Source organism: Devosia naphthalenivorans, assembly GCF_003056355.1.
Taxonomy (GTDB): domain Bacteria; phylum Pseudomonadota; class Alphaproteobacteria; order Rhizobiales; family Devosiaceae; genus Devosia; species Devosia naphthalenivorans.
The window spans coordinates 1-45,043 of sequence record NZ_PYVW01000022.1 but is presented as its reverse complement, the minus strand read 5'-3'; the positions used below and the strand labels follow the sequence as shown (position 1 = coordinate 45,043).

At 62.2% G+C, this 45,043-nt stretch carries 53 protein-coding genes; 22 read left to right on the top strand and 31 right to left on the bottom strand.

The genetic code is table 11. From position 1 onward, the window contains the following. Positions 1 to 293: 293 nt before the first annotated feature. Both C8264_RS20095 and C8264_RS20090 read right to left on the bottom strand, forming a co-directional pair. A complete protein-coding gene (locus C8264_RS20095) occupies positions 294 to 1,553 on the bottom strand; it encodes an NAD(P)/FAD-dependent oxidoreductase (RefSeq protein ID WP_108462769.1) in 1,260 nt (419 codons plus the stop codon). 201 nt (positions 1,554 to 1,754) lie between these two features. Continuing rightward, positions 1,755 to 2,666 (bottom strand): LysR substrate-binding domain-containing protein, encoded by a 912-nt coding sequence (locus C8264_RS20090; protein ID WP_108462768.1) that lies wholly within the window; start codon positions 2,664 to 2,666, stop codon positions 1,755 to 1,757. 106 nt (positions 2,667 to 2,772) lie between these two features. Between C8264_RS20090 and C8264_RS22805 the strand changes: the two genes are divergently transcribed. After that, positions 2,773 to 2,907, top strand: coding sequence for a hypothetical protein (locus C8264_RS22805; RefSeq protein ID WP_281261472.1), 135 nt, complete (start codon positions 2,773 to 2,775; stop codon positions 2,905 to 2,907). A gap of 72 nt (positions 2,908 to 2,979) precedes the next feature. After that, the gene (locus C8264_RS20085) at positions 2,980 to 3,468 is read left to right on the top strand and encodes a hypothetical protein (protein ID WP_108462767.1); all 489 of its coding nucleotides are present in this window, start codon (positions 2,980 to 2,982) and stop codon (positions 3,466 to 3,468) included. Between the two features lie 36 nt (positions 3,469 to 3,504). Here C8264_RS20085 and C8264_RS20080 read toward each other — a convergent pair whose 3' ends face one another. Then, a complete protein-coding gene (locus tag C8264_RS20080; protein WP_162783798.1) occupies positions 3,505 to 4,371 on the bottom strand; it encodes an extensin-like domain-containing protein in 867 nt (288 codons plus the stop codon). 102 nt (positions 4,372 to 4,473) lie between these two features. On the opposite strand from C8264_RS20080, the gene lepA reads away from it, so the two are divergent. The 3 genes from lepA to C8264_RS20065 all read left to right on the top strand — a co-directional run bounded on the left by lepA (position 4,474) and on the right by C8264_RS20065 (position 7,265). Next, positions 4,474 to 6,279: a translation elongation factor 4 gene (lepA, locus tag C8264_RS20075; protein WP_108462765.1), complete on the top strand. Its 1,806-nt coding sequence runs from the start codon at positions 4,474 to 4,476 to the stop codon at positions 6,277 to 6,279. Positions 6,280 to 6,389: 110 nt separating this feature from the next. Then, on the top strand, positions 6,390 to 6,584 hold the full coding sequence (locus C8264_RS20070; protein WP_108462764.1) for a hypothetical protein: 195 nt from the start codon (positions 6,390 to 6,392) through the stop codon (positions 6,582 to 6,584). A 12-nt stretch (positions 6,585 to 6,596) separates the two neighbouring features. Next, the gene (locus tag C8264_RS20065; RefSeq protein WP_108462763.1) at positions 6,597 to 7,265 is read left to right on the top strand and encodes a Fic family protein; all 669 of its coding nucleotides are present in this window, start codon (positions 6,597 to 6,599) and stop codon (positions 7,263 to 7,265) included. A 9-nt stretch (positions 7,266 to 7,274) separates the two neighbouring features. Here the strand turns inward: C8264_RS20065 and C8264_RS20060 are convergent, their stop codons facing one another. Beyond that, positions 7,275 to 8,186, bottom strand: coding sequence for an HNH endonuclease (locus tag C8264_RS20060; protein WP_108462775.1), 912 nt, complete (start codon positions 8,184 to 8,186; stop codon positions 7,275 to 7,277). A 76-nt stretch (positions 8,187 to 8,262) separates the two neighbouring features. On the opposite strand from C8264_RS20060, the gene C8264_RS20055 reads away from it, so the two are divergent. The 6 genes from C8264_RS20055 (at position 8,263) to C8264_RS20030 (ending at position 12,066) form a co-directional block, all read left to right on the top strand. Next, on the top strand, positions 8,263 to 8,886 hold the full coding sequence (locus tag C8264_RS20055; RefSeq protein WP_108462762.1) for a DUF5343 domain-containing protein: 624 nt from the start codon (positions 8,263 to 8,265) through the stop codon (positions 8,884 to 8,886). Positions 8,887 to 8,923: 37 nt separating this feature from the next. Continuing rightward, on the top strand, positions 8,924 to 9,463 hold the full coding sequence (locus tag C8264_RS20050; RefSeq protein WP_205245740.1) for a Swt1 family HEPN domain-containing protein: 540 nt from the start codon (positions 8,924 to 8,926) through the stop codon (positions 9,461 to 9,463). A gap of 196 nt (positions 9,464 to 9,659) precedes the next feature. Continuing rightward, complete coding sequence (locus C8264_RS20045) at positions 9,660 to 10,127, top strand: hypothetical protein (RefSeq protein WP_108462760.1); 468 nt, start codon at positions 9,660 to 9,662, stop codon at positions 10,125 to 10,127. 493 nt (positions 10,128 to 10,620) lie between these two features. Then, a complete protein-coding gene (locus tag C8264_RS20040) occupies positions 10,621 to 10,812 on the top strand; it encodes a hypothetical protein (protein ID WP_108462759.1) in 192 nt (63 codons plus the stop codon). Beyond that, a complete protein-coding gene (locus C8264_RS20035; RefSeq protein WP_108462758.1) occupies positions 10,809 to 11,291 on the top strand; it encodes a glutathione peroxidase in 483 nt (160 codons plus the stop codon). The genes C8264_RS20040 and C8264_RS20035 overlap by 4 nt, the downstream gene beginning before the upstream one ends. Before the next feature lie 124 nt (positions 11,292 to 11,415). Next, positions 11,416 to 12,066, top strand: coding sequence for a DUF1236 domain-containing protein (locus tag C8264_RS20030; RefSeq protein WP_162783797.1), 651 nt, complete (start codon positions 11,416 to 11,418; stop codon positions 12,064 to 12,066). A gap of 72 nt (positions 12,067 to 12,138) precedes the next feature. Here C8264_RS20030 and infB read toward each other — a convergent pair whose 3' ends face one another. The 4 genes from infB to rimP are packed head-to-tail and all read right to left on the bottom strand — an operon-like array spanning position 12,139 to position 17,997. After that, positions 12,139 to 14,988, bottom strand: coding sequence for a translation initiation factor IF-2 (gene infB / locus C8264_RS20025; RefSeq protein ID WP_108462756.1), 2,850 nt, complete (start codon positions 14,986 to 14,988; stop codon positions 12,139 to 12,141). Next, positions 14,981 to 15,682, bottom strand: coding sequence for an RNA-binding protein (locus tag C8264_RS20020; protein ID WP_108462755.1), 702 nt, complete (start codon positions 15,680 to 15,682; stop codon positions 14,981 to 14,983). Before C8264_RS20020 ends, infB begins: the two co-directional genes overlap by 8 nt. A gap of 24 nt (positions 15,683 to 15,706) precedes the next feature. Beyond that, the gene (gene nusA / locus C8264_RS20015; RefSeq protein WP_108462754.1) at positions 15,707 to 17,308 is read right to left on the bottom strand and encodes a transcription termination factor NusA; all 1,602 of its coding nucleotides are present in this window, start codon (positions 17,306 to 17,308) and stop codon (positions 15,707 to 15,709) included. After that, entirely contained in the window at positions 17,308 to 17,997 is a 690-nt protein-coding gene (gene rimP, locus C8264_RS20010) for a ribosome maturation factor RimP (protein WP_108462753.1), read from the bottom strand. The genes nusA and rimP overlap by 1 nt, the downstream gene beginning before the upstream one ends. A 675-nt stretch (positions 17,998 to 18,672) precedes the next feature. On the opposite strand from rimP, the gene C8264_RS20005 reads away from it, so the two are divergent. Beyond that, a complete protein-coding gene (locus tag C8264_RS20005; protein ID WP_108462752.1) occupies positions 18,673 to 18,969 on the top strand; it encodes a hypothetical protein in 297 nt (98 codons plus the stop codon). Between the two features lie 48 nt (positions 18,970 to 19,017). On the opposite strand, the gene C8264_RS20000 is transcribed toward C8264_RS20005, so the two are convergent. From C8264_RS20000 to lnt, 4 genes are all read right to left on the bottom strand, one after another. Continuing rightward, on the bottom strand, positions 19,018 to 19,401 hold the full coding sequence (locus C8264_RS20000; RefSeq protein ID WP_108462751.1) for a winged helix-turn-helix transcriptional regulator: 384 nt from the start codon (positions 19,399 to 19,401) through the stop codon (positions 19,018 to 19,020). A gap of 121 nt (positions 19,402 to 19,522) precedes the next feature. Further along, positions 19,523 to 20,227: a tRNA (guanosine(46)-N7)-methyltransferase TrmB gene (trmB, locus tag C8264_RS19995; protein WP_108462750.1), complete on the bottom strand. Its 705-nt coding sequence runs from the start codon at positions 20,225 to 20,227 to the stop codon at positions 19,523 to 19,525. 18 nt (positions 20,228 to 20,245) lie between these two features. Then, positions 20,246 to 21,508 carry a methionine adenosyltransferase gene (metK, locus tag C8264_RS19990; RefSeq protein ID WP_108462749.1) on the bottom strand — a complete coding sequence of 421 codons (1,263 nt, stop codon included), beginning with the start codon at positions 21,506 to 21,508 and terminating at the stop codon, positions 20,246 to 20,248. 144 nt (positions 21,509 to 21,652) lie between these two features. Further along, on the bottom strand, positions 21,653 to 23,266 hold the full coding sequence (gene lnt / locus C8264_RS19985; RefSeq protein WP_108462774.1) for an apolipoprotein N-acyltransferase: 1,614 nt from the start codon (positions 23,264 to 23,266) through the stop codon (positions 21,653 to 21,655). A gap of 150 nt (positions 23,267 to 23,416) precedes the next feature. Here lnt and C8264_RS19980 point away from each other — a divergent pair, with 150 nt between their 5' ends. Beyond that, positions 23,417 to 24,421 carry an adenosine kinase gene (locus C8264_RS19980; RefSeq protein ID WP_108462748.1) on the top strand — a complete coding sequence of 335 codons (1,005 nt, stop codon included), beginning with the start codon at positions 23,417 to 23,419 and terminating at the stop codon, positions 24,419 to 24,421. Between the two features lie 6 nt (positions 24,422 to 24,427). Here C8264_RS19980 and C8264_RS19975 read toward each other — a convergent pair whose 3' ends face one another. The 4 genes from C8264_RS19975 to C8264_RS19960 form a co-directional block, all read right to left on the bottom strand. After that, positions 24,428 to 25,195 (bottom strand): hydroxypyruvate isomerase family protein, encoded by a 768-nt coding sequence (locus tag C8264_RS19975; RefSeq protein ID WP_108462747.1) that lies wholly within the window; start codon positions 25,193 to 25,195, stop codon positions 24,428 to 24,430. Beyond that, positions 25,192 to 25,890 carry an orotidine-5'-phosphate decarboxylase gene (pyrF, locus tag C8264_RS19970; RefSeq protein WP_108462746.1) on the bottom strand — a complete coding sequence of 233 codons (699 nt, stop codon included), beginning with the start codon at positions 25,888 to 25,890 and terminating at the stop codon, positions 25,192 to 25,194. The genes C8264_RS19975 and pyrF overlap by 4 nt, the downstream gene beginning before the upstream one ends. 69 nt (positions 25,891 to 25,959) lie before the next feature. Next, the gene (locus C8264_RS19965; protein WP_108462745.1) at positions 25,960 to 26,565 is read right to left on the bottom strand and encodes a histidine phosphatase family protein; all 606 of its coding nucleotides are present in this window, start codon (positions 26,563 to 26,565) and stop codon (positions 25,960 to 25,962) included. Between the two features lie 5 nt (positions 26,566 to 26,570). Further along, positions 26,571 to 27,116 carry an NADPH-dependent FMN reductase gene (locus tag C8264_RS19960; RefSeq protein WP_108462744.1) on the bottom strand — a complete coding sequence of 182 codons (546 nt, stop codon included), beginning with the start codon at positions 27,114 to 27,116 and terminating at the stop codon, positions 26,571 to 26,573. A 203-nt stretch (positions 27,117 to 27,319) separates the two neighbouring features. Between C8264_RS19960 and C8264_RS19955 the strand changes: the two genes are divergently transcribed. The 4 genes from C8264_RS19955 to C8264_RS19940 all read left to right on the top strand — a co-directional run bounded on the left by C8264_RS19955 (position 27,320) and on the right by C8264_RS19940 (position 30,838). After that, entirely contained in the window at positions 27,320 to 28,351 is a 1,032-nt protein-coding gene (locus C8264_RS19955) for a PhoH family protein (RefSeq protein WP_245893410.1), read from the top strand. A gap of 5 nt (positions 28,352 to 28,356) precedes the next feature. Continuing rightward, complete coding sequence (ybeY, locus tag C8264_RS19950; RefSeq protein WP_108462742.1) at positions 28,357 to 28,821, top strand: rRNA maturation RNase YbeY; 465 nt, start codon at positions 28,357 to 28,359, stop codon at positions 28,819 to 28,821. Between the two features lie 71 nt (positions 28,822 to 28,892). Next, positions 28,893 to 29,918 carry a hemolysin family protein gene (locus C8264_RS19945; RefSeq protein WP_245893409.1) on the top strand — a complete coding sequence of 342 codons (1,026 nt, stop codon included), beginning with the start codon at positions 28,893 to 28,895 and terminating at the stop codon, positions 29,916 to 29,918. Positions 29,919 to 29,926: 8 nt separating this feature from the next. Continuing rightward, a complete protein-coding gene (locus C8264_RS19940; protein WP_108462741.1) occupies positions 29,927 to 30,838 on the top strand; it encodes an acetamidase/formamidase family protein in 912 nt (303 codons plus the stop codon). A gap of 447 nt (positions 30,839 to 31,285) precedes the next feature. On the opposite strand, the gene C8264_RS19935 is transcribed toward C8264_RS19940, so the two are convergent. Continuing rightward, positions 31,286 to 31,852 (bottom strand): NifU family protein, encoded by a 567-nt coding sequence (locus tag C8264_RS19935; RefSeq protein ID WP_108462740.1) that lies wholly within the window; start codon positions 31,850 to 31,852, stop codon positions 31,286 to 31,288. A 128-nt stretch (positions 31,853 to 31,980) separates the two neighbouring features. Here C8264_RS19935 and C8264_RS19930 point away from each other — a divergent pair, with 128 nt between their 5' ends. Further along, a complete protein-coding gene (locus C8264_RS19930; RefSeq protein WP_205245739.1) occupies positions 31,981 to 32,271 on the top strand; it encodes a DUF3817 domain-containing protein in 291 nt (96 codons plus the stop codon). A gap of 18 nt (positions 32,272 to 32,289) precedes the next feature. Here the strand turns inward: C8264_RS19930 and gshB are convergent, their stop codons facing one another. The 4 genes from gshB to C8264_RS19910 all read right to left on the bottom strand — a co-directional run bounded on the left by gshB (position 32,290) and on the right by C8264_RS19910 (position 35,140). Further along, positions 32,290 to 33,234, bottom strand: a complete 945-nt coding sequence (gene gshB / locus C8264_RS19925; RefSeq protein ID WP_108462739.1) for a glutathione synthase — start codon at positions 33,232 to 33,234, stop codon at positions 32,290 to 32,292. A 41-nt stretch (positions 33,235 to 33,275) separates the two neighbouring features. Then, positions 33,276 to 33,665, bottom strand: coding sequence for a YraN family protein (locus tag C8264_RS19920; protein WP_245893408.1), 390 nt, complete (start codon positions 33,663 to 33,665; stop codon positions 33,276 to 33,278). Next, positions 33,634 to 34,515, bottom strand: a complete 882-nt coding sequence (gene rsmI / locus C8264_RS19915) for a 16S rRNA (cytidine(1402)-2'-O)-methyltransferase (protein ID WP_108462737.1) — start codon at positions 34,513 to 34,515, stop codon at positions 33,634 to 33,636. Before rsmI ends, C8264_RS19920 begins: the two co-directional genes overlap by 32 nt. A 64-nt stretch (positions 34,516 to 34,579) precedes the next feature. Further along, positions 34,580 to 35,140 carry a TetR/AcrR family transcriptional regulator gene (locus C8264_RS19910; protein ID WP_108462736.1) on the bottom strand — a complete coding sequence of 187 codons (561 nt, stop codon included), beginning with the start codon at positions 35,138 to 35,140 and terminating at the stop codon, positions 34,580 to 34,582. Between the two features lie 58 nt (positions 35,141 to 35,198). On the opposite strand from C8264_RS19910, the gene C8264_RS19905 reads away from it, so the two are divergent. Beyond that, positions 35,199 to 35,651 carry a DUF2214 family protein gene (locus C8264_RS19905; protein WP_108462735.1) on the top strand — a complete coding sequence of 151 codons (453 nt, stop codon included), beginning with the start codon at positions 35,199 to 35,201 and terminating at the stop codon, positions 35,649 to 35,651. Between the two features lie 7 nt (positions 35,652 to 35,658). On the opposite strand, the gene nth is transcribed toward C8264_RS19905, so the two are convergent. Beyond that, positions 35,659 to 36,336 (bottom strand): endonuclease III, encoded by a 678-nt coding sequence (gene nth, locus C8264_RS19900; RefSeq protein WP_205245738.1) that lies wholly within the window; start codon positions 36,334 to 36,336, stop codon positions 35,659 to 35,661. Positions 36,337 to 36,384: 48 nt separating this feature from the next. Between nth and C8264_RS22310 the strand changes: the two genes are divergently transcribed. Both C8264_RS22310 and C8264_RS19890 read left to right on the top strand, forming a co-directional pair. Continuing rightward, positions 36,385 to 36,870, top strand: coding sequence for a DUF2244 domain-containing protein (locus C8264_RS22310; protein WP_162783795.1), 486 nt, complete (start codon positions 36,385 to 36,387; stop codon positions 36,868 to 36,870). 78 nt (positions 36,871 to 36,948) lie between these two features. Further along, complete coding sequence (locus C8264_RS19890; RefSeq protein WP_108462733.1) at positions 36,949 to 37,818, top strand: methylated-DNA--[protein]-cysteine S-methyltransferase; 870 nt, start codon at positions 36,949 to 36,951, stop codon at positions 37,816 to 37,818. A 155-nt stretch (positions 37,819 to 37,973) separates the two neighbouring features. Here C8264_RS19890 and C8264_RS19885 read toward each other — a convergent pair whose 3' ends face one another. Next, positions 37,974 to 38,588: a 2,3-bisphosphoglycerate-dependent phosphoglycerate mutase gene (locus C8264_RS19885; protein WP_108462732.1), complete on the bottom strand. Its 615-nt coding sequence runs from the start codon at positions 38,586 to 38,588 to the stop codon at positions 37,974 to 37,976. A 16-nt stretch (positions 38,589 to 38,604) separates the two neighbouring features. Then, on the bottom strand, positions 38,605 to 39,417 hold the full coding sequence (gene dapB, locus C8264_RS19880; protein ID WP_108462731.1) for a 4-hydroxy-tetrahydrodipicolinate reductase: 813 nt from the start codon (positions 39,415 to 39,417) through the stop codon (positions 38,605 to 38,607). Between the two features lie 117 nt (positions 39,418 to 39,534). Here dapB and C8264_RS19875 point away from each other — a divergent pair, with 117 nt between their 5' ends. Next, positions 39,535 to 39,885: a VOC family protein gene (locus C8264_RS19875; protein WP_108462730.1), complete on the top strand. Its 351-nt coding sequence runs from the start codon at positions 39,535 to 39,537 to the stop codon at positions 39,883 to 39,885. Positions 39,886 to 40,228: 343 nt separating this feature from the next. On the opposite strand, the gene coaA is transcribed toward C8264_RS19875, so the two are convergent. The 7 genes from coaA to hisB form a co-directional block, all read right to left on the bottom strand. Next, positions 40,229 to 41,179 (bottom strand): type I pantothenate kinase, encoded by a 951-nt coding sequence (coaA, locus tag C8264_RS19870; protein WP_108462729.1) that lies wholly within the window; start codon positions 41,177 to 41,179, stop codon positions 40,229 to 40,231. After that, the gene (locus C8264_RS19865; protein ID WP_425430703.1) at positions 41,179 to 41,496 is read right to left on the bottom strand and encodes a phosphoribosyl-ATP diphosphatase; all 318 of its coding nucleotides are present in this window, start codon (positions 41,494 to 41,496) and stop codon (positions 41,179 to 41,181) included. Before C8264_RS19865 ends, coaA begins: the two co-directional genes overlap by 1 nt. Positions 41,497 to 41,648: 152 nt before the next feature. After that, on the bottom strand, positions 41,649 to 42,446 hold the full coding sequence (hisF, locus tag C8264_RS19860; protein WP_108462727.1) for an imidazole glycerol phosphate synthase subunit HisF: 798 nt from the start codon (positions 42,444 to 42,446) through the stop codon (positions 41,649 to 41,651). Beyond that, positions 42,443 to 43,174 (bottom strand): 1-(5-phosphoribosyl)-5-[(5-phosphoribosylamino)methylideneamino]imidazole-4-carboxamide isomerase, encoded by a 732-nt coding sequence (gene hisA, locus C8264_RS19855; RefSeq protein ID WP_108462770.1) that lies wholly within the window; start codon positions 43,172 to 43,174, stop codon positions 42,443 to 42,445. The genes hisF and hisA overlap by 4 nt, the downstream gene beginning before the upstream one ends. Continuing rightward, on the bottom strand, positions 43,171 to 43,821 hold the full coding sequence (gene hisH, locus C8264_RS19850) for an imidazole glycerol phosphate synthase subunit HisH (RefSeq protein ID WP_108462726.1): 651 nt from the start codon (positions 43,819 to 43,821) through the stop codon (positions 43,171 to 43,173). The genes hisA and hisH overlap by 4 nt, the downstream gene beginning before the upstream one ends. Next, a complete protein-coding gene (locus C8264_RS19845; protein WP_108462725.1) occupies positions 43,818 to 44,165 on the bottom strand; it encodes a DUF2628 domain-containing protein in 348 nt (115 codons plus the stop codon). Before C8264_RS19845 ends, hisH begins: the two co-directional genes overlap by 4 nt. A gap of 96 nt (positions 44,166 to 44,261) precedes the next feature. Continuing rightward, a complete protein-coding gene (hisB, locus tag C8264_RS19840; protein ID WP_108462724.1) occupies positions 44,262 to 44,849 on the bottom strand; it encodes an imidazoleglycerol-phosphate dehydratase HisB in 588 nt (195 codons plus the stop codon). Between the last annotated feature and the right edge of the window lie 194 nt (positions 44,850 to 45,043).

The following is a 45,043-nucleotide window of genomic DNA, read 5'->3' as shown; positions in this document are numbered from 1 at the left end:
TGGCCATCGTTGCCGCCATGCGAAAGCTCATCATAACCGCCAACGCCGTGCTCGCCAGCAATACCCTATGGAAAACCAACATGGATTGACACCAAACACGGTTGCTCAGGGGAGAGGTCGGCGCGCAAGCGCCGGGTGAGGGGTGCGATGCTTCCACATAGCGCAATGTCCCAGCATCGCGCCCCTCACCCCAGCTCTGCCACGTCGCTCACGCTCCTGGCGGCGCTACCCTCTCCCCTGAGGGGCGAGGGGACGCAAGAGCTGAGCGATCAGTAGACGGGTCCCAAAAAAATCTACCCCCGCAAAAACCGCTCCATCCCGAACGGCTTGATATCAATCGCCGTCGCTTCCCCCGTCATCGCCTGCGCCAGCAATTCCCCCGTCGCGGGCCCCAGCGTAAAGCCGTGATGGGCATGCCCCACGCCCACATAAAGTCCCTCATGCCGCGGCGCCTTGCCGATGATCGGCATCATGTCCGGCGTACAAGGCCGCGCCCCCTTCCAGGGCTGCGGGTCGCGCCGTTCACCCAGGGGGAACAGTTCCTTGGCCGCGCGCTCCGCCTTGCCCAGCTGGATCGGGCTTGGCGCCGCGTCGCGCATGGCGAATTCAGCGCCCGTCGTCAGCCTTATGCCCCTCGCCATCGGCGCCAGCGCATAGCCCACCTCGGCATCCAGGACGAGCTTGTTCAGCGTCGCATTGCCCTCGGTGCCATAATGCATGTGATAACCGCGCTTGACGAACAGCGGCAGGCGATAGCCCAGTCTGTCCAGCACTTCGGGCGCCCACGGCCCCAGCGCCACCACCGCCTGCTTGCCGGAGACGGTCGCGCCATTGACCAGCGTGGTCCAGCCGCCATTCGCCTCGGTCAACCCGTTGGCCGCACCTTCCACAAAGGTCCCACCCAGCCGCTGGAACAGCGCAAAATACTGGCTCACCAGCGCGCCGGGGTCGCGCACCGTCCAGGGATCCGTCCAATGAATCGCACCCGCCAGTCCGCCGATCAGCGATGGTTCCATCTGCTTGAGCTCGGGCCATTCCACCACTTTATGGCTGATGCCGAACGCCTGGTCGCCCAGCGCCTTTTCCGCCTCGTGCCGCAGGCCCTTTTCGCTGCGGAACGCCAGCAGCCAGCCCGATTTACTGACCAGCGCCTCCGCTTCCGGGCCCGCGTCGGCCATCAGATCGGCATGGGTGATGATGGACCGCCCGATCAGCGGCGCATAGCTTTGCACCACTTTTCTGTAGCTCTCGGGCGAAGACGCCCACCAATAGCGCAACAGCGCCGGCGCCAGCCGCGGCAGGGCCAGCGGCTCATAGCGTGCCGCCGTCGACAAATGCAGCCCCACCTGCATCAGCATGTGCAGGTCGCGCGGAAAGGCATGCGGCCGCACGCCCTCGCGCTGGATAATGCCGGCATTGCCAAACGAAGTTTCGTGACCCGGCTCGTTCTTGTCGATCAGCGTCACGCTCCGCCCGCGGCGCAACAGGTAAATACCCGTGGCAATGCCGACGATTCCCGCCCCCAAGACAATAACGTCACTCACTTGAGCCATGATGCCCCTACCCGGTTTCCACCCAAGGCTAGACGACCTCCCCCCGCACGCCAATGGGGTATCTTTGTCGGAGGGGGAGATCGCCCCGCCCCATCAGTCGACACCCTCCCCCTTGCGGGGAGGGATCAAGGGTGGGGGATGGCTAGCCCCAAAATCGTGTGTTCATCCCCTCCACCCTGCGCCCCAAATCCCATCACCCCTCTACCCCCGCGACTGGTTCACATACCCCTCGACACTGGCCGGCACTTCCACCGCCAGCCACTCCCGAAATGCCTTGACCTTGCGGTTCTCCCGCCGCCCATTCGCCGTCACCAGCCAATAAGCCTGCTCGCCCTCAATCGGATGATTGAACGGCCGCACCAGCCGTCCATCGCTGACCGCATCGGCGCTCATCATATCCGCCGCCATCAGCACGCCCTGCTCCGAAATGGCCGCATCGAACGCCAGCGAAGCATCGGAATAAACCGGCCCGCTCAAGCGTGCTCCCAGGTCCATGCCCATCTCCGCCCGCCACGCGTCCCAGCTGAGCATGGTGGTCTCATCCTGGATCACCGGCACATGCGCCAGATCCCCCGGCCCCGTGATGGATTTGGCGACGCTGGGTGCACAAACCGGCTGATAGGCCCGGCCCCCGATCAGATGGCTGGTGACCCCCGGCCAGCGCCCAAAACCATAGCGCACCCCACAATCGATATCGGGCCGCGCCAGATCCAGCATGGCGCCGGTGACATTGAGCCGAACTTCGATATCGCGGTGGAGCGCGGTGAACTTGTTGATCCGCCAGATCAGCCAGCGCGAGGCGAAAACGCTGCCAACGGTCAGGTTGAGCACCCCGTCATCGGTGCCCTTGAGACCCGCAAGCCCGTCCTGCAGCGCAGCGAAGCCGGAACTGAGCTGCGGCAGCGCCGCCTTGAGCGCTGGCAGCGGCCGCAGGCCGGCCGACGTCCGCTCGAACAACTCCACCCCCAGCCGCTCCTCGGCCCGGCGCAAGTGCTGGCTGACCGCGCCAACCGTCACGCCCAATTCTTCCGCTGCGGGCGCCAGGGCACCGCGCCGCGCCACGATCTCGATGGCACGCAGGGCATTAAGCGGAATGGGAAATGCCTTGCTCATATAGATTTTCTACAACCGAGAGCAGAGCTTGTCCATTGCCTGCCTGCCTTAAAAAGGCGGAAAACAGATGGAACGAGATCACACTTCCCAGAAAGGAGGCGACAAAATGTCTACGATCTTCCGCGTCGTCGCCCATTGGCTCGGCGCTTTGTTCGAGTACGGCGGCGAACCCGCCAATCCTGACCAGATGAGCGTGCACGACTGGGCCGATTTGCCCGTCCACCATCCGGTTTGCGACTGAGCGCCGTGCTGAGGCCATAATCAGGCCGTTGAAGGGGGACAACGCATGTTTCCCGCTTCAACGGAGCCTCCCATGATCCGCCCCATCGCCGCGCTCGTCTTTCTCGCCGCCGGTCTCGGCGCCGCTACCGCCCAGGACGCCGCCCCCGCTGCGAGCCCTGCCCCTTCGGCCAGCGAAGTGATCGTCGATCCCGCAGCGCCCATCGATGCCACGCCCAAGCAGCAAAACCTGCTGACCGGCATGTATGCCACCAAGGCCGTGATCGAAATCTGCGCCATCTCGCTGGCCGATGGGGTCATCAAGGGCATGGAAATCGACCAGAAGCGTCTCGAGACCTCCCTCGCCATGGACGCGCCGACCGCCGAAAAGGCTTATGCCGTGGTCAAGGCCGATGTCGAAAAGACCGAGCCCGATTGCGCCGAAGGCAGTGCCGACCGTGCCGGTGTGGAGGCCGTCGCCAGCATCTACCAGTCGAGCGCACCCGCTGCCGGCGCTGTGGGCACCGAACCACCTGCAACGCCAGCAGTCGGCACCGAAGCCCCGGCTACATCAGCACAATAAGCCCATCGCTCGTCATCCCTTCCGGGGCTGACGAGCTTATTGGCAGATCCGGGCGCGGCAGCTTTGACCATGGCACCCCATGTCGAGGTGCAGATGGTCGCTATGCTCGGCATTGGCTTCCGGGCCCAGCACCGTCATGAAGCTGCCGCAGGCCGCATCATGGGCCAGCCGCAGCAGCCGCCCCTCGGGCTCGGCTGCCGGCATCCAGTTTTCCGTCACCGCAATTTTCCGCCCATCCTCGAGCGTAAAGCCCACCACATCCACCGCATTGGCAAAGCCATGCTCGGAGGTAAACTGGGCATCCCCGCCGTTACGCGGCCGGCACATATAGCTGGTGCCCGTCGTGATCTCCGCCAACGGGCTCTCCAGCATCGCCCCGGCATAGCCATCCACATCCTCCACCCAGCCGGGCAAGGCGCTCGCCATCTGGCAATTGGTGGTGATCGGCGACGATAGCGGCACCATGCGCCCCCGGCTCAGCACCGCCGTGACCACCAGCGGGGACTGTTCCCCACAAGCGCCCTCGCTCAGCGGCGGCGCCATCTCGGCTTCCACCAACCCGGCAATCACCGCCGGACACGCCGCCTGATAGACGCGATCGGGTTCGGGCTCTGGCGGCGGTGCCGGCTCGGCCTCGGGTTCAGGCTCCTCATTTTCCGCGGGCTGCTCAGGTGGCGCCGGTCGCTCGGGCACCTCAACCTCCGGCGTTTCCGGCAGGCTAGGCGGCCGTGGCCGTGGCACCGGCGGCTCCTCCTCCGCCGGGGGCTCTACCGCCTTCCGGGGCGCTGGTTTTGCCGTCAGCTCATCCACCATGTCCTGAATGGGCTCAAAAAAATCCTGCGCTGCAACGGGCACAACCGGCCCCAACAACAGCGCGACAACAATGGCTCTGGCGATCTTCATGCCTTTCGAACGCACAAAGCACCCGCCGCGTTGCCAAAACGCGCGGTTAACCCTGCGGAAACCATCTTTGCGCCCTTGCCGGCTTCTGCTACAGGCACCCTCATGACAACGCCGCTTTCCCACATCCGCAATTTTTCCATCGTCGCCCATATCGACCATGGCAAATCCACCCTCGCCGATCGCCTGATCCAGACCACGGGTGGGCTCGACCTGCGCGAGATGAAGGAGCAGGTGCTCGATTCGATGGATATCGAGCGCGAGCGCGGCATCACCATCAAGGCGCAGACCGTGCGCCTGTCCTACAAGGCCAAGGATGGGGAAACCTATATCCTCAACCTCATCGACACGCCCGGACACGTCGACTTCGCCTATGAAGTCTCCCGCTCGATGGCGGCCGTGGAAGGCTCGCTGCTCGTCGTCGACGCCTCCCAGGGCGTCGAGGCGCAGACGCTGGCCAATGTCTACCACGCGCTCGACGCCAACCACGAGATCGTCCCGGTCCTCAACAAGGTCGATTTGCCCGCCGCCGACGTCGATCGCGTCAAGACCCAGATCGAGGACGTCATCGGCATCGACGCTTCCGAAGCTGTCGAAATCTCCGCCAAGACCGGCCTCAACATCGAAGGCGTGCTCGAAGCGATCGTGCATCGCCTCCCCGCCCCCAAGGGCGACATCTCGGCCCCGCTCAAGGCCCTGCTGGTCGATAGCTGGTACGACACCTATCTGGGCGTCGTCGTGCTGGTACGCATCATCGATGGCACCATGAAAAAGGGCCAGAAGATCCGCATGATGGCCTCGGGTGCCGTCTATGAACTGGATCGCGTCGCCGTCAACACGCCCAAGCTGGTGGAGGTCAAGGAACTGACCCCCGGCGAGCTGGGCGTTTTCACCGCCTCGATCAAGGAAGTTGCCGAAACCAATGTCGGCGACACCATCACCGAAGACAAAAAGCCCACCGCGGCCGCCCTGCCCGGCTTCCGCCCGGCGCAGCCCGTGGTGTTCTGTGGCCTGTTCCCGGTCGATGCCAGTGATTTCGACGAGCTGCGCGCCGCCATGGGCAAGCTGCGCCTCAACGACGCCAGCTTCTCGTTCGAAATGGAAACTTCCGCCGCGCTCGGCTTCGGCTTCCGCTGTGGCTTTTTGGGCCTGCTCCACCTCGAAATCATCCAGGAGCGCCTCTCCCGCGAGTTCAATCTCGACCTGATCGCGACCGCCCCTTCGGTGGTCTACGAGGTCGCCATGACCAATGGCGAAACGATCATGCTGCACAATCCGGCCGATCTGCCTGATGTGATGAAGATCGAGGAAATCCGCGAGCCCTGGATCAAGGCCACCATTCTCACCCCCGACGAATATCTCGGCTCGATCCTCAAACTCTGCCAGGATCGCCGCGGCATCCAGCAGAACCTCTCCTATGTCGGCTCCCGGGCCATGGTGGAATACGATCTGCCGCTCAACGAAGTGGTGTTCGATTTCTATGATCGGCTGAAATCGATCTCCAAGGGCTATGCGAGCTTTGATTACCACCTGGCCGACCACCGCCCCGGCGACCTGGTCAAGCTCTCCATCCTGGTCAATGCCGAGCCCGTCGATGCCCTCTCCATGCTGGTGCACCGCACCGTTGCGGAATCACGCGGCCGCATCATGTGCGAAAAGCTCAAGGAGCTGATCCCGCCCCATCTGTTCGTGATCCCGATCCAGGCCGCCATCGGCGGCAAGATCATCGCCCGCGAAACCGTCCGCGCCATGCGCAAGGACGTGACGGCAAAGTGCTACGGCGGCGACGCCACCCGCAAGCGCAAACTGCTGGAAAAGCAGAAGGCCGGTAAGAAGAAGATGCGCCAGTTCGGTTCGGTGGAAATCCCGCAGGAAGCCTTCATCAAGGCGTTGAAGATGGGCGACGACTGACTTTAAAAAGCTCTGGTCGCCCAACAAAATTGAGCAGCACCCATTTTCGATACACGACATTAAGAGTTCAGTGGTGCAAGATAGCACTGAGCCTGATTTGGAGACCCTTTATGACTGACGCTCTCAATTCGTTGATCGAAGCCGCCAAGAAGGTTCCACAGACCGAGCAGCAGCAAGAACAGCAGCGTCGTAGCTTCGCCTATGGCAACACAGCCTTCGAGAATTCCGACATCACCCGGGACATGATCGATGAGCAGGCGGAGCGGCTCGCCACCTTGCATACAGAAGAGCTCAAGCGCAGCTAATCGGAGAAGCTGATGTCGGAGGAGTTGTCTCAGCGGCACAGCAAAGCGCTTGAAGCCGATCTGATCACTGGTGCCGTCGAGAAGGCTCAAGCTGAGGCCCTGAACGGCCTTCGGCAATATGACTATGGGCTTAGTGTCGTTCGTGACGCAATCGAGCGCAAAAGCTTCAAGCTCAGAGTATCACTCGTCCTCGCACTCCAGCGCGAGGCGCTACGGGGTATTAGCGCCTATGCCGGAAACTTCAGGCCCGCCGGTGTATCGATTGACGGCAGTAGCCATGAGCCGGTAGGCGCTCACCTCGTTCCAGAGCTGGTCGAGGACATGTGCGACTATGTGAACGAGCATTGGGAAACTGCGTCACCTATCCATCTGGCAGCCTACATCATGTGGCGGCTTAACTGGATACACCCTTTCTCGGACGGCAACGGACGCACGTCGCGAACACTCTCCTACGTGGTGATGTGCTGCAAATTACAGGCAATTCTACCCGGCAACCCAACCATACCGGAACAGATCGTCAGCAACAGAAATCCTTACTTCGCCGCTCTCGACGCCGCAGACGCCGCCTGTAAGGACGGAAAGCTGGACCTTTCCGCTATGGAAGACCTACTAGGCGGGATGTTGGCCGTACAACTGAAGGGCGTCTATGATGCGGCATCTGGCCTGCCCGGGACGGCCTAACGGCTAGTTCTACTGCTTGAAGCAGTTCTCCCGGTGCCAAGCCAAAAATGCCGGATGCGGCCGGTCACGTGAAGCTAGCGGGCCGATCAAACGTCCGGTCTTGTTGATCAGGCTCTCCACGCCCTCCCGGTCATTCACCTGACGTGAAATGATGATCTCAAGATCATCGCTCAGGCCGATCAGCCCCCGATCAAACATCCAATGCGCTGTGCCCGACAGCGCCAGGCCATTATTGATGATATCTGGTCCGTTCTGCTCGACAGGGCGAATATGGGCGGCGTCAACTTCCGCTCGTCCACCACCATTGGTCAACTTGAGCCCGGTCACGGCGCAGCGTTCGCCATAGGCGCGCAGCACGACCCTGCGAAAGACCCGATCACGCACCACCCGCGTGGTCATCGCAGTAATGCGATGCCGCTCCTGCTCATAGACAAAGGATGCTTGGCCTTCATCGAGTTGAAACGGCGTATCCTGAGTGGTGGCCAACACACCAACCCTAGGTAACAGCGGCCGATCCTCAGCCAATCCACGCTCAAGAATACGGTCAAAATCTTGAGGAGAAATTGGCCTGACGGCCGCTTGGGCCCGCCCGGAGATACGGCCCTGCTCGTTCAACAAACCCTTCTCAAGCACACCGTCTCCGCCGTCGAACGGCACGGTGTTGGGAAACTCCAGATAACTTCCCGGCTCCATCAGAGCCAAATACATGTTGGTGGCTGTTGGGTCAGGCACGATACTGGAAACACGGGCTATGGCGTAATAGCCCTTTGAGCCCCGTACCTTCACTGGCTCGTAATACACGATCCAATCTCCCACGCAGGCTGAGGCACGGGCCAAATAGGATTTGGGAAATTGATACTGAGTTGCTGGGCTGTCATCATAGATTGAATCTGCGCGATGAATGAAGACGCCGAAGGTCATCAATCGTTACCAACTGGGCTAGACGGTTACACTACTACAGCCCTAACGTACGCTAACGCGGGTTAGGGGGCTAGGTATGGCATTGCCACCATTCATTAATTCAACTGGACTGATAGGGAAGATCTTCGAAAAAATACAGGAGGCAAAGGTACCGCCCCGCTATACACTAGACTTCCAAGCCACCGTTCTAGGCTATGGCTCTGGCAGCGCGAGACCATTCATTCCATTTCTTAAAAGGCTGGGGTTCATCCAAAGCGATGGGACGCCAACGGATATTTACACCCGCTTTCGCAATGTTGATAGCAGTGGCGCTGCAATGGCTGAAGCTATGCGGCACGGCTTTGCGGACATTTTCCAGAAAAACGAGTTCGCCCACGCGCTTGCAGACGAAAAACTAAAAAACCTCGTTGTCGAAATTACCGGGAAGGAGCCAGGGGACGGAACAGTCGCGGCAATTGTAGGGAGCTTCAAGGCCTGCAAGCAGCTAGCCGACTTCGACTCTGCAGAGGACAAAGCGAGGGCTGACGTCACTCCTCTGGATACCTCCAAATCCTTAGTCAAGCACGAGGTAAAATCGAAATCATCGAACGACTTACGACTGTCTTACACAATCAACGTCAACCTGCCCGAGACGACCGACGTAAATGTGTACAATGCTATTTTCTCTGCAATCAGAACGAACCTTTTGACCGATGAATAGCCAAGTTCATCGGCTTCGGCTTTTCGCATTAAATAACTTGAGCATTGAAGCTGCTATCCAGCGAATAGAACGTGAGCATGACCTAGATTTAGGCCACCGCCCCCCGACAACGGACACGATTGACGAGACGTATTACCCACAGTTCGAGGAGAAAATTCGGCGCGAGGCAGCCGAAATGAGCGCACATTATCGGGTCTTTTACTGCCTCGAGAACTCTATTCGTTCGCTTGTTGTCGATGTGCTCTTTGAGAAGCACGGCGAGCAATGGTGGGACGCGAAAGTACCGGATAGCGTCAAAAATCACGTTGCGGCAACGCGCAAGAAGGAAAAGGAGTTTGGGGTCTCGGTGCGATCTCAGGAGGCGATTGACTATACAACTTTTGGGGAGTTGTCCGAGATAATCAAATCCAACTGGACTGACTTCAATGAGATCTTTCAGGACGTTAAAGCACTTGAAAGAGTGACCGCCACCTTAAATGTTCTTCGAGGGCCGATTGCTCATTGCAAGCCTCTGGCTGAAGATGAAGTGGTTCGTTTGCATCTTTCAATTCGCGACTGGTTCAGAGCGATGGGCTAAGTTCGGTGGGGAAAGTAGATGCCCGAAATTGCTTGTCTGCCTCCTACGCTTAACAAGTGCCATAGATAAGCGCCTTCTCTGTCCGACCTAAGCCTCCCCTACGGCGAGGCGCCCAATGCGTCTAAACTAATCCCCGCCCCTCCAGGCCGCCTTACCCTCTCCTATTCCGGCCACTGCGCCAAGACAGGAGAGACCCTTGTCCCGATCCAAAATCCGAAAACACCCGCCCGTCACCCATCCCCTGGCCGAGCGCCACGAAGCGCTTTGGCTAAAACTTTCGGCGCTGCACAAGCAGATTGCCGCTGTTGCAGCGCGCAAGCCCGAAATGCCCATCAGCGAGCAGACGCGGATCGTGGCGGAGGCCTTGTTGGCCGATGGGTGGGTGTTCGGCAAAGGCAGCGACAAGCTGCCGGTGGCGGCCCCGGATTATGGCGGGTTGCTGACCCAGCTCGGTCAGGCGTTGGCCGAAATGGAAGACTACGAGCTGCGCCATACCGCTTGGCACGACGACAGGAAATGTTTCATGTGGGCTGTTGCCGGTGCGCCGGTTCCCGTGCGGCGCCTGCGCCAGATGGTGCATGAGGCCAAGGTCGGCAATACGGCCGCCACGCGCGAGTTGCGCCGCAAGCTCGCGATACGCATCGAGCAGTTCAAGCGGCGGTGACCGGTGAAAAGTGCCGGCATCGATGCCGGCGTTGCCCCAGGCCACCACAGGCGCGCCCGGGCGCACCACCCCCTCGCACAAAAACTTATCCCCCTCCTCGCCGCCGCCCGTACACTGCATCCCATTGCTGCGCGGAGACGGCGTGCACGGCCACTGGCAGCAGCAACAGCCGGGGGGTTGGGGGTCGTGCCCCAGCCTGGGCAAGCGGAAGTGTCGTGGGGCTATGAACGCCCTTCGGCCAGAGTCGCGCGCGCCAGAAAATCCCGGATACCCCGAGGCGCCTGGCGTCTCACTAGTTTAATCTCACACGAGACGCCAGGCGCCTCGGGGTCCGTCTCACTGCTTTTCCGCCCGGCAGCCGCATGGCTGGCCGGCGCCTTGGCACGTCCGGTTTTCTTGCCGGTTTGGCCCATTTCTGCTAGAAGGGATCAACGCCTCTCCCCGCGTATCCTTCGGCGAGCAGCCGTTTGCGCCCGAAAGGCAGAAAAATTCCATGCACAAATATTCCGTTGGCCAACAGCTCGACCTCCTGCCCATGCACGGCAGCTCGTCGCGCCGGGCCGGGCAATGCACCATCGTGTCGCTGATGCCATATGAGGGCCATGCCGTTCAGTATCGCGTGCAGTCCAGCGTCGAATCCTACCAGCGCATCGTCAGCGAAAACGATCTGCGGGAGCCGGCGTGACCACGACGCTCGCCGATTTCACCCTGCCCCTGCTCGACGGCACGCCCCAGCCATTGGCCGAATTCACCGGCAAGGTGGTGCTGGTGGTCAATGTCGCGAGCAAGTGCGGGCTGACCCCGCAATATGCCGGATTGGAAGCGCTTTATCGCCGCTACCGCGAGCAAGGCTTTGTGGTGCTGGGCTTTCCCTGCAACCAGTTTGCCGAGCAGGAGCCGGGCAGCGCTGAGGAAATCGCGCAGTTCTGCTCGCTCACCTATGATGTGAGCTTTCCCATGTTCGGCAAGATCGACGTCAATGGCGCGGACGAGCATCCACTCTACACCTGGCTCAAGCGCTCGGCCCCCGGTGTTATGGGAACCGAGGGCATCAAGTGGAATTTCACAAAATTCCTGGTCGGCCGGGATGGTCTGGTGGTGGAGCGCTTTGCCCCCACCGATGAGCCCGAGAGCATCGCACCCGCCATCGAGCGGCTGCTTTAGCGGGCCGGAACAAACGGGCTTGTCCTCCGTTTGTTTGCCACGGGGCGGATCCAAGGCGCTTGGCCCTCCCGCCGAGCGCCTCCGCAAAACGAGTGTTTTCCACTCGACGAAAAGGACAAGTACAATGAAAAAGATCCTCATGGCCTCCGTGGCCGCGCTGTCGTTCGCCGCCATTGCTCCTGCCATGGCGCAGGACAAGGTAGTGGGTGTGGAGCAATCCTCCGAAGCCGACGCTGAAGAAGGCGCGTTGGTGGGTGGCGCCAGTGGCGCTGCCGTGGGCGCCTCCGTTGGCGCCGTGGTCGGCGGCCCTATTGGCGCCGTGATCGGCGGTTTTGCCGGTGCGACGCTCGGTGCAGGTGCCGGCGTTCAGGCCTCGAGCGTCGAATACGCCATGGCCCAGCCGGTTGAGCCGATCTATTTGGACACCAGCCTCGATGTTGGCTATGTCGTCCCCGCTGACGTCACCATCTACCCGATCGAGGGCGATCCGGCCTTTGGCTATATCTATGCCAATGACCGCGTCTGGATCGTGGACCTCGAAAGCCGCGCCTTCGTGCAGTCGCCCGGCTATCTGGTGCCCCAGACCTCGGCCGATTACGTGATCTCCAACCCGCTAGACCCGGTTGAGCTGGAAGGCGACGTCACCGTTGGCTATGTCGTGCCCGACAGCGTGGAACTGGTCCAGGTTCCAGACTCCAGCTATTCCTACGTCTATGTCGGTGACCGCCCGGCCCTGGTCGACACCCAGACCCGCGTGATCGTGCAGCTGAACTAAGCCATCATTCTGGCCACAAAAAAAGGGCGCGGTTTATCCCCGCGCCCTTTCGCTCGTCTATGATCGGAACAGTTACAGCGTGCGCTGTACGGTTTCGACGCGGAAGCATTCGATAACGTCGCCAGCGCGCATGTCTTCATAGTTTTCAAAGGCCATGCCGCACTCTTGACCCGTTTGAACTTCCTTGACCTCGTCCTTGAAGCGCTTGAGCGTCTTGAGCTTGCCTTCGTGGATAACGACGTTGTCGCGGATAAGACGCACGCCCGAGCCGCGCTCCACCATGCCTTCGGTGATCCGGCAGCCGGCGACCTTGCCGACCTTGGTGATCGTGAAGACTTCGAGGATTTCCGCGTTACCGATGAAGGTTTCGCGGCGTTCGGGCTTGAGCAGGCCGCTCATGGCGTTCTTCACGTCATCCACGAGATCGTAGATGATGTTGTAGTAGCGGATTTCGATGCCGTCGCGGGTGGCAAGGTCCGTCGCCTGCTTGTTGGCACGCACGTTGAAGCCGATGACGATGGCGTTCGAAGCCGAAGCCAGGGTCACGTCGCTTTCGGTGATGCCGCCCACGGCGCTCATCAGGATCTGCGCCGACACTTCGTCGGTCGAGAGCTTGTTGAGCGAAGCGACGATCGCTTCCACCGAACCCTGCACGTCGCCCTTGATGATCAGCGGGAACTTGGCGATGCCGGCAACCTTGAGCTGGTTCATCATCTGCTCGAGGCTCGTGGCGCCGCCGCCTGCCGTCTTTTCACGGATAGCGCGCTGACGGTATTCGGTGACTTCACGGGCACGCGCTTCGGTCTCGACCACCGAGAAGCGGTCGCCCGCGCTCGGCACGCCGGTAAAGCCCAGCACTTCCACCGGAATGGATGGGCCAGCGCTTTTGACCTGCTCGCCCTTGTCGTTGATCAGGGCGCGGACACGAGCAAACTCGGTGCCGGCGACGAGAATATCGCCGATGGCGAGCGTGCCGCGCTGCACCAGTACCGTCGCCACCGCACCGCGGCCGCGATCGAGCTTTGCTTCGATGACCAGGCCTTCGGCACGCCCATCGCGGGCCACCTTGAGTTCCAGCACTTCGGCCTGCAGCAGGATGGTTTCGAGCAGCTTGTCCAGACCCGCCTGGGTCTTGGCCGACACTTCCACGTCCAGCACGTCGCCGCCCATGGATTCCACGAACACTTCGTGCTGGAGCAGCTCGGTGCGGACGCGGGTAGGGTTGGCTTCGGGCTTGTCCATCTTGTTGATGGCCACGATGATCGGAACACCCGCTGCCTTGGCATGCTTGATGGATTCGATCGTCTGCGGCATCACACCGTCATCGGCTGCCACCACGAGCACGGCAATATCGGTCGCCTGGGCGCCACGGGCACGCATGGCGGTGAACGCCTCGTGGCCCGGGGTGTCGAGGAAGGTGATCTTGCTGCCGTTCTTTTCGACCTGGTAGGCGCCGATGTGCTGGGTGATGCCACCGGCTTCACCAGACACGACATTGGCTTCGCGGATCGCGTCGAGCAGGCTGGTCTTGCCGTGGTCGACGTGACCCATGATGGTCACGACAGGCGCACGATCGGTCAGATCCTCGGCCTTGTCGTCCGATGCGAGATCGAACAGGCCTTCTTCCACGTCCGCTTCCGAAACGCGCTTGACCGTATGGCCCAGCTCGGTCGCGATCAGCTCGGCCGTGTCGGCGTCGAGCACGTCGTTGATCGTGGCCATGGTGCCCTGCGCCATCAGCATCTTTATGACGGTGACGGAGCGTTCGGCCATGCGGTTTGCCAGTTCGGCAACCGTGATGGCTTCCGGAATAATCACTTCGCGGCTGAGTTTTGGCGCTTCCTGCTGGTTGCGGCCCATCTTCTTGTCGCGACGGCGGCGCATGGCGGCCAGCGATGGCCCCTTGTCACGATCGTTCTCGGTGGTGGCGCTGGAAACGGTCAGGCGACCACGCGCATTGGTGTCCGCGCCAGTGCGGCGGGTCGGACGTTCCGGGGCAGCGCGCGAAGCGCGGCGGGCGTTCTCGAGTTCGGCTTCGGTCGTCGGACGCGCAGCCGGCGAGCCGGTGCGGATCTTGCGGCCATCGGCCTCGTTGGGACCGGCGGGTGGCACATTGCCGATCGGCGCCATGCCGGTGCCGGCCGGGCGGCGTTCGCCAGCCGGACGGGTTGCCGTGCCGGAAGGACGTGCGCCGGGTGCGCCTGGCCGGGCGCCTGCGGCACCTGGCTTGATATAGGCGTTGGCGCCACGTTCGCTTTCCGGACGGGCATTGCTTGGGCGTTCCACCCGTGGCGGACGCGGTGGCTGACCTGGACGGCCTGCAACGACACGCACGCTGGATGGACCGGCGTTGCGCTGGGAAGCCGGAGTAACCGGCTCGGCGGGAGCTTGCGCTGCGGGAGCCGCTGCATCGGGTGCCGGTTCGGCTGCGGCCGTGGGTGCAGGTTCTGCCTGCTCGGCCGGCGCGGACGCAGCTTGAGCCGCTTCGCGCTCGGCACGTTCGGCTTCTTCGCGGATCTGGCGGCGGCGCGCATCTTCCTCGATGCGGCGCGCTTCCTCGGCAGCGAAGCGCTCGCTTTCCTCGGCTGCACGTGCGCCAGCCATGGCCAGCGCCTGGCGGCGGGCCTCGGCTTCCGCTGCGGACAGACCGAGCGGCGCGCGTGGCGCCTGCCCCGGACGGGCTGCGGCCGGCCGGCCATTGGCGGGGCGTCCACCCGATGGTGCGCCCGATTGCGGGCGCTGCGGAGCGTTCGCCGGTGCGTTGGGCTTGGGAACCAGCCGGGTGCGCTTCTCGACAACCACCGTCGAGCGGGAAGGGCCGCGCGACATGCCCGGACGGTTGCCCAGGCCTGGGCCGCCCTTCAATGTCAGCGTCTTCTTCGCGCCAGTGTCTTCGGTGCGCTTGTCGTCGTTATCAGCCATGTATCTCGCGTCTTTCGTCCTGTTCCTCGGGCAAAAGGTCACCGTCAACCGCTGGGCGGCCGGTGTCCATTTCCGTTGGTTTGGCAAGGTAAAGGGCCAGTCTGCGGGCCTTTTCCACTGCCGATTGGGCTGCTGCCCCATTCGTTAGGGCAGCATGTATCACATTTTCAAGGCCAAGTGCCAAACCCATTTGCTCAGAAGAGAGCAATTCGAAATGGGGCACGTCGAACCCTTCGATTCCTTCTTCGGCAGCAGCGTAATGCAGCGCCTTGAGCGGCCCCACCATCTTGCTGCGCCCGTCTTCGGCGGCGTCGGTTGCCGTGATCAGGGCAATCAAACCGCCCGTATCGATCAGGCTGCGCACCTTGGTAGCGCCAAAGGTCAGTTGTCCCGCCTTGCGCGCCATGCCCAGGGCATTGAGATAGCGCTGCTCGAGCCGCAATTGCGTCAGGGCCGGCAGATCGTCCGGCAGCTTCACCTCGGTCTTGAGGCTGCGCGCGAAGACTTTCTTTTTGACCGCTTCGGCCACCAGTTCGCGGTTGAGGCTGAGCCAGACGCCACGGCCTTCCGCCTTGGCATCCGTATCGGGCACCAGCACATCGTCCGGCCCGAGTACGAAACGGATCAGCTCTGCCACGGGCTTTTCAGCCCGTGTCAGTGCGCACATCCGCGTCGTTTCTTCGCGCCGGGCCATCTGGGTCCCTCGCTTGGAAACGGCCTAAGCCGTTGCCTCGTCAGCGCCGGCTTCGACTTCGTCGGCCGCGGGCAGGTCTTCCGCGTCGATCCAGCCGGCTTTGATGCGGGCCTGCATGATCATGTCTTCAGCTTCCTCGCGCGATACCGGGAAGTCCTTGAAAGTGCCTTCAAAGCGCTTCGTTTCGCCGTCCTTGCGTTCGCTCCAGCCGATCAGATCGTCGGCGGCGCAGCCCGCAAAGTCTTCCACGGTCTTGATGTCTTCCTTGCCGAGCGCCTCCAGCATGGCGGCGGTCAGCCCGGGGATCTCGTAAAGCTCATCTTCGACGCCGAGCTTCTTGCGCTCTTCGTCATGGGCCTGATCGATGGCCGCCAGATATTCGGCGGCACGATTCTGGATTTCCCCGGCGGTTTCCTCGTCGAAGCCTTCAATCGACGCAATTTCGTTGGCGTCGATATAGGCCAGTTCCTCGACGGAGGAAAACCCTTCGGAAGCCAATAGTTGGGCAACCATCTCGTCAACGTCAAGGGCCTGCATGAACAGACCGGACCGTTCGGTGAATTCTTTCTGGCGCCGTTCGCTTTCTTCCTGCTCGGTCAGGATGTCGATATCCCAGCCGATCAGCTGCGAAGCCAGCCGCACATTCTGGCCGCGGCGGCCGATGGCCAGCGACAGCTGCTCGTCGGGAACCACGACCTCGATGCGCTCTGCTTGCTCGTCCAGCACCACCTTGGCCACATCGGCCGGCTGCAGCGCGCTCACGACGAGGTCCGCAATGGAATCGGTCCATGGAATGATGTCGATCTTTTCGCCCTGCAGTTCGGCAACCACCGCCTGCACGCGCGAACCACGCATACCAACGCAGGCGCCCACGGGGTCGATGGAGCTATCCGAGGAGGTCACGGCGATCTTGGCGCGCGAGCCCGGATCGCGGGCAATCGAGCGGATGGCGATGACGCCATCATAGATCTCGGGCACTTCCTGCATGAACAGCTTGGCCATGAACTGCGGATGGGTGCGCGACAGGAAAATCTGTGGGCCACGCTGCTCGCGGCGCACGTCATAGACATAGGCGCGCACACGGTCGCCATAGCGGAACATTTCGCGCGGGATCAGCTCGTCACGGCGGATAATGGCTTCGCCACGGCCCAGGTCGACGATGACATTGCCATATTCGACGCGCTTGACGGAGCCGTTGACGATCTCGCCGATGCGGTTGAAATATTCGTCATACATGCGCTCGCGCTCGGCATCGCGCACCTTCTGCACGATAACCTGCTTGGCGGACTGGGCGGCGATACGGCCGAATTCCATCGGCGGCAGCGGCTCGGTCAGGAAGTCGCCGATCTTGGCTTCGGGCGATTTGACCTGCGCGGTCTTCAGATCGACCTGGCGGCTGGTCTCCTCGACGTCCTCGACGATCTCGAGCAGGCGCCACATGCGGGTTTCGCCCGAGCGCGGGTTGATCTCGACCTTGATTTCCGTTTCGGCGCCATAGCGGCCCTTGGCTGCCTTTTCCATGGCATCCTGCATCGCCTCGATCACGACCATGCGGTCGATCGACTTTTCGCGGGCAACGGCATCTGCGATCTGCAACAGCTCGAGGCGGTTCGCACTAACGGCCATCAGTTGGACTCCTTCGGGGTATTTTTCTCCGCCGCGTCCTCGGCCGTACCGGCCTCCGGGTCGTCAGGCTGGGAAGTATCGTCTTCGTCGTCGTTATCAGCGTCGGCGTATGCGACCGTTTCGGTCTCATCGTCGTCGATGGGATGGGCTTCCTGGTCGAGGCGCGCCTTTTCCATCAGGGCGTCGGTCATCACGAGCTTGGCTTCCGCCAGATTGGCGAACAGCAGGCGATGGTCCGGATCGGCGCCGGCGGGGGCATCGGGCAGGGTGATGATCACGGCATCGTCTTCCACGGCCTTGATGAAGCCACGGAAGCGCTTGCGGCCATTGATCATGTCGCCGAGCTCGATCTTGACCTCGTGGCCCACGTGGGCCGCGAAATCGCGGCGGCGCACCAACGGACGATCAATGCCCGGGGAGGAGACTTCAAGATGATATTCGCGGTCGATCGGGTCTTCCACGTCGAGCACGGGCGAGAGATCCTTGCTCAGCGTCTCGCAATTGACGATGGTGAAGCGGCCGTTCTGGTCCTCGGCCATGATCTGCAGCGTGCAGCCATTTTCCTGGCTGATCTTTACGCGCACCAGCGAGAAGCCCAGGCCATTGGCCACCGGCTCGACAATGCGGGCAACGCGGGCCTCGAGGCCCGTTTCCTTGATGAAGCGCTGTTCGGTGAGATCGAAGCTCATCGGTCCCTTCAGGTAATAAAAAAGAGCGGGGCCGGAAGGCTCCCACTCTGCAAGATGCTAGAGATGTTGAAAGACTATATAGCGCCGAACGGCCCAAGCCGCAAGTGCGGCGGTAGGAAGGGCCAGGAGCCACCAAGGCTCGCATTGCCTGGCCAGGCTGACGGGCATTGCCTCTCCTCCCCACTGCGTTTCCCTCGGACCTGATCCGAGGGCCTCTCCCCCCCTTGTGCCGCGTTGAGGTTGGCAAGCCCGAGGGCAGCCCGGTGGCTGTGGAAGTTCTGCGGCAGACCCTCCCCAAGAGGCTTCGTACTCGGCCAAATCAGTGCCGATCCAAAAAATAATTGCCTCCGACAAAAATTTTTATGGTGGCGCGGGACCGGCTTTTTACCCTCTGCCAGCGCACCAACCGGCTCAATTCCGTGACCGTTTTATGACACCGCCCACCACCTCTTTCACCCAGCGGACCCCACCAAACCCCTGCGCCACCAGACCGTCACCAAACTGAAACACGGTGTCTCTCAGGAAACCGGGTTACGCCAAAACCTCTTGATTTCCTTATTAAAACCCTCGTCATCCCCGACGCAAGTTCAAGCCCCTGGGGCACCGAAATCGCATCTTGAGGGACGAAGCGGGCAGGGCCACTTCCATGGTGTTCACAACGAAAGGAACACTCCAATGATCAAGAACACTGTAATCGCCCTTGTCACTGCCGCCACGCTGGTCGGCGCCGCTGCCCCTGCATTCGCAGAATCCGATGGCGGCATCGGCCTGAGCGACTTCAACGAGGAAGACAACAGCAGCTCCTATGACACCGCTGCGCAGAACATCCTGTCCCGCCTCCGCGATCAGGGCGTCAACGCCACTTCCGTAGAACAGTGGGGCGGCCTCGTTCGCGCCTTCGTCGTCCAGGAAGATGGCCGCCAGGTCATGCAGTTCTTTGCACCCGGCTCCCTGCAGCAGGTCGCTCTCTAAGCTGAGCGTCTCCGGCGCCGCCGCTCAACAGCGACGGCGCCCGTATGTCTATTGCGGATGGACCAGCCGGACGACCGGCTCTCCACCCGCAGCATCGAAACGTTGGCGAGCTGCCAGCACCTGGTCCGCGTTCCGGGCCGCAAACTGCTTCAGCCCATCGGCAAGCTTGAGCAATTCCCGACCCAGGGACGTCAGCTCATAATCGACGCGCGGGGGAATGGTGGCGAACATCGTGCGGGTCACAAACCCGTCCCGCTCCAGTTCGCGCAAGGTCAGCGTCAGCGTTTTCTGCGACACACCGGCGATCCGCTTGAGCTCATTGAAGCGCATGCGCTCTTCGCGCAGCAGCGTCACGATGGTCAGTGTCCATTTGCCCGATCGCACCATCAGAACATCATTTTCATGCGATCTGGAGGTGGATAGAGCGGACATGGCACAGCCTCGAAAATGACGGACGAATGTTCCATATGGGAGCCCGAAACCGGCTCACAATGGCGCATCGAATTAAACTTTGACATGTCTGCGCATCGCGGAGCGCAGGCGTGGAGAAGGCTTACTGGCGAGGGAACGAGAAATAAAAGCTCACCAGCCGCCCTTCGCGCCGGGCCTTCTGCTCGTAGCGCGTCGGCTCCCAGCCCGGATAGGGCTCATGCCAGCCGCCCGGCTTTTCGGGCATGAAGCTGAACTGCGGCGACCGCACGATATGGGCCAGCGTCCAGTTGGCATAGTCCTCGATATCGGTCGCGAAATGAAACACTCCGCCGGGCCGGATCACCCGCGCCAGCTCGGCCAGCGTGGTCGGTGACACGAAGCGCCGCTTGTGATGGCGCGTCTTGGGCCAGGGGTCGGGATAGAGCAGGTAGACCTCGTCGAGCGAGGCATCGGGCAGGGTTACCAGCAGCTTATAGGCATCGTCGGTAAAGAGCCGTACATTGCGCAAATCCTGCGCCGCGATGGCCTGCACCATCTTGCCGATGCCGCCGGTAAAGACTTCGCAGCCGATATAGCCGGTCTCGGGATGCCGCCCGGCCTCCAGCGCCAGATGCTCGCCACCACCATAACCGATCTCGAGGATGATCTTTTCCGCATCGGGAAACAGCGAACGCGGATCGAGCTTCTCCGCAAGCTTGACCTCGAGCGCGGGCAGGGTGGCGTCGAAAACCGCCTGCTGACCGCCGTGCAGTTTCTTGCCGGAACGGCGCCCAAAGAAGGCGCGCGGCTCGCCCGAGCGGGTTTTTGGTAGTTCGTGGTCACTCATGCGTTCAGAAACCGCTCATCATTGCGGTTTCACTGCGGCTTTGAGCGCCCCGACCAGATCGGTTTTTTCCCACGAGAAGCTGCCATCACGCCCCGCCTTGCGCCCGAAATGCCCGTAAGCGGCAGTCTTGGCATAGATGGGCTTGTTGAGATCGAGATGCGTCCGGATCCCCCGCGGCGTCAGGTCCATGACCTTCGCCAGCGCCAATTCAACCACCGCCTCGTCGACTTTCCCGGTGCCGTGCAGATCCACATAGATCGACAAAGGCTGTGCAACGCCAATGGCATAGCTGAGCTGGATGGTCGCGCGATCGGCGATTCCAGCGGCCACCACGTTCTTGGCCAGATAGCGCGCGGCATAGGCTGCCGACCGATCCACCTTGGTCGGGTCCTTACCCGAAAACGCCCCGCCGCCGTGAGGCGCGGCGCCACCATAGGTGTCCACGATGATCTTGCGCCCGGTCAGCCCGGCATCCCCATCAGGCCCGCCAACGACGAACTTGCCGGTCGGATTAACATGCCAGACCGTATCCGCATCGATCCACCCTTCGGGCAGTGATTCGCGGATATGCGGCTCCACGATCGTGCGCACATCGGCCGAGGTCAGCGACGGGTCAAGGTGTTGGGTTGAAAGGACAATCTGCGTCACGCCAACGGGCTGCCCGTTCTCGTAGCGCACCGTTACCTGCGATTTTGCGTCGGGCCCGAGCTTGCCGGCAGGCCCGTTATTGGCCTTGCGCGCAATGGTCAGATTTTCCAGAATCTTGTGGGCATAATAGATCGGCGCCGGCAGCAGTTCCGGGGTTTCCCGGCTGGCATAGCCGAACATGATGCCTTGGTCGCCCGCACCCACATCCTTGTTGCCGCTTTCGTCCACGCCCTGCGCGATATCGGCCGACTGGCCATGCAGCAGCACATCGATGCGGCAGGTCTTCCAGTGAAAGCCCGTCTGCTCATAGCCGATCGAGCGGATCGCCTTGCGCGCAGCGGACTTGAATTTGGATGGATTGACCACCGGATTGCCCGAGGCATCGAGCACGATGGCACCATCCTTGCCCTTCTTGAGCAGGGTATCGGGCACGCGCACTTCGCCCGCGATGATCACGCGGTTGGTCGTCGCCAGCGTTTCGCAGGCGATGCGCACATTGGCGGGATCCATGCCGGCCTTCTTGGCTTCGCGGAACACCAGGTCGACGATTTCGTCGCTGATGCGGTCGCAAACCTTGTCCGGATGCCCCTCGGACACCGATTCCGACGTGAAGAGATATGACGACCGTGCCACGCAAAATCCCCTGAACTTGGTAAAAGCACGCCAAAAAGCGCTGTTTGGCAGGGTTTGTGACACCACGCCCCGTCCGGGTCAAGAAGGATATAAAGAAAGCTTGATATGTCGCATGACGATTTCGGAGCAGGATTTCCTGCCCCGTCAGACCCGATTGCGGCGCCCGGCGCGTGAAACCACCAGCGAAATCAGCAGCCCCGCCAGCAAGGCGATCAGCAGCGGCCAGTGGCGCACCTGGGAGAACACCGTGCCCGCCAGCCGCTGATGGGGGCGCACATCCAGCACCGCCATCTGCAGCGGCTCGATCTGCCCGGTGACGCGCCCCAGCGGGTCGGTGGCGAAGGTCAGCCCGGTATTGGCGGCACGAACCAGGCTCAGGCCTTCCTCGACCGCCCGCACCCGCGCATGGTGGGCATGCTGGGCCGGCCCGATGGAGCCGTCGAACCAGGCGTCATTGGTGATGTTGAGGATAAATTGCGCGCCGGCCGTATCGCCCAGATCGCCTGAAAACAGGATCTCGTAGCAGATCAGCGCCAGGAATGCCGGCGTGTTGGGCAGGCTCATCAGCCGGCGCCGCGCATCGCCATGGGCCCAGCCCTCGGCGCCCGGAACGAACTGCTTGATACCCAGCTTCGAAAAGAACTGGCTGAACGGCAGGAACTCGCCAAACGGCACGAGATGGGATTTGTCGTAGGACGCAATGACCTCGCCATTGGTGTTGATGGCCATCAGCGAATTGAACGGCGGCCCCGAACCCTGGGTCTGGTCCAGCGCGTATTGCTGCCGCGGAATTCCCGCCAGCAAAGTGGTGGTTTCCGGCAGCAGCCGGGCGATCCGCGCCAGCGCATCGGGATAGCTCGACAGGAAAAACGGCAGGCTCGACTCCGGCCACACCAGATGGGTGATGTCGGCGAGCCCCTGATCGGCCGGGTCCATCCGCATTTCGGACAGCATCAGCAACCGGTCGATCAGCGCCACCGGATCGGCATTGCCCCAGTCGGCATGCTCATAAACCAGCGGCTGCACCAGCCGCATGGCGATATCAGTGCGTTCCGTCGAAACGGTGCCGGTCAAGCGATTGTGGCCATAGCCCAGTTGCCCCGCGATCACCGCCATGGCGATAAAAAAGGGCAGGAGGCGCCTGCTGAGACTACGCCCGTCGGCGGGCCAGATCAGCGCTGGGGTCATCGCCAGCAACGCCGCCACCAGCGTCAGCCCATAGACGCCGATCACCGAGGTGATCTGCATCATCTCGTCGGTCGGGGTCAGCGCATAACCCAGTAAATCGAAGGGAAAGCCGGTCAGCACATGGCCGCGCGCCCATTCGGCGATGGTCACGAAGGTGGCCAGCGTCACGATACGCCAGGGACCATGGCTCCAGAACAGATGCGCCAGCGCACTGCCCAGCCCCCAGAAAAACGCGATCAGCGCCGCCAGCGCCAGGATGGCGAACGGCATCAGGACCAGCATGATCCCGCCATCCACGAAGAACGCGGCGCCCAGCCAGTGGAACGCCACCGTGAAATAGCCCCAGCCAAAGGCAAAGCCGATGGTGAAAGCGGAGCCGAACAGGCGCCGCCAGCCGCGGCTGCGCTCCGCGCCATCGAGGCTCCAGACCCAAAGCGGGAAGCTCACGAAGAGGGCAGGGACCATGAACAGCGGAGGGATGGACAGACCGGCAACGGCGCCTGCCACCACCAGCAGCAGCAAACGGCGCCAGCCATGGCTCAGCATGGCTGTTTCGGCCAGCCAGGTCATGAAAGCCTTGTCCACGAATCAAAGTGCATGCGGCAAACTCGCTTTGCAGGGCGGGTGCGTCAAGCGCTCCGCCTGTTCCTTCGGTCGTTGCGCGGCAGGGCCTCTTCCTCTAAACCGGCGGACGGCTTTCCCAGCGCCGGATAATCCCGCATGACCCAGACCCGCTTCGACGTCCTCACCATCGGCAACGCAATCGTCGACATCATTGCGCCGGTCGAGCCGGGATTCATCGAACGCGAAGGCATGACCGAGGGCATCATGCACCTGATCGATACCGATCGGGCCGAAGAGCTTTACCGCAAGATGCCGCTGGGCCGGCAGCAGATATCAGGCGGCAGTGCCGCCAACACCGCCGCGGGCGTTGCCTCGCTGGGCGGACGCGCCGCTTTCGTCGGCAAGGTCGCCGACGATCCGCTGGGCGATGTGTTCGAGGCCGATCTCGATGCCATCGGCGTGCACTACGCCACCTCCCGCCTCGAGAACGGCGCCCTGACGGCGCGCTCGATGATCTTCCTGAGCGAAGACGGCGAGCGCACCATGAACACCTATCTGGGCGCCTGCCACCAGCTGACCGAAAGCGACATCAAGCCCGACGAGATCGGCTCGGCTGGTATCACCTATATGGAAGGCTTTTTGTGGGACCCGGTGGAAGCCAAGAAGGCGTTCGTGCTGGCCGCCCACTACGCCCACAAGAATGAGCGCGCCGCGGCATTCACCCTGTCGGACCCATTCTGCGTCGACCGCTATCGCGCCGAGTTCCTGGATCTCATCCGCTCCAAGACCGTCGATTACGTGTTTGCCAACGTCCACGAGCTCAAATCGCTGTACCAGACCGATGACCTCGGCGAAGCCGTGCGCGAAATCGCCAAGGACGCAGAGCTTGCGGCTGTCACCATGGGCGCCGATGGCGCCATGGCCATCTACAATGGCGAAATCACTTCGGTCCCGGCCTTCCCGATTGACCGGGTTGTGGACGCGACTGGCGCAGGCGATCTGTTTGCTTCGGGGTTCTTGTTGGGCATGGCGCGCGGCCAGACCCTTGAATCAGCACTCAAGACCGGCTGCCTTGCCGCGCACGAAGTAATTTCCCACGTCGGCGCCCGCCCGCAACTTGATCTGGCCGACCTCAGCCGCGAGCACGGGCTGGCAGGGTAGGGGTCCTTACCCCAGTAAGGACCGCGTCTGCTGCAACGCTGCCGCCGTTTCACCTGTCGGCCGGAATTCCAGCCCGACATAGCCGCCATAGCCCTGTGCCACCAGCCACTCGAGGCTTTGCCGCAGCGGCAAGCCCCCGGTGCCCGGCTCATTGCGCCCCGGATGATCGGCCACGTGAATATGGGCGATCCGGTCCACCCGGCCGGCCAGGACCGAAGCCGTGTCCTCGCCCATCACCATGGAATGATAAAGATCGTAGAGCAGCGCGATCTCGGGGCGGCCAACTTCATCGACGATATCGAGACCTTCGGCGGTCGAGTGCAGGTAATACCCCTTGTGATCCACCAGCGTATTGAGCGGCTCCAGCGCCAGTCGCACGCCCGAGCCTTCCAGCACATCCGCCGACCGCCGCATGGCTTCCACCAGCGCATCGTGCTGGTCCTGACGCGGCACGCCTGCCAGTTCCGGCCCGGCCTGGGCAATCATCACCTTGGTGCCCAGGCGCCTCGCCACTTCCAGGCTCCTGGCGAGCCCCTCCAGAAACCGGTCATGGTCGCTGCTGCGCGTCAGTTCGGCAAAGGGCTCGGCCACGATCCCGGCCAGCGTCAGCCCGGTGGCGCCTAGTGCATCCTCGATGGCGTCGAGGTCCTTGTTGGACCACAGCCAGAATTCCACCGCATCCATGCCGGCCGCCTTGGCCAGATGGATGCGTTCGGCGACATTGCTGGTTTCGCCGACGAACATCATGTCGATGCAGGCCGAATAGCGCATCATGCAAGCCTTGATCCGGTGTTCATCTCGGCGAGGATTGCCCGTGCCGCTGCTGCCGGATCGGCCGCTTCGATGATCGGCCGCGCCACCACCAAATGGGTCGCACCGGCAGCCAGCGCGTCGGCCGGCCCCATGATGCGCTTCTGATCGCCACTGGCCGCGCCCGCCGGGCGAATGCCGGGCGTCACGATAGCCAGCTTGGGGCCCACAATGGTGCGCACCATCTCGGCTTCATGCGGCGAACTCACCACGCCACCAATGCCCGCGTCTCGCGCCTGCTGCGCCCGCAAGGCGACCAGCCCTGCCGCATCGCGCTCATAGCCGGCTTCCTTGACGTCGGCGTCGTCCATCGAGGTCAGCACCGTAACGCCCAGCACGCAGAGGCTCGAGCCCGCGGCTGCCTTGGCCGCCGCGCGCATGGTCTTGGGATAGGCATGGACGGTCAGCATGGTCGCGCCGGTCTCGGCGAAAGCCGCGACGCCTTTTTCCACCGTGTTATCGATATCGAGCAGCTTGAGGTCGAAGAAAATCCGCTTGCCCGCAGCGATCAGGGCCTTGCCCAGCGCATAGCCATCGGCGCCGTAGAAGCACTGGTAGCCGATCTTGTAGAAGTCCACTGCATCGCCCAAGAGGGACACGATTTCCTCGGCGCGGGCGCGCGATGAAACATCCAGCCCCACGATCAACTGGCCTGCCATGAGTCTTCCTCCGATTTTTGCTGTGTCGTGGTGACTAGAGCAAAAGGGCAGGGGGCACAACTGGAACGCTCATGCGAACCAGCCGGGCGCGAAATTTTCCATTGCCGTCCACTCGCATTCCAGCACCCTCGCTTCGAGGTCGAACACGAAGCAATTGCCACCGCCCTTGTCGCCGTGCCGGCTCTGGTCCTCGGCGCGCGAAATGGGGCGCCCCGCCACATGGCACTTGAGCAGGGTGCCGACCGCGCCATGGCCGCAAAATACCGCTGGCGTCGCTTCGGGCACACACGCCAATGCCGTGCGGACCGTATCGACGATCCGTTGCTGCGCATCGATCGCGCGTTCCCAGCCGTCAACGCTCCTGTCGGGTTCGGCAAAGAACCGGTCGGCAGTTTCTTCGAACAGCACAGGCGGCAGGAAACCGGTAGCGCTGCGATCGTTCTCGCCCATCAGATGATCGCTCAGCACCAACGCCCCGGCGGCGTCCGCCAATATATCGGCCAATTCCATCGCCTTGCTTTCGCGGCTCGAAAAGATCATGGCACCCTTGGGCACGACGCCCCTGCCGGCAAAGAGCCTCGCCCGTTCGCGCCCCAGTTCCGACAGGCCCCAGAGCGGGACTGGCACATTGGCGTCGATTGCAACCTGTGGGTGGGTGACATAGAGCGCGCGCATGAAACTCACCCCCGGCTGAAATGGGTAAGTTCGTGCACCATCTGGTCGACCTTGCGGATGATTGCAGGCTCGACGAAATTTCCAGCGGCATCGATCGCTTCATCGGCCGGGCCAATGCCCAGCAGCGTCGGCACCACCAGCGCGCCCAGCTTGCTCAGCGAATCGCGTAGGTGGCTCAGCGACCAGATGGTCCCATATTTGCCCGAGCTGATGCCGCCCATGCCGAACACCGCGTGCCGAAACGGGCTCGGTTTCTGCCGGCTCAGCCAGGTGATGGTGTTGACCACCAGTGGCGGCACGCCGCCGTTATATTCAGGCGTGGCGATGAAGACGATGTCGTGACTGCGCCACAGCTCGGCCAGTTGCCGCGCGGCCTTGGGGGTCGAATCAGCTTCGAGATCCTCGTTGAAGATCGGCATGGTAAAATCGGCGAGGTCGATCGAAGTGACCGAAACGCCGGCTTCAGCAAGCTTGCGGTCCATATGCCCCTGCAGCATCCGGTTGTACGATCCCTTGCGGATGGAACCGGAAAGCGTCAGCGCAGTGGGCATGGCAATGTCCTTGTTATTTTTCGGCACTCTGCCTGCTCGGATCGAGCGCCGCAAGATATGAAGGGCGGGTCTTGCCTTGGCTGTGTTGCGTCACAATATTGCTACAGACACGGCACGAAATTCATCCTAGCCTCGTTATCTCATCCGCGGCGCAAGCCCGCACCGCGCTACCCTTGTGGAGCCACACCAGTTTGAGCAGGCATTTGTCCCCCACAGCAGACAACGCACTCGCATCCCAACTCGAACTTGCTTTTGATGACAATCGCCTGGCAGCGCAGCTGTATGGCGACTTCGACCAGAACCTGGCGCTGATCGAACAGCGGCTCAAGGTCTCGGCCACGCCGCGCGGCAATCACGTGCTGCTCAAGGGTGCCGCCTCGGCGGTGGACCAGGCGCGCCGGGTGCTGGAATCGCTCTATGGATCACTTGAGGAAGGCCGCACGGTCGACATCTCCGATGTCGATGGCGTCATCCGCATGATCCAGACCGAGGATTCCCAGCTCACCCTCCCCACCCTTGAGCGCAAGGGCAAGGTGCGGATGGCGCAGATCGCCACGCGCAAATCCACCATTGTCGCGCGCACCCCCGCACAGGACGCCTATATGCGGGCCATGGAGCGGAGCGAACTGGTATTCGGCGTCGGCCCTGCCGGTACGGGCAAGACCTATCTCGCCGTGGCCCATGCAGCGTCCCTGCTGGAGCGCGGCGATATCAACCGCATCATCCTGTCCCGCCCGGCCGTTGAAGCCGGCGAGCGCCTGGGGTTCCTCCCCGGCGACATGAAGGAAAAGGTCGATCCCTACCTGCGCCCACTCTATGACGCGCTCTATGACATGATGAAGCCCGAAAACGTCGAGCGCTGCATCACCTCGGGCATTATCGAAGTCGCCCCGCTGGCCTTCATGCGTGGCCGCACGCTGGCCAATGCCGTGGTCATCCTCGATGAAGCCCAGAACACCACTTCGATGCAGATGAAGATGTTCCTGACGCGCCTGGGCGAAAACTCCAAGATGATCGTCACCGGCGATCCGACCCAGGTCGATCTGCCGCGCGGCGAGAAATCGGGCCTCGTGGAAGCCGTGCACCTGCTGGATGGCGTCGAAGGCGTCCATGTCAGCCGCTTCAACGACAAGGACGTGGTCCGCCATGCCCTGGTTGGCCGCATCGTGCGCGCCTACGAAGCCGATACGGCCAAGAAGCTCGCCGAAAAGGCTACCGAAGGGGTCGTCCGCTGACCGCTTTGCCGTTGGAAGTCGCCGTTATTCGCAATGATGACGCCTGGCCGGAGGATCTCGATCCTCTGGCCGAGCGCGCCGTGCTCGAAGCCCTCAAGCAGTCCAAGGCCAAGGTCAAGGGCGCGGCGGAGCTGTCGATCCTGCTCACCAATGACGAGGAGCAGCACGCACTCAATCGTGAGTGGCGCGGCAAGGACAGCCCTACCAATGTGCTGAGCTTCCCCCAGATCGAGCCGTTCGGCCCGGTTATCGGCATAATCGGCGACATTACCCTCGCGCGCGAAACCCTGGAGCGCGAAGCGGCCGAGCAGGGCGTCTCGTTCACAGATCACTTCACTCACCTGGTGGTGCATGGATTTTTGCACATTTTAGGCTATGATCACCTTACCGACGCGGAGGCCCTTCAAATGGAGAGCCTCGAAACCCAGATATTGGGGAGCCTTGGGGTCGGTGACCCCTATGCGCAATAGCGCGGAACCCTTACACTGGGTGCGTCATTTCCGTTTCAAGGATCGATAAGCCGCATATGCGGCGACACATTATGAGCGATAGCGACAGTCCGGGCCCCTCGGCGCCCACCAATCCCGAGCCTCCTTCTAGTCCCGCCTCCGTCACCACGCGGGGGCCAACAATCTGGAACCGCATCAAGGCCATGCTGGCGCGCGGCACGGTTTCGCTGCGCGACGATCTTCAGGTCGCGCTGGACGAGCAGGGGAGTGCTGAGACCGCGGATTTCTCCGAGAGCGAACGCACGATCCTGCAAAACGTGCTCAAGCTGTCCAACGTCTCGGTCGGCGACGTCATGGTCGAGCGCAGTGACATCCAGGCCATCGAGGCCGATGCGAACCTGGGCACGCTCCTCGCCAAGTTCCGCCAGGTGGGCCATTCCCGTCTTCCGGTCTATGACGATGGGCTCGACAACATCCTTGGCTTCGTTCACGTCAAGGACACGCTGGGCAAGATCACCGAGGCGGTGACCGATCCGACCAAGGATGTGCCGGTCAAGCTCGTTTCGAGCGTGCTCAAGCAGAAGATCAACCGGATTGAGCTGGTGCGCACCGCCATGTTCGTGCCCACCTTCATGCCGGTGGGAGACCTGCTGCAATCCATGCGCGCCTCCCGCGTCCATATGGCCATCGTGGTCGATGAATATGGCGGCACCGACGGTCTCGTGACCATCGAGGACCTGCTGGAAGCCGTCGTCGGCGAGATCGAGGACGAGCACGACGAACTGGCCGCCTCGCTGATCCGCAAGGTCGGCGCCGATACCTTTATCGCCGACGCGCGTGCCGAACTGGACGATGTGCGCATCATGCTCGGCCCCGATTTCGACCCCGGCGAATATGCCGAGGAGGTGGATACCATCGGCGGTCTGGTGTTCGATCTGGCCGGCCACGTGCCCAAGCGCGGCGAGCGCGTCAACAAGCTCGACGGTTTCGAGTTCGAAGTGCTGGCGGCCGACAGCCGTCGCATCAAGCGCCTGCGCATACGCCGCAAGAGGGTGGGCATCGAACCGCTCGCCATCACCGACCAGCGCTCGCCCGAACAAAAGGCCGCGGCCGAATAGGAGCCTTCATGACGACCCATCGCTTCACTCCCACCACATGGCACAATGTGTTGGGAACGGTTCCTCCTGCGCTGCGCATCGCCGATGGCGATACGGTCATTACCCAGACCATAGACGCTGCGGGCTATGACAAGGATGGAACAGCCCGCTGGCCCGGTCCAAACCCGATGAACGGCCCGATCTTCGTGTCCGGTGCCGAGCAGGGTGACGCTCTGGTGGTCGAGATCATCCGGCTGACGCCGATCCGCACCACCGGCTGGACGCGCCAGGTGCTCGCGGCCAACGTCGTGGACCCCGAGCGCGTGCGCGACCTGCCACCGCGCGAAAAAGCCGACTGGATCATCGACACAGATGCCCTGACCGCCCGGCTCAAGGAGCCCGTGGCCGGTCTGGAGCATTTCGTCCTGCCGCTCGATCCCATGATCGGCTGCTTCGGCGTCGCCCCCAGCCTGGGTCAGGCCTTCTCCACCGCCACCAGCGCCGAGAATGGCGGCAACATGGATTATCGCGGCTTCCGACCGGGTACCACGGCCTATTTCCCGGTCGAAGTTCCGGGCGCACTGTTCTTCCTGGGCGATTGCCACGCCATCCAGGGCGACGGCGAGATCGTCGGAACCGGCGTCGAAACCGCCATGGAAGTGGAAATCCGCCTCAGCGTCCTTAAGGGCCACAAGCCCAACTGGCCGCGCGGCGAGGACGCCGAAGCCATCTTCACCGTCGGCAACGCCCGCCCGCTCGAGCAGGCGCTGCAACACGCCACCACCGAAATGTTCGATTGGCTCACCAGCGCCTACGGGCTGTCACCGGTCGCAGCGAGCCATCTGCTGGGCCAGGTGGTCCGCTACGAAATCGGCAATGTGTTCGACCCCGCCTACACGGTGGTCTGCAAGATCGAAAAGAAGTGGCTGCCGAAGGCCTGAGGTTTGCGGACGCAAGAGAGGTGAGTGCCGATGGTATCCCACCCACAATTGTTTCCCTCGGACTTGATCCGAGGGCCTTTCCCCGCTTGTGCCGCGCTGAGAGTGGCCCCCGGATCAAGTCCGGGGGAAGCACAGTGGATGTGGTGAGATAAATGGGTATCCAAACCGCCGAAGTCGTACCGTCACCTGGTGCCGACGGGATGCACAGCTTAGTATACACCACACGAAATCAGATTTGCCCAGTAGACCTCATGGTGAGCTTGTCGAACCACGAGGTCGTGGCACCAAATCTCCACTCGCTCGACCTCGTGGTTCGACAAGCTCACCATGAGGTCTTGGGCCCCCGAGCCCACCAAAAGCGGCGCACTCTAGGCATCTATACCAGCCCAAACAAAAAGCCCGGCGATCTCTCACCGGGCCCTTAAACCTGCTGCAAACTTGAATAGGCTAAACCTGCTGCACGCCTTCCACACCCGGCACGAAGTGGCGGAGCAGGTTCTCGATGCCGCTCTTGAGCGTCGCCGTCGAGGACGGGCAGCCAGAGCATGCGCCCTGCATATGGAGGAACACGGTGCCCTCCTTGAAGCCCTTGAAGATGATGTCGCCGCCATCCATGGCAACGGCCGGGCGAACGCGCGTCGCCAGCAATTCCTTGATCACCTCAACGGTTTCGCTGTCTTCCTCTTCGAAGAACTCTTCGACTTCGTCGAGATTGAGCACCTCGGCGCCGCCTTCAACGATTACCGGCTTGCCCGAAAGGAAGTGATCCATGATCACGCCGAGAATGGCCGGCTTGATATGGGCCCAGTTGGTGTCATCCTTGGTCACGGAGATGAAATCGGAGCCAAGGAACACCCCGGTCACGCCAGAAATGGCGAACAGGCCCTGCGCCAGCGGCGAATTGACCGCCGCCTCGGCGCCGCGGAAATCTCGCGGTTCGCCAACCAGGACATCGCGACCGGGCAGGAACTTGAGCGTCGCAGGATTGGGCGTGGCTTCGGTCTGGATGAACATGGGCGGCCTGCAAAATGGATTTAGAATGCTTCTAAAATAATCTTCCCGTGCCGAAAAGCAAGGGTGATGACGTATGAGCGGCTATGCGTCGCGTTTCTGGCTGGCCAGTCTTTGGCTAGGATTGCCCCATGATCAAGATCTTCCGCGCAATCGGCCTTTTCGAAGGCATCACCACCTTGGCCCTGTTCTTCATCGCCATGCCGCTCAAATATGTGTTCGGCAATCCGGCACTGGTGCCGTCAATTGGAATGATCCACGGCGCAGCCTTCGTCATCTACCTGGTTGCCATGCTCGTTTGCCTCTGGGGCCGTGGCTTCAGCGGCTGGGAATGGGCGCGCACCACCCTTGCCGCCTTCATCCCCCTGGGGACCTTCCTCAATGACGGCCTGCTCAAGCGCAAGCAGTTGGCGGCCGCCTGACCGCCAACGCGCTGCACCTCAGGCGCGACGCTTCGCGATCGCATCCCAGATCAGCACCGCGATATCGGGCCCGCCGAAGCGCTTGATCTCGCGAATGCCGGTGGGGGAGGTGACATTGATCTCGGTGAGATAATCCCCGATCACGTCGATGCCGACAAAGATCATGTCGCGCTCCTTCAGCGCCGGCGCGATGACAGCGCAGATTTCGCGGTCGCGCTCCGTCAATTCGATGAATTCCGGACGCCCGCCCACATGCATGTTGGAGCGAGCTTCCCCATCGGCGGGAATACGATTGAGCCCCGCCACCGCTTCGCCATCGATGATGATGATCCGCTTGTCGCCCTTGCGCACGTCGGGCAGGTATTTCTGGATCATGAAGGGTTCGCGGTAGTTGTTCTCGAACAGTTCGAGCAGGCTGGCGAGATTGTGGTCGCCTTCCTGAATGAAGAACACACCCGCCCCGCCATTGCCGTAGAGCGGCTTGACGATGATGTTGCCGTGCTCCTTGCGGAAATCGTAGATCATCCCCCGATCGCGCGTCACCAGCGTCGGCGGCATCAGCTCGGGGAATTCGGTGACGAGGATCTTTTCGGGCGCGTTGCGCACCGCCGCCGGCGGATTGACCACCAGCGTCCGGGGATGCAGCCGCTCCAGCAGGTGCGTGATGGTGATGTAGTTCATGTCGAATGGGGGGTCCTGGCGCATCAGGATCACGTCCTGGCTCGACAGATCCACCCGCTTCGCCTCGCCCAGCGTGAAATGCTCGCCCTTTGGCGCATCCGTCACCGTGATGGGCTGCGCCAGCGCCGAAACCACATCGCCCCGCAGCGCCAGTGTGTCGGGCGTATAGTGGAGCAATTGGTGGCCCCGTGCCTGGGCCTCGAGCATCATGGCGAAACTTGAGTCACCGCGCGGATTGATGGTGGCGACATGGTCCATCTGGACCGCGACTTTGAGCATCATTGGCCTCTTGGCGCTGAAAACTGAGTGTCAGGCGCGGCGCCTCAGGCAGAGGCATCGAACGCATTGATGACATGGCGCGGCCATTGCCGCGGCGCAAGGAAAATTACGTCGAACCGCATGTTGCCTCCGGCCTTGGCCGGGTGCTTGGCCGTCCAATATCGTGCTGCCCGCACGATCCGCTGCTGGTTGACCGCAACCAGGGCCTCGGCCATGCTGCTCGCCTGCCGGCGCGCCTTGACCTCGACGAACACCGTCACCCCGAAGCGTTCGGCCACGAGGTCGATCTCGCCAACCGGCGTCTTGTAGCGCGTCGCGACAATTCGATAGAATTTTAGCCGCAGGAACCAAGCGGCCAGCGCTTCCGCCCGATGTCCATCAAGGTGCGCAGCAATGCGCGCCTTACTCTTGAGCCTTGAGCCTGAGGGCGGCATCATAGACTTCCTTGCGCTTGAGCCCGAATTGTTCCGTCACGGCGTCCACCGCCGCCCGCAGCGGCTGTCCGGCCATCTGTTCGGCAAGTTCGGCCTGCCAATCGGCAGCATCGGGGGCTGCGGCCTCGGACGCACCGGCCACCACGATCACCGCCTCGCCCTTGGTGTCACCCTCGGCAAATTCGGCCGCCAGATCGCCAAGGCTCCCACGATGCACCCGCTCGAAGCGCTTGGTCAGTTCCAGCGCCACCGCCGCCTGCCGGTCGCCCCAGATTTCGGCCATGGCTGCCAGCGTATCGTCAAGCCGCCGCGGGCTTTCGTAGAACACCATGGTTTCACGTGAATCCCTCAGCGCCTTGAGTGCATTGCCGCGCGCCCCAGCCTTGGACGGCAGGAACCCATGAAAGGCAAACGCATCGGTGGGCAGGCCCGCGACCACCAGCGCCGACAGCAGCGCCGAGGCGCCGGGAATGGGAAATACCGGCCGCCCGGCTTCGGCCATGGCGCGAATCAATGGGAAACCGGGGTCCGACAACAGCGGCGTCCCGGCATCGGAGATCAGCGCAATCGCTTGTCCCGCCGCTATATGCCCCACGATTTCGTCGGCCTTGGCCCGCTCATTGTGTTCATGCAGCGCGATCCGCCGGCCCTTGATGCCGTAGTGGTCGAGCAGGCGGGCTGACATGCGCGTGTCCTCACACAGGATGACCGCAGCGGCCGCCAGGGTTTCCAGCGCCCTGATCGTGATGTCGCGCAGATTGCCGATGGGAGTGGCGACCACGTAGAGTCCCGGCGCCAGTGCTGGCGCGGGAAATCCCTGTCCGGCAATGAAATAATGCTTCTCGTCCAAATGCCGTTTCCTTGCCTCAGCCTCGTTCTAGCAGGCGCAGGCGATCTGTACAGGGCAGGGGTGGCTAGAGGTCATCGAGGACCGCATCGATCAACTGGTGCACGTCGTCGCCAACCCGCATCGCGATCTGGCCATCGAGCAGCAATACGGCGAGGCCATGCACCCTAGCCCAGGCACCAAGTGCGGCAATGCGGTTGGATTTTGTATCTTCCCCCGTCACGTGGCGCAGCGTGGCGAAGGCAGCGTCCGCTGCCATCCGCAGCCCGGGGCGATTGTCCTTGCGCACCTGGGGAGAAAACATCAGCCGAAACAGTTCGGGATTATCCAGCGCAAATTGCACATAGGTGCGGCCCAGCACTGTGCGCAGCTGAGGCGGGTTGACCGCGGCGGCCTCTTCCATCTTGCGGGTAAAACGCTGGAAGCCGATCACCGCCAGCGATTCGAGCAGGGCAGCCCGGCTATCGAAATGCCGATAAGGCGCAGCGGGCGAAACATTGACCGCCCGGGCGAGGTCGCGCAATTGAATGCCAGCCTCTCCGTCTCGCTCCAGGATCACCAACGCCGCCTCGAGCAAGGCACGCCGCAAATCACCATGATGATAGGGCGCATTGGTAGATGTTGACATCGCTTACTTCTCTGGTACTAGATGTAAGCGACGATAACATACATCCGGGTTTAAACCAATGGATATCGATCTGATCCTCGCAATTGCGCACCATCTTGCGGTGTTCACGCTGGTGGCTATTTTCGCGGTGGAATTCGCGCTGATACGGCCGGGCCTTGCCGCGCCCGTTGTTCAGCAGCTGGGCCGCATCGATGGTGTCTACGGTGCCGCCGCGGGCGTGGTCATCATCATTGGCATAATCCGGGTCATCTTCGGCGCCAGCGGCTGGGAATATTACGTCGGCAACCACATGTTCTGGGGCAAGATGGCGGCATTCCTGCTGATGGGCCTGTTGACCGTGCCGCCCACTCTGGCGATTCGCCGCTGGGCCAAAAGCCTCGCCGAAAACCCCTCATACGTCCCACCAATGGGCGAAATCGCCGCCAGCCGGCGCTTCATTCACCTGCAAGCCGGCTTTCTGGTGTTCATCCTGATCTTCGCCGCCGCCATGGCACGCGGCTACGGCTCCTGAAGGGCGCTTACTTCGCCACCCTTGGCGGCGGCGTCTTGGGCTCGTAGCGGCACCATTGCGCAATCGGGCACCGCCAGCATTCGGGCGTTCTGGCCTTGCAGATATAGCGCCCATGCAGAATGAGCCAGTGATGGGCGTGCAGCATATAGGCTTGCGGAATAACCTTCATCAGCTTCTGCTCCACCGCCAGCGGCGTGGCCCCGGTGGCCATTCCGGTTCGGTTACCCACCCGGAACACATGGGTGTCCACAGCCATCGTTGGCTGCCCGAAGAAGATATTGAGCACCACATTGGCGGTCTTGCGCCCCACGCCCGGCAAGGCCTCGAGCGCCTCCCGGTCGGCCGGCACCTCGCCATTGTGCCGCTCCAGTAGCTGCTGGCTCAGCAGGTAAACGTTCTTGGCCTTGGTGCGGTAAAGCCCGATGGTCTTGATATGCTGTTCGATCGCCTCGGGCCCAAGTGCCACCATGGCGGCAGGCGAAGGGGCCAGCTCGAACAGCTTGCGAGTCGCCTTGTTGACGCCCGCGTCAGTGGCCTGCGCGGACAGAACCACCGCGACCAAAAGCGTGAACACGTTCACATATTCGAGCTCGCCCTTTGGATCAGGTTCAATTTCATGGAAACGCTGGAATATTGCAGCTATCTCGGCCCTGGACAGGCTCTTCACTTTTTTCAAGGCAACCATTTTCTCTTCCTGCGTTCTGCCGTTATAGTTACCGTTGGAGAGGCCATCATGCCAATGCAAGCCACAACCACAACGCCGCTGTTTTCAGCAGAGCTTACGCCCCACCGCTCGCTCGGTTCGCGCGGCGTCACGCTGGTGACCAGCCTGTGCCTGCTGTTTGCCGCCATACCGGGTCTCAGCATGATCTCGCTGGGCCTGTGGCCCATTGCAGCGCTAATGGCCGCGACCGCCCTTGCCACCGGCGCGGCCCTCTATCTTTCGCTGCGCCAGGGCAAGCGGCGCGAGCATGTCACCGTATGGCCCGAGCAGATCGAATGGGTCGCCACCGACGCCAAGGGCGACCGGACGCTGCGCCGGTTCAATCCCAAGACCGTTCGGCTCGTGCTGGATCGGGACGCCGACGAAAAGACCGTGGCCATGTGGCTACGCACCTGCAAGGACGAGCTGGAAATCGGCACCTTCCTCAATAGCGACGACAAATCGAGCTTCGCCAAGGCGCTCGGCACGGCCTTGCGCAAGGCCCGCGCAGCCTGACACCAACGCGTCAAAACCGGGTCGCGCGGCAGCCCTGCTGCGCCTAAAGAGAGCACCCAAACCATCAAGGGTGTCCCGATGAACCAGATGACCCGCATGACCCCTAGCTCGGACTACGACACGATTCGCGCCGCCATCCGCTATCTCAGCGAGAATGGCCCGGACGTTGCCGATCTGAGCCGTTTCGCCCTGTCACTGGGCTTGAGCGAGCGGCAATTGACCGATCTTTTCCGCCGCTGGTGCGGCCTCAGCCCCAAGAGCTTCGCCCAGGCCGTAGCGCTCGACCATGCTAAGTCCTTGCTGCGCCAGAAGGAAAGCGTGCTCGACACCACCTACGAAGTCGGCCTGAGCTCGACCTCGCGGCTACATGATCTGTTCGTCACCTACGAGGCCATGCCGCCCGGCATCTTCCGCACCGGCGGCGCGGGGCTCGACATGATCTGGGGCGCCGCCCCATCGCCTTTCGGCACCGCCGTGGTGACCGCCACCGAATACGGCATGTCCGGCATCGGCTTTGCCGATGACGAAACGAGCATCGAAGCGGCATTCGCCGATCTGGCCAACCGCTGGCCCAATGCCCGGTTCACGCGCAACGACCAGGCCATCGCGCCCATGGTCGCGCAGTCCTTCGATCCCCGGCAATGGTCCGCCGACCGCCCCGTGCGCATCGTGCTGATCGGCACCGATTTCGAGGTAAAAGTCTGGGAAACGCTGCTCAAGATACCGGTAGGGAAGGCGACGACCTATCAGAGCGTCGCCAGCCATATCGGCCGCCCGACCGCCTCCCGCGCCGTCGGCGCCGCCGTCGGCAAGAACCCGATTTCCTTCGTGGTGCCCTGCCACCGCGTCGTCGGCAGCACCGGCGCCCTCACCGGCTACCATTGGGGCGTCCCCCGCAAACGCGCGATCCTCGGCTGGGAAGCCGGCGTGATCTCGGCGGCGCATTAGGCTGAACCCGCCGTGCGGCACCCTCGCCAACCTTCCGTTCCCGCCTCCCCACCGGGTCATTCCCGCGAAAGCGGGAACCTCACTTCCTTCTACATATAAGTGGGATTCCCGCTTTCGCGGGAATGACGCTGTGATTCGGCAGGTGCAGGCTCCCCCTAAACCTCCACCCGCTCCTCAAGCGCTCCATCCGCCCCGATCCGGTAAATCGTCGGCTCGCCCGTTCCGATCTCGCGCTTCAGGATCTCCTCCGGCGTCAGCCCTTCGATGGCCATCACCAGCGCCCGCAGGGAATTGCCATGCGCCGCGATCAGGATGGTCTTGCCGGCCTTGAGCTGGGGCAGGATTTCGCTTTCGTAATAGGGCAGGGTGCGGGCCGCCGTGTCCTTGAGGCTTTCGCCGCCCGGAGGGGGCACGTCGTAGGACCGGCGCCATATCAGCACCTGCTCCTCACCCCATTTTGCGCGCGCATCGTCCTTGTTGAGCCCGGCCAGATCGCCATAATCGCGCTCGTTGAGTGCGATGTTGCGGGTGATGGTGACGTTGAGGATCTCCATCTCTTCCAGCATCAGGTCCAGCGTATGCTGGGCCCGGCGCAGCGCGGAGGTGTAGTAAAGATCCGGCACGATCCCCTTGGCCTTGAGCGCCTTGCCCGTCTCGCGGGCTTCGGTTTCCCCAAGCTCGGTCAGGTTCGGGTTGCGCCAGCCGGTAAAGAGGTTCTTGAGGTTCCACTCGCTCTGGCCGTGGCGCACGAGGATCAGGGTGCCGGTCATATCGTTTCCTTCTGGTTCAGTTCGCAAGGCCGAGCACGTCGACCATTGTATAAAGTCCGGCGCCTTGCCCGGCGGCCCACAGCGCCGCCCGAGCCGCGCCATTGGCATAGATGGTGCGGTCCTGCGCGCGGTGGTTCAGCTCGATCCGCTCCGACTGCCCGGCCAGGATCACCATGTGATCGCCGACGACGTTGCCGCCGCGCAGCGTGGCAAAGCCGATCGTGCCGGCCTCGCGCGGCCCGGTATGACCATCCCGGACGCGAACCGAATGATCCCTAAGCGCAATGTCACGCCCCTTGGCCGCAGCGTCCCCCAGCAGCAGCGCCGTGCCGGACGGCGCATCGACCTTCTTGTTATGGTGCATTTCCAATATTTCGATGTCGTAATCGGCCAGCGCATGCGCCGCCCGCTCCACGAGGTTGGCCAGCACCACCATGCCCATGGAAAAATTGCCCGATTTGACGATCCGCGCGCCCTCGCTTGCCGCCTGCGCTATCGCGGCGTCATCGGCTTCGGAACAGCCGGTCGTACCGATGATATGAACCAGACCACGCCGCGCCGCCTCCTGCGCCAGCGCCACGCTGGCTGCAGGCGCGGTGAAATCAACGATGATATCGGCGCCTTCGAGGCCCGCATTCATGTCGTCGCTGATGGCAACATCGAGTGCCTCGATGCCAGCCACCAATCCTGCGTCCCGGCCGATGGCCGCCGAACCCAGGCGATCGATTGCGGCATGCAGCACAAGCCCAGGCGTTGCAGTCACTGCGCAGATATTGGCGACGCCCATGCGTCCGCCTGCGCCCGCTACCACCACCCGCAGATCTGCCATTGCCGTCTCCCCTGTTCGGCTTGGGCTATAGCAGCGCTGTGGCAAAACGCCAACAGCCGTGCCCCAATGCGGACACCATGCTAGGATGGAGTTGGCAGTCTTTGGGGGAGTGTTGATTTGACCATCACCAACGCGCTGGCGGGCATAGCGGTGGACGATATGAGCGAGGCGCTTGAGTTCTATGAGCGCCTGTTTGGCCGGCCTGCCGACGCCCGCCCCATGGGTGATGTAGCCGAATGGAAACTGCCCGGCGGCGGCTGGGTGCAGATCCACACCGATGGCGACCGCGCCGGTGCTTCGAGCCTGACCCTGATCGTCGACGACATAGCCGAGGAACTCGGCCGGCTCGCCCTGCAAGGAATGACGCCCGTCGCAAAATCGGTCGGCGATTTCTTCAAGACCGCCAAATTCCGCGACCCCGACGGCAACCAGATCGTCTTCAGCCAACCCCAGCCGGGTACCTATTAAGCTGTGTGACGACATGACTTCCTTGTCAGCCACATCGTCTTCCTTGTCGGCCACGTCGTCATTCCCGCGAAGGCGGGAATCTCACTTTTGTGGCCCAAGGGCAGTGAGATTCCCGCTTTCGCGGGAATGACGCGGTGAAATTGAAAGGCCGACAACACACCAGCCCTCAATCTTGGCGCAGGTACACACTTCGATCAGGATGCCTCTTTCCCTTCTCCCCTGAGGGGAGAAGGTGGCCCGCAGGGCCGGATGAGGGGTTCAGTCTCAGGGCTTGAGCCGATGGGCGTCACCACCCCTCACTCTGAGGGACGAAGGAGCAAAAGAACCTTCGAAGCCCTATCCCTCAAACCCGCCGCAGCTGCACATCCTCGATCAAATGGCTCTTGCCCTTCTTGAGGATCAGGTCAGCCCGGCCGCGCGTGGGCAGCACATTGTCCAGCAGATTGGGCAGATTGATCGTGCGCCACACTTTTCGCCCGAACTCTCCCGCTTCCGCCTCGCTCATTTCGGCAAAGCGGCGGAAGAACGAATTCGGGTCCCGGAATGCCGTTTCGCGCAAGCGAAAGAACCGCTCCATGAACCAGGTTTCGAGATCCTCCGTCTCCGCATCGATAAAGATCGAGAAATCGATGAAATCGGACGCGAACAGGATCGGCTTGCCGGTACGGGGCAATTCGCCCGGCTGCAGGATATTGAGCCCCTCGACGATCAAAATGTCGGGGCGATCGATGACGATTTCGCTGCCTTCCACCACGTCATAGACCAGGTGCGAATAGACGGGCACCGGCACATGGCCCCGGCCGGACTTGATATCGGCAAGGAACTGCACGAAGCGGGGGCGGTCATAGCTCTCAGGAAAGCCCTTGCGCTCCATGATGCCGCGCTCGGACAGCACCGCATTGGGGTACAGGAACCCGTCCGTCGTCACCAGATCGACCTTGGGGCTGGAAGGCCAGCGCTGCAGCAGGGCCTGCAGGATACGCGCCGTGGTGGATTTCCCCACCGCCACCGAACCCGCCACCCCGATAATGAACGGCACCTTCTGGTCAGCCGCTTCGAGGAAACGCGTCGAAACACTGTGCAGATGCTGGATGGCTTCGACGTAGAACGACAGCAGGCGCGTCAGCGGCAGATAGATCTCTTCGGCTTCCTCAAGCGATATCGGATCGCTCAGCGTACGCAGCCGCTTGATGTCGTCGGCGTCGAGCGTCATCGGCTCGTCGGCGCGCAGGGCGCTCCATTGTGCCGTGGTGAAATGATGGTAAGGCGCCAGCACCTCCGGGCGCTTGGCCATCAGCTCTGGTCCCCGCGGGAGGCTTTTTCGGCGAGGCCCGATTGAGCCGTGCGCGTATCAAGTTCGGCCATCACCGCCTCAAGCGGCACATTGGCGGCCTTGAGCACGACCAGCAGGTGATAGAGCACGTCGGCCGCTTCCTTGACCAGTTCGGACCGATTGCCGGTCACCGCCGCGATCACGACTTCGGTCGCTTCCTCGCCCAGCTTCTGCGCGCATTTTTCGATGCCGCGCCCGATCAGCTTGGCGGTGTAGCTTTCATCAGGGGAAGCAGCGGCCCGGCTGGCGATGCGGTTTTCAAGCTCTTCTAGGGTCATGGAACGCACTCCGCGCCAGGTCAGTGATTGATATCCACGGTGTCATTCCCGCGAAAGCGGGGCCCCGTCGCTATATCGAGGAAAGAAAACGGAGATTCCCGCCTTCGCGGGAATGACCTTGTGGTGGAAATGGCGGCTGGTGCAAATACAACTTAAGCCGCGCCATCCATCCGCACAGCCACCCCATGGTCGCGCAGATATTGCTTGGCCTGGGGAATGGTGAAGGTGCCGAAGTGAAAAACCGACGCCGCGAGAACCGCGCTGGCGTGCCCTTCCTTGACCCCATCCACCAGATCCTGCAGCGAACCGACGCCGCCCGATGCAATGACCGGAACTTCCACCGCATCGGCGATGCTGCGCGTGAGGCCCAGGTCAAACCCGGATTTGGTCCCATCGCGATCCATCGAGGTCACCAGCAACTCGCCTGCGCCGCGTTCGACCATGCGCACGGCAAATTCCACCGCATCGAGTCCGCTCGGCCTGCGCCCGCCATGGGTGAAGATTTCCCATTCGGAGCGATTGTCACCGCCAACCTGCTGGTCCAGCCGCTGCTTGGCATCCACCGAAACCACGATGCACTGATTGCCGAACTTGTCGGCGGCGCGCGAAATGAAATCGGGGTCGCTCACTGCCGCCGAGTTGATGGCGACCTTGTCGGCGCCCGCCAGCAGCAACTTGCGAATATCCTCAATGGTGCGCACGCCGCCACCAACCGTCACCGGCATGAAGCAGTGCTCAGCGGTGCGCGACACCACATCGAAAATCGTCTCGCGTCCCTCGTGGCTCGCGGCAATATCAAGGAAAGTCAGTTCATCCGCGCCTGCGGCGTCATAGGCTATCGCTGCCTGCACCGGGTCGCCGGCATCGCGCAGATCAACGAATTGCACGCCCTTGACGACGCGGCCATTCATCACGTCGAGGCACGGGATCAGTCTGGTCTTGAGCGTCATGCGGCCGCCTTCAGCATGGCGAGTGCTTCACGTGAAACAATCCTGCCGTCATAAAGTGCGCGGCCGGAGATTGCCCCCTCCAACACCCGGTATTCCGGGCGCGTCATGCGTTCGATATCATCCATGGATGCAAGGCCACCCGAAGCGATCACCGGGATCGTGGTTGCCCGCGCCAGTTCCAGCGTTGAATCCCAGTTGATCCCCGCCAGCACGCCATCCCGGTCGATATCGGTATAGATGATCGCCGCGACGCCTGCGCCTTCGAAGCGCTTGGCGAGTTCGATCACCGAAAGCTCGGAGGTTTCCGCCCAGCCCTCCACCGCAACCATGCCGCCGCGCGCATCGATGCCGACAGCAATTTGGCCAGGAAAGCGCCTGGCGGCTTCCTTGACCAACGCCGGATCGCGCACCGCAACCGTACCGAGGATTACGCGCGCCAGACCCTTGTCGAGCCAGCCCTCGATATGGTCGAGCGTCCGGATGCCGCCGCCCAGTTGCACGGGGAAGTCGACCGCTTTCAGGATCGCCTCGACCGCCTCGCCATTGCGGCTCTCACCGGCAAAAGCGCCATTTAGATCAACTACATGGAGATATTCAAAGCCCTGTTCTTCGAACGACTTGGCCTGCGCCGCAGGATCGTCGTTGAACACGGTCGCCTGATCCATGTCGCCCAGCTTCAGGCGCACGCACTGACCGTCCTTGAGGTCGATGGCAGGAAAAAGAATCACGGCGTCCACCTCAGGAAATTTTCGATCAGTTTGAGACCCAGGGCCTGCGATTTCTCCGGGTGAAACTGCGCCCCGAACAGATTGTCCCGCCCGACGCAGGCCGTCACCGTCCCACCGTAATCGGTGGTGGCGATACGCATGTCAGCAATCTCGGTCACCAGATGGTAGGAGTGGACGAAATAGGCATGCAGCCCATCGGGTCCATCCGGAATCCCCTCCAGCACCGCATGAGGCTTCACAACAGAAATGTTGTTCCACCCCATATGCGGAATCTTGAGGCTCGGATCGTTCGGCCTGATGCGTTCCACGGCGCCGGGAATCCAGCCAAGGCCCGGTGTCACAGCCTTTTCGCGGCCTTCGGAGGCCATCAACTGCATGCCGACGCAGACGCCCAAAAACGGCGTGCCGCCCCGGATGACCTTTTCTTCCAGCACATCCACCATGCCCGGCACGGCATCGAGCCCGGCCTTACAATCGGCAAAGGCCCCAACGCCCGGCAGCATGATGCGATCGGCCTTGCGCACCAGTTCCGGGTCGGCCGTCACCAGGACATCCATCTCGCCGACATCTGCGGCCATACGCTCGAATGCCTTGGCGGCAGAGTGCAGATTGCCCGCGCCGTAATCGATGATTGCAACCGAACTCATCGGATCGCCTCCAGTTGGGCCATGTCGGCGCTATAGGCCACTCGCTCGCCGCGAGCCGTCCAGCCACGACGCAGCAAGGCGCGCCGGATCAAATCGGGTGCCGCGAACCCCAGCCATATCGCGCCGAGGATATAGAGCGAGAACGCTGCTACCCCGCCCAAAACAATGGACGCCACAACAAGCATGGCAAAACCGAGCAACCATGCGGCAAGCTCAAGCCAAAGCCGATGGACGCCCAGGAAGACCGGCGGCAGGATCGCAGCAAACCAGAAGAACTTTGCGGGCACGACCGCAGGCAAAGCGAAGCTTGCCGGCTTAGGATCGAAAATAGCGTAGAGGGTCAATGGACGCTCCAAATATTCGATGCCATCCCGGCCTTGAGCCGGGGTGACACCGTTTGTTGGAAGTCAATTAGTGCAAAAGGCCCGAAAACAAAAGCCTCAGAGCGTTCCCTTGGTGGACGGCACCCGATCCGCGGCCCGAGGATCGATTTCGACCGCATCGCGCAAGGCCCGCGCCACCGCCTTGAACATGGACTCTGCGAGATGGTGGTTGTTGTCGGTATAGAAATTCTCGATATGCAGCGTAATTCCTGCATTGATTGCAAAGGCTTGCCAGAATTCACGGAACAGCTCAGTGTCCAGCTTGCCCACCTTGTCGCGCGAAAATTCGGCGCGAAACACCAGGAACGGCCGCCCCGAAACATCCAGCGCCGCCCGCGTCAGCGTACCATCCATCGGCAGATCGGCCGAGGCATAGCGGCGAATACCCCGCTTGTCGCCCAGCGCCTGCTTGATCGCCTGGCCCAGCGCGATCCCCACATCCTCCACGCTGTGGTGAAAGTCGATGTGCAGATCGCCGGTACACCGCACATCCATGTCGATCAGCGAATGCCGCGACAGCTGATCCAGCATGTGGTCGAAAAAACCAATGCCCGTCAGCATGTTATGCTCACCGGTACCGTCAAGGTCGATCGAGACTTCGATCTGCGTCTCATTGGTCTTGCGGGCAATCTTGGCGGTACGCATGGAAATTCCTCCGGGAATGGCGGGTCTCTAGCAGATAGGCACACCCGCGTGAAGATTGGGTTTCTCACCTCGCCCCTTGTATGTTTCCTTTGAGGCCGTGATTGACGATGATCGGCCTTGGAGCGTGGCGTGAGCCATGGTCCGGGCCGGATAGCCTGTAGCCCCTCAGAGCCAGCCAAGCTCGCCCTTGAGCA

Bases quoted from the DNA above. Each gene is read 5' to 3' on its own strand.
- C8264_RS20085 (WP_108462767.1), top strand. From the start codon at position 2,980: ATGATCCGCCCCATCGCCGCGCTCGTCTTTCTCGCCGCCGGTCTCGGC.
- lepA (WP_108462765.1), top strand. From the start codon at position 4,474: ATGACAACGCCGCTTTCCCACATCCGCAATTTTTCCATCGTCGCCCAT.
- C8264_RS19945 (WP_245893409.1), top strand. From the start codon at position 28,893: ATGAGCGATAGCGACAGTCCGGGCCCCTCGGCGCCCACCAATCCCGAG.
- C8264_RS19975 (WP_108462747.1), bottom strand. From the start codon at position 25,195: ATGATGCGCTATTCGGCCTGCATCGACATGATGTTCGTCGGCGAAACC.
- C8264_RS20005 (WP_108462752.1), top strand. From the start codon at position 18,673: ATGATCAAGAACACTGTAATCGCCCTTGTCACTGCCGCCACGCTGGTC.
- rimP (WP_108462753.1), bottom strand. From the start codon at position 17,997: ATGAGCTTCGATCTCACCGAACAGCGCTTCATCAAGGAAACGGGCCTC.
- C8264_RS20065 (WP_108462763.1), top strand. From the start codon at position 6,597: ATGTCGGAGGAGTTGTCTCAGCGGCACAGCAAAGCGCTTGAAGCCGAT.
- C8264_RS20070 (WP_108462764.1), top strand. From the start codon at position 6,390: ATGACTGACGCTCTCAATTCGTTGATCGAAGCCGCCAAGAAGGTTCCA.
- C8264_RS19930 (WP_205245739.1), top strand. From the start codon at position 31,981: ATGATCAAGATCTTCCGCGCAATCGGCCTTTTCGAAGGCATCACCACC.
- C8264_RS20030 (WP_162783797.1), top strand. From the start codon at position 11,416: ATGAAAAAGATCCTCATGGCCTCCGTGGCCGCGCTGTCGTTCGCCGCC.
- hisB (WP_108462724.1), bottom strand. From the start codon at position 44,849: ATGCGTACCGCCAAGATTGCCCGCAAGACCAATGAGACGCAGATCGAA.
- C8264_RS20095 (WP_108462769.1), bottom strand. From the start codon at position 1,553: ATGGCTCAAGTGAGTGACGTTATTGTCTTGGGGGCGGGAATCGTCGGC.
- C8264_RS22805 (WP_281261472.1), top strand. From the start codon at position 2,773: ATGTCTACGATCTTCCGCGTCGTCGCCCATTGGCTCGGCGCTTTGTTC.
- C8264_RS20080 (WP_162783798.1), bottom strand. From the start codon at position 4,371: ATGAAGATCGCCAGAGCCATTGTTGTCGCGCTGTTGTTGGGGCCGGTT.
- C8264_RS19905 (WP_108462735.1), top strand. From the start codon at position 35,199: ATGGATATCGATCTGATCCTCGCAATTGCGCACCATCTTGCGGTGTTC.
- C8264_RS19965 (WP_108462745.1), bottom strand. From the start codon at position 26,565: ATGCGCGCGCTCTATGTCACCCACCCACAGGTTGCAATCGACGCCAAT.
- C8264_RS19885 (WP_108462732.1), bottom strand. From the start codon at position 38,588: ATGACCGGCACCCTGATCCTCGTGCGCCACGGCCAGAGCGAGTGGAAC.
- C8264_RS20055 (WP_108462762.1), top strand. From the start codon at position 8,263: ATGGCATTGCCACCATTCATTAATTCAACTGGACTGATAGGGAAGATC.
- gshB (WP_108462739.1), bottom strand. From the start codon at position 33,234: ATGATGCTCAAAGTCGCGGTCCAGATGGACCATGTCGCCACCATCAAT.
- lnt (WP_108462774.1), bottom strand. From the start codon at position 23,266: ATGACCTGGCTGGCCGAAACAGCCATGCTGAGCCATGGCTGGCGCCGT.
- C8264_RS19935 (WP_108462740.1), bottom strand. From the start codon at position 31,852: ATGTTCATCCAGACCGAAGCCACGCCCAATCCTGCGACGCTCAAGTTC.
- C8264_RS19910 (WP_108462736.1), bottom strand. From the start codon at position 35,140: ATGTCAACATCTACCAATGCGCCCTATCATCATGGTGATTTGCGGCGT.
- C8264_RS20040 (WP_108462759.1), top strand. From the start codon at position 10,621: ATGCACAAATATTCCGTTGGCCAACAGCTCGACCTCCTGCCCATGCAC.
- C8264_RS22310 (WP_162783795.1), top strand. From the start codon at position 36,385: ATGCCAATGCAAGCCACAACCACAACGCCGCTGTTTTCAGCAGAGCTT.
- C8264_RS19865 (WP_425430703.1), bottom strand. From the start codon at position 41,496: ATGACCCTAGAAGAGCTTGAAAACCGCATCGCCAGCCGGGCCGCTGCT.
- infB (WP_108462756.1), bottom strand. From the start codon at position 14,988: ATGGCTGATAACGACGACAAGCGCACCGAAGACACTGGCGCGAAGAAG.
- trmB (WP_108462750.1), bottom strand. From the start codon at position 20,227: ATGAGTGACCACGAACTACCAAAAACCCGCTCGGGCGAGCCGCGCGCC.
- C8264_RS20060 (WP_108462775.1), bottom strand. From the start codon at position 8,186: ATGACCTTCGGCGTCTTCATTCATCGCGCAGATTCAATCTATGATGAC.
- pyrF (WP_108462746.1), bottom strand. From the start codon at position 25,890: ATGGCAGGCCAGTTGATCGTGGGGCTGGATGTTTCATCGCGCGCCCGC.
- C8264_RS19920 (WP_245893408.1), bottom strand. From the start codon at position 33,665: ATGCCGCCCTCAGGCTCAAGGCTCAAGAGTAAGGCGCGCATTGCTGCG.
- nusA (WP_108462754.1), bottom strand. From the start codon at position 17,308: ATGGCCGTTAGTGCGAACCGCCTCGAGCTGTTGCAGATCGCAGATGCC.
- C8264_RS19940 (WP_108462741.1), top strand. From the start codon at position 29,927: ATGACGACCCATCGCTTCACTCCCACCACATGGCACAATGTGTTGGGA.
- C8264_RS19960 (WP_108462744.1), bottom strand. From the start codon at position 27,116: ATGCCCACTGCGCTGACGCTTTCCGGTTCCATCCGCAAGGGATCGTAC.
- C8264_RS19890 (WP_108462733.1), top strand. From the start codon at position 36,949: ATGAACCAGATGACCCGCATGACCCCTAGCTCGGACTACGACACGATT.
- hisH (WP_108462726.1), bottom strand. From the start codon at position 43,821: ATGAGTTCGGTTGCAATCATCGATTACGGCGCGGGCAATCTGCACTCT.
- coaA (WP_108462729.1), bottom strand. From the start codon at position 41,179: ATGGCCAAGCGCCCGGAGGTGCTGGCGCCTTACCATCATTTCACCACG.
- dapB (WP_108462731.1), bottom strand. From the start codon at position 39,417: ATGGCAGATCTGCGGGTGGTGGTAGCGGGCGCAGGCGGACGCATGGGC.
- C8264_RS20000 (WP_108462751.1), bottom strand. From the start codon at position 19,401: ATGTCCGCTCTATCCACCTCCAGATCGCATGAAAATGATGTTCTGATG.
- C8264_RS19980 (WP_108462748.1), top strand. From the start codon at position 23,417: ATGACCCAGACCCGCTTCGACGTCCTCACCATCGGCAACGCAATCGTC.
- C8264_RS20020 (WP_108462755.1), bottom strand. From the start codon at position 15,682: ATGGCCCGGCGCGAAGAAACGACGCGGATGTGCGCACTGACACGGGCT.
- C8264_RS20090 (WP_108462768.1), bottom strand. From the start codon at position 2,666: ATGAGCAAGGCATTTCCCATTCCGCTTAATGCCCTGCGTGCCATCGAG.
- hisF (WP_108462727.1), bottom strand. From the start codon at position 42,446: ATGACGCTCAAGACCAGACTGATCCCGTGCCTCGACGTGATGAATGGC.
- nth (WP_205245738.1), bottom strand. From the start codon at position 36,336: ATGGTTGCCTTGAAAAAAGTGAAGAGCCTGTCCAGGGCCGAGATAGCT.